The organism is Candidatus Clostridium radicumherbarum, from assembly GCF_045310525.1.
Taxonomy (GTDB): Bacteria; Bacillota; Clostridia; order Clostridiales; family Clostridiaceae; genus Clostridium_AT; species Clostridium_AT radicumherbarum.
Map to the genome: position 1 here is coordinate 57,672 of NZ_JBJHZY010000005.1, position 57,671 is coordinate 115,342.

Annotated in this window: 55 protein-coding genes (2 of these 55 cut by a window edge); 18 read left to right on the plus strand and 37 right to left on the minus strand. The window is 33.1% G+C overall.

The features are described 5' to 3' along the window. The 3 genes in view from ACJDUH_RS17925 to ACJDUH_RS17935 are tightly spaced (at most 43 nt apart) and all read left to right on the plus strand, a layout consistent with a single transcriptional unit that may run on beyond the window. Positions 1 to 54, plus strand: partial view of a glycosyltransferase family 4 protein gene (locus ACJDUH_RS17925; RefSeq protein ID WP_406766588.1) — the end only. The gene continues 1,089 nt to the left of window position 1, outside the view; the window shows 54 of its 1,143 coding nt (coding positions 1,090-1,143); the start codon falls outside the window, past its left edge; the stop codon is at positions 52 to 54. A 43-nt stretch (positions 55 to 97) separates the two neighbouring features. Next, entirely contained in the window at positions 98 to 1,414 is a 1,317-nt protein-coding gene (locus ACJDUH_RS17930) for a UDP-glucose dehydrogenase family protein (RefSeq protein ID WP_406766589.1), read from the plus strand. Beyond that, positions 1,411 to 2,361 (plus strand): GDP-mannose 4,6-dehydratase, encoded by a 951-nt coding sequence (locus ACJDUH_RS17935; RefSeq protein ID WP_406766590.1) that lies wholly within the window; start codon positions 1,411 to 1,413, stop codon positions 2,359 to 2,361. The genes ACJDUH_RS17930 and ACJDUH_RS17935 overlap by 4 nt, the downstream gene beginning before the upstream one ends. 116 nt (positions 2,362 to 2,477) lie before the next feature. Here ACJDUH_RS17935 and ACJDUH_RS17940 read toward each other — a convergent pair whose 3' ends face one another. The 6 genes from ACJDUH_RS17940 to ACJDUH_RS17965 form a co-directional block, all read right to left on the minus strand. Next, positions 2,478 to 3,215 carry a WecB/TagA/CpsF family glycosyltransferase gene (locus ACJDUH_RS17940; RefSeq protein ID WP_406766591.1) on the minus strand — a complete coding sequence of 246 codons (738 nt, stop codon included), beginning with the start codon at positions 3,213 to 3,215 and terminating at the stop codon, positions 2,478 to 2,480. Between the two features lie 60 nt (positions 3,216 to 3,275). After that, a complete protein-coding gene (locus ACJDUH_RS17945) occupies positions 3,276 to 3,926 on the minus strand; it encodes a DUF6483 family protein (RefSeq protein ID WP_406766592.1) in 651 nt (216 codons plus the stop codon). 4 nt (positions 3,927 to 3,930) lie between these two features. Then, the gene (locus ACJDUH_RS17950) at positions 3,931 to 5,193 is read right to left on the minus strand and encodes an MFS transporter (protein WP_406766703.1); all 1,263 of its coding nucleotides are present in this window, start codon (positions 5,191 to 5,193) and stop codon (positions 3,931 to 3,933) included. Positions 5,194 to 5,212: 19 nt separating this feature from the next. Further along, complete coding sequence (locus ACJDUH_RS17955) at positions 5,213 to 6,496, minus strand: 4Fe-4S dicluster domain-containing protein (RefSeq protein ID WP_406766593.1); 1,284 nt, start codon at positions 6,494 to 6,496, stop codon at positions 5,213 to 5,215. 92 nt (positions 6,497 to 6,588) lie between these two features. Continuing rightward, entirely contained in the window at positions 6,589 to 7,236 is a 648-nt protein-coding gene (locus tag ACJDUH_RS17960) for a pentapeptide repeat-containing protein (RefSeq protein ID WP_406766594.1), read from the minus strand. A 103-nt stretch (positions 7,237 to 7,339) separates the two neighbouring features. Then, positions 7,340 to 8,467, minus strand: a complete 1,128-nt coding sequence (locus ACJDUH_RS17965) for an aldo/keto reductase (RefSeq protein ID WP_406766595.1) — start codon at positions 8,465 to 8,467, stop codon at positions 7,340 to 7,342. Between the two features lie 189 nt (positions 8,468 to 8,656). On the opposite strand from ACJDUH_RS17965, the gene ACJDUH_RS17970 reads away from it, so the two are divergent. After that, positions 8,657 to 8,983, plus strand: a complete 327-nt coding sequence (locus tag ACJDUH_RS17970; protein ID WP_406766596.1) for a HesB-like protein — start codon at positions 8,657 to 8,659, stop codon at positions 8,981 to 8,983. 297 nt (positions 8,984 to 9,280) lie between these two features. Then, positions 9,281 to 10,918 carry an aspartate 4-decarboxylase gene (gene aspD, locus ACJDUH_RS17975; RefSeq protein WP_406766597.1) on the plus strand — a complete coding sequence of 546 codons (1,638 nt, stop codon included), beginning with the start codon at positions 9,281 to 9,283 and terminating at the stop codon, positions 10,916 to 10,918. 140 nt (positions 10,919 to 11,058) lie between these two features. Here aspD and ACJDUH_RS17980 read toward each other — a convergent pair whose 3' ends face one another. Next, a complete protein-coding gene (locus ACJDUH_RS17980; protein WP_406766598.1) occupies positions 11,059 to 11,817 on the minus strand; it encodes a GNAT family N-acetyltransferase in 759 nt (252 codons plus the stop codon). Between the two features lies 1 nt (position 11,818). Further along, a complete protein-coding gene (locus ACJDUH_RS17985) occupies positions 11,819 to 13,171 on the minus strand; it encodes an MATE family efflux transporter (RefSeq protein ID WP_406766599.1) in 1,353 nt (450 codons plus the stop codon). A gap of 501 nt (positions 13,172 to 13,672) precedes the next feature. Between ACJDUH_RS17985 and ACJDUH_RS17990 the strand changes: the two genes are divergently transcribed. Further along, complete coding sequence (locus ACJDUH_RS17990) at positions 13,673 to 14,134, plus strand: peptidylprolyl isomerase (protein ID WP_406766705.1); 462 nt, start codon at positions 13,673 to 13,675, stop codon at positions 14,132 to 14,134. 193 nt (positions 14,135 to 14,327) lie between these two features. Here ACJDUH_RS17990 and helD read toward each other — a convergent pair whose 3' ends face one another. Together helD and ACJDUH_RS18000 are read right to left on the minus strand one after the other, a co-directional pair. Next, positions 14,328 to 16,529 carry an RNA polymerase recycling motor HelD gene (gene helD, locus ACJDUH_RS17995; protein ID WP_406766600.1) on the minus strand — a complete coding sequence of 734 codons (2,202 nt, stop codon included), beginning with the start codon at positions 16,527 to 16,529 and terminating at the stop codon, positions 14,328 to 14,330. A gap of 107 nt (positions 16,530 to 16,636) precedes the next feature. Beyond that, complete coding sequence (locus ACJDUH_RS18000; protein ID WP_406766601.1) at positions 16,637 to 17,365, minus strand: MBL fold metallo-hydrolase; 729 nt, start codon at positions 17,363 to 17,365, stop codon at positions 16,637 to 16,639. 276 nt (positions 17,366 to 17,641) lie between these two features. Between ACJDUH_RS18000 and ACJDUH_RS18005 the strand changes: the two genes are divergently transcribed. After that, positions 17,642 to 18,028: a VOC family protein gene (locus ACJDUH_RS18005; protein WP_406766602.1), complete on the plus strand. Its 387-nt coding sequence runs from the start codon at positions 17,642 to 17,644 to the stop codon at positions 18,026 to 18,028. A gap of 49 nt (positions 18,029 to 18,077) precedes the next feature. Here the strand turns inward: ACJDUH_RS18005 and ACJDUH_RS18010 are convergent, their stop codons facing one another. Next, on the minus strand, positions 18,078 to 18,428 hold the full coding sequence (locus ACJDUH_RS18010; protein ID WP_406766603.1) for a hypothetical protein: 351 nt from the start codon (positions 18,426 to 18,428) through the stop codon (positions 18,078 to 18,080). A gap of 136 nt (positions 18,429 to 18,564) precedes the next feature. Next, complete coding sequence (cax, locus tag ACJDUH_RS18015) at positions 18,565 to 19,608, minus strand: calcium/proton exchanger (RefSeq protein WP_406766604.1); 1,044 nt, start codon at positions 19,606 to 19,608, stop codon at positions 18,565 to 18,567. 173 nt (positions 19,609 to 19,781) lie between these two features. Here cax and ACJDUH_RS18020 point away from each other — a divergent pair, with 173 nt between their 5' ends. Continuing rightward, positions 19,782 to 20,237 carry a hypothetical protein gene (locus ACJDUH_RS18020; RefSeq protein WP_406766605.1) on the plus strand — a complete coding sequence of 152 codons (456 nt, stop codon included), beginning with the start codon at positions 19,782 to 19,784 and terminating at the stop codon, positions 20,235 to 20,237. Positions 20,238 to 20,412: 175 nt separating this feature from the next. Here the strand turns inward: ACJDUH_RS18020 and ACJDUH_RS18025 are convergent, their stop codons facing one another. The 14 genes from ACJDUH_RS18025 to ACJDUH_RS18090 all read right to left on the minus strand — a co-directional run bounded on the left by ACJDUH_RS18025 (position 20,413) and on the right by ACJDUH_RS18090 (position 33,849). Then, positions 20,413 to 20,781 carry an HsmA family protein gene (locus ACJDUH_RS18025; protein WP_406766606.1) on the minus strand — a complete coding sequence of 123 codons (369 nt, stop codon included), beginning with the start codon at positions 20,779 to 20,781 and terminating at the stop codon, positions 20,413 to 20,415. Between the two features lie 181 nt (positions 20,782 to 20,962). Continuing rightward, the gene (locus tag ACJDUH_RS18030; protein WP_406766607.1) at positions 20,963 to 21,520 is read right to left on the minus strand and encodes a TetR/AcrR family transcriptional regulator; all 558 of its coding nucleotides are present in this window, start codon (positions 21,518 to 21,520) and stop codon (positions 20,963 to 20,965) included. Positions 21,521 to 21,645: 125 nt separating this feature from the next. Then, positions 21,646 to 22,203 (minus strand): hypothetical protein, encoded by a 558-nt coding sequence (locus ACJDUH_RS18035; protein WP_406766608.1) that lies wholly within the window; start codon positions 22,201 to 22,203, stop codon positions 21,646 to 21,648. 114 nt (positions 22,204 to 22,317) lie between these two features. Continuing rightward, on the minus strand, positions 22,318 to 22,899 hold the full coding sequence (locus ACJDUH_RS18040) for a flavin reductase family protein (protein ID WP_406766609.1): 582 nt from the start codon (positions 22,897 to 22,899) through the stop codon (positions 22,318 to 22,320). A 71-nt stretch (positions 22,900 to 22,970) separates the two neighbouring features. After that, positions 22,971 to 23,828 carry a nitroreductase family protein gene (locus tag ACJDUH_RS18045; RefSeq protein ID WP_406766610.1) on the minus strand — a complete coding sequence of 286 codons (858 nt, stop codon included), beginning with the start codon at positions 23,826 to 23,828 and terminating at the stop codon, positions 22,971 to 22,973. Positions 23,829 to 24,019: 191 nt separating this feature from the next. Beyond that, entirely contained in the window at positions 24,020 to 24,451 is a 432-nt protein-coding gene (locus ACJDUH_RS18050; RefSeq protein WP_406766611.1) for a DUF6241 domain-containing protein, read from the minus strand. 189 nt (positions 24,452 to 24,640) lie between these two features. After that, a complete protein-coding gene (locus ACJDUH_RS18055) occupies positions 24,641 to 25,792 on the minus strand; it encodes a Gfo/Idh/MocA family protein (RefSeq protein WP_406766612.1) in 1,152 nt (383 codons plus the stop codon). 12 nt (positions 25,793 to 25,804) lie between these two features. Continuing rightward, the gene (locus ACJDUH_RS18060) at positions 25,805 to 26,794 is read right to left on the minus strand and encodes a sugar phosphate isomerase/epimerase family protein (RefSeq protein WP_406766613.1); all 990 of its coding nucleotides are present in this window, start codon (positions 26,792 to 26,794) and stop codon (positions 25,805 to 25,807) included. A gap of 24 nt (positions 26,795 to 26,818) precedes the next feature. Further along, positions 26,819 to 27,847, minus strand: a complete 1,029-nt coding sequence (locus ACJDUH_RS18065) for an ABC transporter permease (protein WP_406766614.1) — start codon at positions 27,845 to 27,847, stop codon at positions 26,819 to 26,821. Between the two features lie 11 nt (positions 27,848 to 27,858). Then, on the minus strand, positions 27,859 to 29,355 hold the full coding sequence (locus ACJDUH_RS18070) for a sugar ABC transporter ATP-binding protein (protein WP_406766615.1): 1,497 nt from the start codon (positions 29,353 to 29,355) through the stop codon (positions 27,859 to 27,861). Positions 29,356 to 29,453: 98 nt separating this feature from the next. Beyond that, positions 29,454 to 30,578 carry a substrate-binding domain-containing protein gene (locus ACJDUH_RS18075; protein ID WP_406766616.1) on the minus strand — a complete coding sequence of 375 codons (1,125 nt, stop codon included), beginning with the start codon at positions 30,576 to 30,578 and terminating at the stop codon, positions 29,454 to 29,456. A 251-nt stretch (positions 30,579 to 30,829) separates the two neighbouring features. Further along, the gene (locus tag ACJDUH_RS18080; protein ID WP_406766617.1) at positions 30,830 to 31,909 is read right to left on the minus strand and encodes an FAD:protein FMN transferase; all 1,080 of its coding nucleotides are present in this window, start codon (positions 31,907 to 31,909) and stop codon (positions 30,830 to 30,832) included. Positions 31,910 to 32,007: 98 nt separating this feature from the next. Beyond that, positions 32,008 to 33,042, minus strand: coding sequence for a hypothetical protein (locus tag ACJDUH_RS18085; protein WP_406766618.1), 1,035 nt, complete (start codon positions 33,040 to 33,042; stop codon positions 32,008 to 32,010). A gap of 72 nt (positions 33,043 to 33,114) precedes the next feature. After that, positions 33,115 to 33,849, minus strand: a complete 735-nt coding sequence (locus ACJDUH_RS18090) for a DUF434 domain-containing protein (protein ID WP_406766619.1) — start codon at positions 33,847 to 33,849, stop codon at positions 33,115 to 33,117. A 263-nt stretch (positions 33,850 to 34,112) separates the two neighbouring features. Between ACJDUH_RS18090 and ACJDUH_RS18095 the strand changes: the two genes are divergently transcribed. Continuing rightward, positions 34,113 to 34,709 (plus strand): HD domain-containing protein, encoded by a 597-nt coding sequence (locus ACJDUH_RS18095; protein ID WP_406766620.1) that lies wholly within the window; start codon positions 34,113 to 34,115, stop codon positions 34,707 to 34,709. Positions 34,710 to 34,746: 37 nt separating this feature from the next. Then, a complete protein-coding gene (locus tag ACJDUH_RS18100; protein WP_406766621.1) occupies positions 34,747 to 35,700 on the plus strand; it encodes a TRM11 family SAM-dependent methyltransferase in 954 nt (317 codons plus the stop codon). A gap of 117 nt (positions 35,701 to 35,817) precedes the next feature. Here the strand turns inward: ACJDUH_RS18100 and ACJDUH_RS18105 are convergent, their stop codons facing one another. Together ACJDUH_RS18105 and ACJDUH_RS18110 are read right to left on the minus strand one after the other, a co-directional pair. After that, entirely contained in the window at positions 35,818 to 37,332 is a 1,515-nt protein-coding gene (locus tag ACJDUH_RS18105) for a hypothetical protein (RefSeq protein WP_406766622.1), read from the minus strand. 5 nt (positions 37,333 to 37,337) lie between these two features. Next, complete coding sequence (locus ACJDUH_RS18110) at positions 37,338 to 38,273, minus strand: PstS family phosphate ABC transporter substrate-binding protein (protein WP_406766623.1); 936 nt, start codon at positions 38,271 to 38,273, stop codon at positions 37,338 to 37,340. 235 nt (positions 38,274 to 38,508) lie between these two features. Between ACJDUH_RS18110 and ACJDUH_RS18115 the strand changes: the two genes are divergently transcribed. Continuing rightward, on the plus strand, positions 38,509 to 39,879 hold the full coding sequence (locus ACJDUH_RS18115) for an L-cystine transporter (protein ID WP_406766624.1): 1,371 nt from the start codon (positions 38,509 to 38,511) through the stop codon (positions 39,877 to 39,879). Between the two features lie 93 nt (positions 39,880 to 39,972). Here the strand turns inward: ACJDUH_RS18115 and ACJDUH_RS18120 are convergent, their stop codons facing one another. The 5 genes from ACJDUH_RS18120 to ACJDUH_RS18140 form a co-directional block, all read right to left on the minus strand. Further along, entirely contained in the window at positions 39,973 to 41,253 is a 1,281-nt protein-coding gene (locus ACJDUH_RS18120; protein WP_406766625.1) for an L-cysteine desulfidase family protein, read from the minus strand. A 163-nt stretch (positions 41,254 to 41,416) separates the two neighbouring features. Further along, positions 41,417 to 43,108 (minus strand): M6 family metalloprotease domain-containing protein, encoded by a 1,692-nt coding sequence (locus ACJDUH_RS18125; RefSeq protein WP_406766626.1) that lies wholly within the window; start codon positions 43,106 to 43,108, stop codon positions 41,417 to 41,419. Between the two features lie 162 nt (positions 43,109 to 43,270). Beyond that, on the minus strand, positions 43,271 to 43,690 hold the full coding sequence (locus tag ACJDUH_RS18130) for an acyl-CoA thioesterase (RefSeq protein WP_406766627.1): 420 nt from the start codon (positions 43,688 to 43,690) through the stop codon (positions 43,271 to 43,273). Between the two features lie 58 nt (positions 43,691 to 43,748). Next, complete coding sequence (locus ACJDUH_RS18135) at positions 43,749 to 44,276, minus strand: chromate transporter (protein WP_406766628.1); 528 nt, start codon at positions 44,274 to 44,276, stop codon at positions 43,749 to 43,751. Next, positions 44,273 to 44,818 (minus strand): chromate transporter, encoded by a 546-nt coding sequence (locus ACJDUH_RS18140; protein WP_406766629.1) that lies wholly within the window; start codon positions 44,816 to 44,818, stop codon positions 44,273 to 44,275. The genes ACJDUH_RS18135 and ACJDUH_RS18140 overlap by 4 nt, the downstream gene beginning before the upstream one ends. A gap of 215 nt (positions 44,819 to 45,033) precedes the next feature. On the opposite strand from ACJDUH_RS18140, the gene ACJDUH_RS18145 reads away from it, so the two are divergent. After that, a complete protein-coding gene (locus ACJDUH_RS18145; protein WP_406766630.1) occupies positions 45,034 to 45,726 on the plus strand; it encodes a CDGSH iron-sulfur domain-containing protein in 693 nt (230 codons plus the stop codon). Positions 45,727 to 45,901: 175 nt separating this feature from the next. On the opposite strand, the gene ACJDUH_RS18150 is transcribed toward ACJDUH_RS18145, so the two are convergent. Continuing rightward, on the minus strand, positions 45,902 to 47,179 hold the full coding sequence (locus ACJDUH_RS18150; RefSeq protein WP_406766631.1) for a dicarboxylate/amino acid:cation symporter: 1,278 nt from the start codon (positions 47,177 to 47,179) through the stop codon (positions 45,902 to 45,904). A 134-nt stretch (positions 47,180 to 47,313) separates the two neighbouring features. On the opposite strand from ACJDUH_RS18150, the gene ACJDUH_RS18155 reads away from it, so the two are divergent. Beyond that, entirely contained in the window at positions 47,314 to 48,222 is a 909-nt protein-coding gene (locus tag ACJDUH_RS18155; protein ID WP_406766632.1) for a helix-turn-helix domain-containing protein, read from the plus strand. Here the strand turns inward: ACJDUH_RS18155 and ACJDUH_RS18160 are convergent. Next, entirely contained in the window at positions 48,219 to 48,695 is a 477-nt protein-coding gene (locus tag ACJDUH_RS18160; protein ID WP_406766633.1) for a metal-dependent transcriptional regulator, read from the minus strand. The genes ACJDUH_RS18155 and ACJDUH_RS18160 overlap by 4 nt on opposite strands. A 223-nt stretch (positions 48,696 to 48,918) precedes the next feature. Here ACJDUH_RS18160 and ACJDUH_RS18165 point away from each other — a divergent pair, with 223 nt between their 5' ends. From ACJDUH_RS18165 to ACJDUH_RS18180, 4 genes are all read left to right on the plus strand, one after another. Beyond that, positions 48,919 to 50,223: an Nramp family divalent metal transporter gene (locus ACJDUH_RS18165; RefSeq protein WP_406766634.1), complete on the plus strand. Its 1,305-nt coding sequence runs from the start codon at positions 48,919 to 48,921 to the stop codon at positions 50,221 to 50,223. Between the two features lie 224 nt (positions 50,224 to 50,447). Then, positions 50,448 to 50,951, plus strand: a complete 504-nt coding sequence (locus ACJDUH_RS18170) for a hypothetical protein (protein ID WP_406766635.1) — start codon at positions 50,448 to 50,450, stop codon at positions 50,949 to 50,951. Between the two features lie 199 nt (positions 50,952 to 51,150). After that, a complete protein-coding gene (locus ACJDUH_RS18175) occupies positions 51,151 to 52,212 on the plus strand; it encodes a lactonase family protein (RefSeq protein WP_406766636.1) in 1,062 nt (353 codons plus the stop codon). 99 nt (positions 52,213 to 52,311) lie between these two features. Continuing rightward, positions 52,312 to 53,675, plus strand: a protein-coding gene (locus tag ACJDUH_RS18180) for an IS3 family transposase (RefSeq protein WP_406766637.1) whose coding sequence is annotated in 2 segments (ribosomal slippage) — positions 52,312 to 52,780 and positions 52,780 to 53,675 — 1,365 coding nt in all. Because the reading frame shifts where the segments join, the coding sequence is not laid out codon by codon here. A 112-nt stretch (positions 53,676 to 53,787) separates the two neighbouring features. On the opposite strand, the gene ACJDUH_RS18185 is transcribed toward ACJDUH_RS18180, so the two are convergent. Both ACJDUH_RS18185 and ACJDUH_RS18190 read right to left on the minus strand, forming a co-directional pair. Continuing rightward, positions 53,788 to 54,912 (minus strand): radical SAM protein, encoded by a 1,125-nt coding sequence (locus ACJDUH_RS18185; protein WP_406766638.1) that lies wholly within the window; start codon positions 54,910 to 54,912, stop codon positions 53,788 to 53,790. Positions 54,913 to 54,938: 26 nt separating this feature from the next. Next, positions 54,939 to 55,721, minus strand: a complete 783-nt coding sequence (locus tag ACJDUH_RS18190) for a hypothetical protein (RefSeq protein ID WP_406766639.1) — start codon at positions 55,719 to 55,721, stop codon at positions 54,939 to 54,941. Positions 55,722 to 55,954: 233 nt separating this feature from the next. Here ACJDUH_RS18190 and ACJDUH_RS18195 point away from each other — a divergent pair, with 233 nt between their 5' ends. Beyond that, on the plus strand, positions 55,955 to 57,671 hold the 5' portion of the coding sequence (locus ACJDUH_RS18195; RefSeq protein ID WP_406766640.1) for a sodium-translocating pyrophosphatase. 587 nt of this gene lie beyond the right edge of the window; 1,717 of the gene's 2,304 nt are visible here — the first part of the coding sequence; it begins with the start codon at positions 55,955 to 55,957; its stop codon lies off the right edge, out of view.

The window sequence follows — 57,671 nt, forward strand, 5'->3', positions numbered from 1 at the left end:
TGGGATAAGGTAGCCCTAAATGTACTAAATGCCATAAACAGCGTACAAAAGTAAAGAAATTAAGAGACTGCGAAGATGGCAGTAAAGGGGATTTTATATGAATATTTCGGTAATAGGCACTGGATACGTTGGGCTTGTTACAGGAGCATGCTTAGCGGAGCTTGGTATGAAGGTACTTTGTATGGATACAGATGAAGATAAAATTGATAAATTAACGAAAGGTATTATTCCTATTTATGAACCAGGCCTTGATAAAATAGTTATTAATAATTCAAGAGATGATAGGCTAAGTTTTACCACATTCATAAAGGAAGCGTTAGATTTTGCAGATGTAATTTTTATAGCGGTTGGCACACCTACAAAAGAAGATGATTCCGCTGATTTAAAATACGTATTTACTGCAATAACAGAAATTGCAAGCTTAATGAATAGTTATAAAATTATAGTAACCAAAAGTACTGTTCCCGTTAAAACTGGTCAGGAAATTAAATTATTAATAAAAAATATTCTTATAAATAGAAATATTAACCTTGAATATGATGTGATTTCTAATCCTGAGTTTTTAAGAGAAGGAACTGCCATAGAAGATTTCTTAAAACCTGACAGAATAGTAGTTGGCGGGGAAAATAAAAATGCACTTGCCATTATGAGAAAAATATATGAACCACTTATTAAAGGTGGAATACCCTTTATTGAAACGAATCTTGAAACTTCTGAAATAATAAAATATGCCTCTAATGCTTTCTTAGCAGCTAAAATAAGCTTTATTAATGAAATTGCTAACATGTGCGAGCTCTGCAGTGCCGACGTTACAGTGGTTGCTAAGGCTATGGGTTTAGATAACAGAATTGGATCTAAGTTTTTAAATGCAGGACCCGGCTATGGAGGAAGCTGCTTTCCAAAAGATACTAGAGCACTTCTAACTACAGGTAAGCAAATTGGCTATATACCTCAAATAGTAAAGGCTGCAGTAGAAGTAAATCATAATCAAATAAAGATAATCCTTGATAAGATTAAGAAAACCATAGGTTTAATTGAAGACAAAAATATTACAATATTAGGCCTTTCCTTTAAACCAGAAACAGATGATATTAGGGAAGCCCCATCTATACCAATAATTAAGACTTTACTGGAACTAAACGCATCTATTAAGGTATATGATCCTCAGGCTATGGAAAATGTAAAACATGACTATCCAAATCTTAATATTGAATACTGCAGTGACTTATACTCAGCTTCTATTAATAGTGATGCAATAATTCTTATTACAGAATGGGAAGAATTTAAAAATATTGATTTTAGTACGCTTAATAAAATTGTTAAAAATCATATTTTTATTGACCTTAGAAATGTTTATGACCCTAGCATAATAAAAGCCTTTGGGTTCATTTATGAGGGAGTTGGGCGATTATGAAAACCGTGTTAGTTACTGGCGGCTCAGGCTTCATTGGTTCAAACCTTTGCGAAAAGTTATTAGTTCTTGGTTACAATGTAATCAACTTAGATAATTTTAATGACTACTATAGTCCTTTAATAAAAATAAAAAATATAAAAAATGCTTTAGAAAATAAAAATTATAAGGTTATTGATGGAGACATTCAAGACAAAAACCTCTTAACTTCTATTTTCAATCTTAATAGAGTAGATATAATTATTCACCTAGCTGCCCTAGCAGGTGTAAGAAGGTCTCTAAATAATCCACTTGAATATATTGACGTGGATATAAAAGGTACTGTAAACCTATTAGAGTGCGCAAGAAAATATAACACTAAAAAGTTTATATTTGCTTCCTCATCCTCAGTTTATGGCCACAATTTTTTACCTTTTAAAGAAACCGACACAATTGCATCACAGATTTCTCCCTATGCCGCAGCTAAAGCTTCCGGAGAACTATTCTGCAAAACCTTTAATAATCTATATGACATTCCTATAGTCTGTTTAAGGTTTTTTACAGTTTACGGTCCAAGACAAAGACCTGAAATGGCAATATATAACTTTACAAGCAGGATTTCAGAAGGAAGAGCTATAAGCATATTCGGTAATGGTACAAGTTCCAGAGACTACACTTTTATAGATGATATTCTAGATGGTATTGTAAGTTCTATGAACTTAAATTGCAGCTTTGAAATCTTTAATCTAGGAAACTCAAATCCTACTAATATTGAATATTTAGTTACCCTTATTGAAGAAAACTTAGGAAAAAAGGCATTAATAGATTATACCTTAATGCAGCCAGGAGACGTTCCTCATACCTTTGCAGATATTTCCAAGGCTCAAAGCCTTATAAATTATGCTCCAAAGGTCTCCATTGAAAAAGGAATTGAAGAATTCATTAATTGGTTTAAAGTTGAAAACAAATAATTTAATATATAAATACAATGAAAAAAGCGAAAATATATAAAAATCATTCATGAACAGATGGCTGTAACATTTTTTATATATTTTCGCTAATTTTCATTTTTTATTTTAAAAATAATTTATTTCCTAATAGCCTCTGATATTGCCTTAGCTGCAAAAACAGGCAGCTTCAATTGTCTTTTCCATCTTGAAGGATTGGATATTAGGCGATAAAGCCATTCCAAGTTGAGCTTTTGCCAAATAGCCGGTGCACGTTTAACCTTCCCGGAAATTACATCAAGGCTTCCTCCAACTCCAAGTGTAATTTTTGAGGTAAGTCTATCTTTATATTTATAGATCCATTTATCTGCAAAGGGAGCTCCAAGTGCTACTATTAGAAAATCTGGTCTTAAAGCCTCTATTTCCTCTACTATCTTTAATTCTTCCTCACCCTTAAAATATCCATTATGTCTTCCTATAAGCTTAATATTAGGATAGGTTTCCATAATTTTTTCTGAGGCTACCTTATTTACTTCCTCAGAGGAACCTAAGAAATAAAAAGATAAGCCCTTTTCATTTCCCAGCTTTAAAAGCTCTAAAAGCAATTCATAGCCTGTCACTCTTTCAGGCAGTGGTTCCCTTTTTAATTTCGAAGCTAAAATTATTCCTATACCATCGGCAGTTATTAAATCTGCATCAAGTGATATCTTTTTAAGCTCTGCATCTTTTTCTATATCAAGTGCAATTTCAGGATTGGCCGTTATTATATGATAGGTTTTACCTTTATTTTCGCTAAGTTTTTTATCAATAAGCTCAACAGTTTCTTTTAAGCTTCTATTAGAAAAATCTATTCCTAAAATTTTTACGCTTTTATCCATAATGTACCTGCCTTATTTTAACCCTCTCGTATTCCTTATTCTGTACTGAATGATTATTAATCATTCAGCCTTTAGCCTTTCAATGCCTTCCTTGACTTCATCTAAAGGTAAATTTCCATTTTCTAAAGCTTCTTCAGTTTTTTCTAAAAGCCTCTCATAGAAGTCAATTCCCTTCTCTACTATATCTTCCTCATTATCACCGGCTTCAAGTAGTTCAAAGAGCAAATCCTCAGCCTTATCATATTTATTTACAAGCTCATAGTAGTTAAGCAAAAGCAGGCTGCTTTCCTTTGGCAGCTCATATTCCTCTACTTCATTAATAATTTCATCTATTATTTTCTCGCCCTGCTCTAAGCAGTCACTATCTAGCAGAACTGCTTTAATATAAATATTAAGGCTCTTTAGATATATATTAAAGCTTTTTATTTCCTCACCTTCAGCTTTATACATGTCCCCATCAAGCTTTAAAAGCTGAGCCAGAATTACAAACTTTAAGGCCTCTGCAGATTCATAAGCACCTACAAGTTTCATTAAATCCTTATAGGAAAGGCTTTCTGCAAGTTCCGAATTTAAGCCTAAAAGCCTTTTAAAAGCTTCGTTAACCATTTCCCTGCTTTCCTCTAGCTGCTTATTATCATTGGATTTTAAAACCTTTGTTATTAGTTCTGAAAGTTCCTTCAGTTTTGTAGTTAAGTAATCATTTTTTATCATTTATTTACACCATCCGACTTTGTTTATTAAAAGTTTTCTTAGAAGTTATTATATCCTTTACCATGATAATTGCAACAATTATATATATAATCAGTCCAAATAATATTGCAGTATTCGCATTAAATCTTGATATAATTATTCCAAAGATAGGTACGCCAATTACTCCTGAAAGACCAATTATAGATTCTGCAATACTCATACAGCTGGCCTTATATTTAGCTGGTGCAAGCTCATAAATATAGGTTTTATAAGAGGCTGCAGATAGGCCATAGGCAAAGCCTGAAAATATACCCATAACAATTACAGCCAAGGCATTATTAAATATTAAAATTACGGTTAGCCTTATAATTTGAAGTAAAAAGGCAGCAAATATTAATGTTTTCCCATGATATTTCTTAAGCAGACTGACAGTTAGGAAAAAGGTAATTATCTCAGGTGATGCATCAAAGAAATAAGTAAGGCCCAGACTCAATGGACCGCCGCCATAGTCAGAAAGAAGAATCCCTAGATAGCTGTATATCCCCCTCATAACAAAGGTGTACATAAACATTATAATAATCATAATAAGGATGGGCTTTATTTTAAAAACCTCACCTAAAGCTTCCTTAAAGGATACAGCTTCTACGTTTAAAACCTTTTCTTCATTAATATTTGGATTAACGTCTTTAAGCATAAGTATTAATATCAGAGTTAGGATTACTATGAGTGTAATGTACCAGCTATAAATATGCCAGCCAAACTTGCTTAATAAGAAGCCTATTACAATAGCAGAAAAGCCGTAACCTATTGACCCGAAGCCTCTTATTTTACCAAAATTATTTTGCTTACCATAGATTTTAAGAGTATTTAATGTCCATGCCTCTGAAATGGAATTTGTACCTACCACGAAGAATCCCCAGATAAACAGCAATATATAAAAATGCCAGCTTACCTTAGCAAAATTAATGGCTATACCTACCAATACTCCCATACTTATTGTAATAAGCATTACAGCTTTCGTCCTTCTTAATTTATCTACAAGATAGCCAATAAAAGTCTGTCCTATTAGTGCAGCTAAGGTATATATAGAAGCTATAATACTTATTTCCTGCTTAGAAAACCCAAGCTGAGTAATATACATAGTATACATACCTGTAACGCTTAGCACCATTCCCCAGTAAACAAACATAAAGATTCTAAATCTATTAATGTACCTTTCTATATAAACCCCCCCTAATATTTCTATAAATAGCCATAGAACAAGTATATCATAGTTTAGAACCCTTATACTATGCCTCGATATCTATTTATTCTGCCATTACCTTACTTATGAGCCTTTCTAAATAAACTGACTTCATCTGCCTACTAGCCATAGCCTGCTTTATTGGCGGTAGTTTTAATATAGTAGAAAGTACAGCTGCCATAGCACGATGACTTCCAAAGGCTTGATTATCAAATATTAGATTTTGCAGAGTTCCCTTTTCTATAGCCATAAGTACTAGCCTATGTACTGAATTTACTGGAGTTATAATTTTTCCCTGTCTTCTTTCTAGAAAAAGACTATTTTTATGGCAGGATCTTACACATACTCCACAGCCAAGGCATATATCCTCATTTATCTTTATAATCTTTTTCATTCCTCCAAGTCCATTTTCTATTTCCTTGCTTTCAATTGCATTTATTGGACAAGCTTTCACACAACTTCCACAATTAATACAGTTTTCTGTGTTTACCTTAGGAATATATGCGGTAGTTTGAACAGGATGCAGCATACCAAATTTTTTAGCAGCAAGCATTGCCTCACAGCAGCAGCCACAGCAGTTGCATATAAAACTCACATCTTCTCTTACATTTTCACCACATTGTACTAAATTATGTTCATAAGCCTTATGTAAAAGCTCCAAGCCCTCAGATGCATCAACTTTTCTAGCATAATTATGCTTTATAAGTGATGAGGCCGTTCCATTAAAGGTCATGCATATATCTAAAGGTGCATCACAGGCCTTTCCTACATGATACATCTTATGCCGACAGTAGCAAGTACTTATTCCAATATGAGAGGCCTCCTTAATTATATGGCTAGCTCTTTCAAAATCTAGTATTTCTACTTTATTCTCATTTGAAAGCACTTCTTCCTGTACGAAAACTCTACCAAGCCTGGTTTCAGTTCCTAGAAAAAGCTGCTTTACAAAGTCTTCTTCCACATTTAAATATTGATAATATAGCTCACCTAAGAGCTTTTGATCTATATCATGCCTTGTTCTCATCATGGAAAACTCAAAAAAACCTGCCATTGGAGGAGGGAGCACGTACTCTGACACTCCATTATGTTCCATATCTAAAAGTATGGCTCTGCTTGAAAGCTCCTGAAGCATTCTTTCTGCAGAAGCTTCATCCATTTTCCATACCCTGCTTGCAGTCTTTGCAGTAAAAGGCTTTATGGGAAGCTGTGCTACAAGAGCCGCTTCTTTTTCTGAAAATAAAAGCCCCAGTATTTTATATAAGGTTTCAGAGGGAGGCGCTCCCTGTGGAAATCGATTTATTCTCTCTTCTAGGCTTTTGTAAGCCTCTTTTCCTACAATATGAGACATATTTTCACCACCAATTCTTATTTCCTTTGAATATATCATACAATCTATATTGTGTAAATATTTTACTTATCATGTAATTTCTTTATATTATTCTAAACTTTAATTACTATACCCATTAATGTAGATAGAGTAATAGCCTGGGCAGGTGTTACAATAACTCCATATACATCCTCAATTCTTGCTGACAAGCCGTCAATCTCACAAGTGCATAAATCTATGCCACTAAGTTTAGTCCCAGATAATTGACATTGAATTAAATCCGTATTTCTAAATTCAACTTTAGCAAGCTTGCTTTCCTGAAAATCAGAAAACCTCAGCTTACAATTAATAAATAGAACTTGCCTACAATCTGAGAATTTTAAAAATGCATACTGTCCATTACACTCTTCAAAAATCACATTTCTTAGTGTGGCATCGCTTAAATTAATACCAACAAGCTTACAATTTATAAATTCCACCCTATGTATTGTAGACTCTCTAAAATCAACATTTGATAAATCGCAGTTTTCGAATCTAAGGTCTATTAGCTCTGCATTTTGAAGGGATACCTCTGTGAATATAACATTTTTAAATGATATTTCTTTAAAAGAAACGCGTTCAGCTTTACAATTTCCAATGTAACAATCCTTAACAATTCCTTCTGAAAATGAACTTTCCTTTGCCATATCTTGCTGTGATATATCCATTAATAATAAATTATTTGAAAGCTTAGGTCTTAATATTTTTATATTATTTCCCATATTACTACTCCACCTATCATTTGTATTTACTGCATTAATTTAAGGGAGCAGCTCTAGTAAACTTGCTCCCTTAAACATATTATTATTTAGCTAAGGCTTTATATTAACAATCAAGTGCTGCACTTGTTTCTTTTAGCTGATTAATTATCTTAAGGTGCTGAGGACATTTAGCTTCACAGGCTCCACACTCTACGCAGGCATCAGCTGGATTACCTGTTTTATTACCCTGAATCTTCAATTTGCTATATTCTTCTTTTGCATAGTCCTTTAACCCATAAACTCTATTGTAGTTCATTAGTTTAAAAATATGCGGAATGTTTAATCCTTGCGGGCATGGCATGCAGTAATTACAGCCAGTACAATACAATTCTGATAGCCTCTTATTTTCTTCCAGCATTTCTTCTACCTTTTTTAATTCTTCTAAAGTAAGCACTCCTGGTATAGAAGCTACTGCTGCATTTTCTTCTACCATTTCTATAGTGCTCATTCCAGATAAGGCTAAAGATACGTTTTGGTTAGCCAAAACAAATCTTAGTGCCATTTCTGCAGTGCTCTTTGTCTTACCCTTAAGCATCTCTTGAATTACTGCTGATGGTGCACCAAGCCTGCCACCGCCAACAGGACCCATAATTGCAGTTCCAAGGCCTTTTTCATGGGCATATTCAATAGCTTTTTCATTTGCTCTATCTAATAGATTATATTGACATAAAACAGTCTCGAAATATCCTGTATCAATTATCTTTATCATATTTTCTGGTTTGTCGTGAAAGGAAAAGGATAAATGCTTTATTAAACCCTGTTCCTTAGCTTTTAAAGCAGCCTGCAGCGGACCATCAGGCATATTTATTTTTTCCTCATATGTCTTTAAGCTTATTCCCCACATATGATAAAAATCTATATAATCGGTGTCCAATTTTTTTAAGGATTTTTCTAATCTTTCTAAAAAGTGCTCTCCTGAGGCATCTTCAATTGGGTTTTTAGTTGATAAATAAACCTTATCCCTGCAGCCCTTTAAGGCTTTTCCAACTGTTATTTCACTTAGTCCGTCGCAGTAATAAGGAGCAGTATCCACATAGTTTACACCAAGCTCAAGGGCTCTATGAATTACTGGTATAGCCTTATCTTCATCAATATTTTTTTTACCATCCATCTCTACCATTGGAAGTCTCATTGCTCCAAAACCCAAGGTAGAAACCTTAATTCCTGTTTTTCCAAACTCTCTATAAATCATTTTTTACCCCCCAAAATCCATATTTAAACAATATTAATTTTATCACTATATCAAAAGTCAGTGAACTATATTATATAAATAATACTTGCAAATTTTAAAAATAAATTGCATAATAAATATATATAAAATGAAAATAATTATCAAATATTAATTATTTTCACAACTTTATTTATAAAGGAGTAAAGCATTATGGATAAAATTATAATAAGCAATGAAGCCTCAGAAGAGTTTAAAACTTTTTTAGATGAGAATGACATACATGATTACAAAATAAGAATCGAATTTGCAGGTTTAGCATGCAGCGGTCCTTCCTTTAATATTGCTGAAGGTGTTAAGGAGGAAGATGATATAGTCCAAGAAATAAACGGCATTACATTTTATGTTAAACCATCCATCATAGATGAATATGGCTTACTAACTATTTTATCAACTGAAGAAAATGAAGGCAGAGGAATGACTCTTAGACCATTACTTGAAATTGAGGGTGGATGCAGCGGCTGTTCTGGCTGTCATTAAAAATTGTATAGCGCTTTTAATTAAGAATTATTGGCAATTTATCTTTAGACTATGTTTTGTAATAGTTTAAAAGGCATTAAGTTTTTAAAGGAAGTCATTTTGACTTCCTTTAATTTTTTTTAATATCTTATGACTACAATAGTTATTAAATTATAATGAAAACTATAACCTCGAATATATTGCTGCAAAATGTGATATTGTACTAATCCATGTTTTTTTGTTCTATAAATGCTTACATATTCTTTTCAAATTTTACACATTCTAATTTTATCTATATTATTAAGGATGTGACCTCATATGGATGCAAACAATGTTCAAAGAAAAGAAATTGAAAAAATATATGGAAAAATAAGTCCCTTTGAATTTAAAAACAGGTTAATTAGTCTTGCTGAAGGTCAAAAGAAAAAAAGTGCTCATGCACTGCTTGATGCAGGCCGTGGAAACCCAAATTGGACAGCTTCAACACCTAGAGAAGCTTTTTTTACCTTTGGTTTATTTGCTGTGGAAGAAACAAAAAAAGTCTGGCAAAATGGTGATTTAGCCGGAATGCCAAAAAAACAAGGGATAAGTGACAGGCTTTTTAATTATATAGAAGAGCATCCTGATTTTCCAGGAATAAAGCTTTTAAGATCCATAGTAGAATATGGAATTAATAACTTGGGCTTTAACGCTGATAATTGGGTCCATGAATTATGTGATGGAATTATCGGAGATAATTACCCAGTGCCTGATAGAATGCTTATACATATAGAAAAAGTGGTTCATGAATATCTTGTTCAAGAGCTGCGTTATAATAGCTTAGCTGAGGATGATTTTCATATATTTGCAGTTGAAGGAGCAACCGCAGCAATGTGCTATATATTTGACACCATGATAGCCAATGAACTCATTCAAAAGGGGGAAAAAATAGCACTTATGGTTCCTATTTTTACTCCTTATCTCGAGATTCCCTTACTTCCGCGATATAATTTTGAAGTTGTTATTATAAAGGCATCAGAGCTTACAGCTGATGGCACTCATACTTGGCAATATCCTAATTCAGAGCTGGATAAACTAAAAGATAAAGGTATAAAGGCGCTGTTTGCAGTTAATCCAAGTAATCCTCCTTCTGTTGCTATAAAACCTGAATCAGCTAAATACCTAATAGATATCGTAAAGAATCATAATCCTAATTTAATGGTTATTTCAGATGATGTATACAGCACCTTTGTAGATAATTATCGTTCTCTCATGGCTGATTTGCCCTACAATACTATTGGCGTGTATTCCTATTCAAAATACTTTGGAGTGACAGGCTGGCGCCTTGGAACAATTGTTGTTCATGAAAATAATATATTTGATAAACTTATTAAAGAGCTATCAGAAGAAATGACTGAAAAATTAAAAAAGCGCTACAGCGGAATATCTACGAATCCTGAAAATATTCCATTTATTGATAGGATAGTTGCGGACAGCAGACAGGTAGCACTTAATCATACAGCAGGACTCTCTACTCCTCAGCAAGTTCAAATGGCCTTTTTTTCTGCCTTTGCACTATTAGATAAAGAAAATCTTTATAAAGAGCTTACAAAGGGAATTTGCAGAAGGAGGCAAGAGCTGCTTTTCAAAGGACTAGGACTTGATCTAAGAAAGGATCCTTATGATGCTGCTTACTATACAGAATTTGATCTCCTTGAATGGGCCTCATTCTATTACGGTGAAGAATTTAGTAAGTATCTTAATAATAATCATAAGCCCGTTGAAATCCTTTATCGCTTAGCAGAGGAATCTTCAATTGTACTACTCAGCGGAGGCGGTTTCCAGGGACCTGAATGGTCCATAAGAATATCTCTAGCAAATCTTAATGATGAGGCCTACTCCAAAATAGGAGAAGTACTTCACAAAATTTTAGAAGAATTAGTTGATGGATGGAGAAAGACAAATACTACTAGCTAAACTTAAGGCATGTGTGCCATGGGGACGTTTCTCGTACCACCCTATTTAAAAAATGGATATCTCCTATGCATTGAAACAAGTTTATAATATTGATGAGAGAAAAATGTGGCAGAAGAAATATTCTTCTGCCACATCATTTTTTAACTTTCTTTAGGATTTCCTACCTTAATTCCAAACCAAACTACCTTCCCGCACTCAACAAAGCCACACTTTTTAGCAAGCCCTGGAGACATGTTGTTTCTTTCTATTATATGTAGAAAGGGTATTTTACCCTGCATAATATGTTTTGCTGCTAAATCTATTGTAACATCCTCAGCATAGCCCATTCTTCTATGCTCTTTCTTTGTATACATTATCCCTAAGGAATTGTCATCATGGGTAATCGCCCAAGAAACCAGTTCTCCATTTTTATACACCCCTGAGGAAGGTCTTTGCATAATGTCCTTTCTTATTTCTTCTAAGCTGTCAGGCCCTTGAAACTCATAATAGTAATTAATAGTTTCAGCATCCTTTACATCAATAGTCCTTACTTCGTTTTTTATCTTGCCTAAATCAAGATTTTCCTTTGGAAGATAGTAAAGTGTACAAGGGTTATCCCAATCTATTACCTTGTATCTTTCCTTAATTTTATTAGCTATGGATTCATAAATGGCAGAAAATCCATAGTATCCATCTTTATTAAAGCTTTCTATTACTTCTTCAAGAAAAGCATTATCCTTAGAATATATAAAATGAAAATAACCTTTATCCACAACTATGCCCTTAGGTTTTTCCACATTATCAACAAATATCTTTACATTAGGCTCATTTTCAATAATACCAATAATATTTAAGTTAATTAACAAATCCTTTTTTAGGAAATCCATAATAGCTTTTGAACTTTGCGTAGGTATAAGCATTTTAAATCTTTTTCTCCTTCCATTTACCTTTATTGAAATAAAAAATTATTATTACAGCTTCTATAACCACTGACAATCCAATTGAGGTCCATACGCCGTTTGTGCCCATGTTAAAACCTAATGCAAGTAAATATGCTAAGGGCAGCTTGAGAATAACATTTGCAGTAATAGATGAAATCATAGGCGGGAAGGTATCCCCTGCCCCCTGAAATACTCCACCATATATAGTTGGGAAAATAACAAAAATCACGCCAAGGTAAACTATTCTTAAATAGTGAACTCCTTCACTTATAACATTAATATCATTAGTGAATAGTTTCATCATCAAATCAGGAAAAATAAAATAAGGCAATGAGAATATCAGCATATTTATTACTGCAAGCTTCATACCTTCTCTTATTATATTATCACAAGCCTCCTTATCTCCCCTTCCTAGACTTTGTCCAACCATTATGGCTATTGCAGTAGAAAGTCCTACAAGAAATATGAAGGTATAGTTAAATACATTCCCTCCAGCACCAAAACCTGCCGATGCATCCTTTCCTCCTACTTGATACACAAGCCTTACCATAAGCATTCCTGTTAATGGTCTTGCAAGCTGTTGAAGACAAGCCCATCCTCCTATTTTAAATATTTTCTTACTACTTTTAACTTCAAGCCTCATTCTTTTTAAAAATATGCTTATTCTGCCTTCATAAAGCTTTTTAATTAAAAAGTAGTTAATAGATACAAAAGAAAAAATTGATGATAAAACTGCTGCCAGTGCCGCTCCCCTAATTCCTAGTTTAAAAATAAAAATCAAAAGAGGTGCTAGTACCATATTAAGTATGTTGGAGGCTCCAAAAACATAAAGAGGTGTTCTTGTATCTCCTAAGGCCTGCATTATAGTTCTTAAGGCTGAATTTAAAAACACAAAGATGGTACCCAAAAATAAAATAGAAATATAATTATAGGATAGCTCTAAAATCGCAGCATCTGGTTTATACAAAATAATTATCAAAGGCTTTGTAAAAGCAAAACATACAATGCTAAGCACTCCTCCAATTATGGCTGAAAGCAGGAAAGATTCTGAGCTGTACAGTCTTACTTTATCCATATTCCCTTCCCCATAGCTTCTAGTTACAAGGGCGATAGTACCAGCTGAAACTAAGGTTGATAATACAAACACCACATTTATTGTTGTAAGTCCCAAGGAGGCTGCAGCAAGTTCATTGGTTCCAAGTCTAGATATAAATATCATATCAACTGTTCCAAGCAAACTTTGTAAAATCATTCCTAGCATTACTGGCCAGGAAAGTGCAAATATTTTCTTTAGGTCTGAGGTAAGTTTAAATTTTGTCCTTAATTCACTCATATAATTTTTAGACTCCTAATAAAAATGCATAGCTTATATATTCACCATATATTTCAAATTTCCTCTTATTATTTCAGATTATGTATGTAATAAGTATTTATTATGTTTTCTTAATATTCCTGTGTATTGGTTATTCTAATAATATATTGAATTATTATTTATGTTTTGATAACATACTAAATAGTGTTAGCTTTAAAGATATAATAAAAATTAAAAGCAAATGTACTGCTGGATCTCAAGAAACTCATTGGTTATGTACATTCTACTTTTAAAAGTCAATTATCAAATTAAATGACATTACTAGGAGGAAATCAAATGAAATTAAGAAAATTATTATTGTCAACTATTGCCTTAGTTTTTATAATTTCTTTAAGTGGATGTGGAAATTCTATAAATAAAACTACTGATGCCCAAAAGAATGCATCCACTAATAATCAAAGCAGTACTGCTGCGGCTTATAAAAGTAAATATAGCGGCAAAAAACCTATAGTTACTATTGAAATGGAAGATGGAGCTAAGATTAATGTAGAGCTTTATCCTGACACAGCTCCTAAAACTGTAGATAACTTTGTAAGTCTAGTTCAGAAAGGTTTTTATGATGGGCTTATTTTTCACAGAGTTATTCCAGACTTTATGATTCAAGGTGGGGATCCTGAAGGTACTGGTGTAGGCGGTCCTGGTTATACTATTCCCGGGGAATTTTCAAATAATGGCTTTAATAATCCGCTAAAGCACACTAGAGGGGTTATTTCTATGGCTAGGACTGACAAACCAGATACCGCTGGTTCTCAGTTCTTCATTATGGTAAAGGATACACCTCAGTTAGATGGAGATTATGCTGCCTTTGGGAAGGTTACTAAAGGCATGGAAGAGGTAGACAAAATAGTAAGTATAAAAAGGGATGATCAAGATAAGCCCCTTACTCCTCAAAAGATGAAGAAGGTAACTGTGGAAATACAATGATGAATTAAGGGAACTTTTTCTTCGAAAAAAATTTAGACTCTGAAATTAATAGAAAACGCTGAGAATGCAGAAGAGATCTTTAATAACTTTGAAAAGTAATAAAAATCCTTCAGAGTTCTCAGCGTCTTCCGCCAGTTCAGTGTCTATTTTCTTTCTCTTCATTAATTAATAACTTCGAAATGGCGTTAAATCTTCACAACCTTGATTTAATTAGCGGAGTAAGTTCACCAGAATAATACACGCACAGCTTATGAAGTGCTCTAGTGCAGGCTGTATAGAAAAGAAGTCTTTCCTCCTCACAACTGTAATTTTCATTTCCTGCATTGTAAATAAGCACTATATCAAACTCTAAACCTTTAGCAAGGAATGATGGGATAACAAGGGTATCGTTTATATACTCGTCATCCTCCTTGGTTATACATTTAACCTCTTCCTTATCTTTTAAAAAGGAGAATACCTCATTGGCTTCTTTAATTGTTCTCGTTATTATGCCAATGGACTTATAGCCTTCCGTCTTGTACATCTTTATATCTTTTAGAATTCTTTCCTTTATAACATTTTCCTGAGTAAAACCAAGAACTAAGGGCTTATCTCCGCTTCTTTCTACATATTCAGACCTAACTTTCTTATTTAGAATCCTTCTTGAGAATTCAGTAATTTCCATTGTGGATCTGTAGCTTTTTGTAAGATTTATTATGCAGGTATTATTCCCCGGAAATATATGTTCAATATTACTATAATCTCCTACATTCATAAAAGGGTTTATGGATTGGTTTAGGTCCCCAAGCATTGTTATGCTAGCATCCTTAAAAAGCTGATGAAAAATCTCATACTGCAGAGGTGTATAATCTTGAGCTTCGTCAATTATGACATATTTTATTTCTGATGTTTTTGGAAGATCTCCTAGGGCTACCTTTAGATATAAAAGGGGAGATTGGTCTTCATAATTAAGCAAATGTATTCTAAGGCTATCTAAAGTGTAGTCTCTAATTTCAGGCTTAAGATTCTCAAAGAGCTTTTTATAAATATCCATTAAATTAAATTCTGTCATACTATTGATCTTATCATAAATATCCTTCATTTCTTCATTAACTAAGGCTGTACTTTTCTCTGTAACTTCCCTCTCTTCTATATAAGAACCAGTATTCCAAAGCTCCTCATAGATTTCCTTTACACGTTCTTTTTTATGGGGCTTAAGGAGAAATAAAATTCTTTCCCTTAGTTTATTAAGCCTTCTTTTAAGTGGTAGATTTATATAATCTTTATAATACAGCTCTTCAAGATCTTTTGCAGGTATTATTACTTTATCTTTAAAAATAATATCCACGAAGTCTCTGTCCTTTTTGTCTACATAAGCTATATAATGCTTTAACTTAGTAAGAAATTCAAGTGAAGATTTGTATCTTATATTTATCATTCTCTTTTCATAGTTTGCAGACTTCCTTGAGCTTAGTATATATTCCATTAAATCAGTATAGCTTTCCTTAATTAGGCTACCTCCTAAAGCTTTATGCATATATTCTTTAAAGGTGGTCTGGTAAATGTTGTCTTCACCAAGCTGCGGAAGTACATTAGATATATAATCATTGAAGATTTCATTAGGTGAAAATATTACTATATTTTCAGCAGTTATTTTTTCTCGGTGCTTATAAAGAAGATAAGCTATTCTATGAAGAGCAATAGAGGTTTTCCCGCTTCCAGCAGGTCCCTGAACAATGAGATTTTTGTACTCTTCATTTCGAATTACCTTATTCTGTTCTCTCTGAATAGTTGTTACTATAGCTTTCATCTTGCTGTCTGTACTCTTGCCCAATATTTCCTGAAGTATTTCATCATCTATCTTCAGGTTGCTGTCAAACATGTATTCAATTTTACCCTTATTAATTTTGTACTGCCTCTTTAGGGTAAGTTCTCCAGCAATAGTTCCTTCAGGACATTTATAACTTGCTTTTCCTATTTCATAATCATAAAACATGCTAGAAGCTGGAGCTCGCCAGTCATATACAAGAAAATCAAGATTATCATCTACAAGATTTGAGATGCCAATATAATACTTCTCGGCTTTGTCCTCTCCTCCTTCAAGAAAATCTATCCTTCCAAAATAAGGAGACTGAACTATTCTCTCATATTTTTCCTGGAACCTTCTCGTAACTTCATGTTTTCTCTTTTCCATTTTCATTCTATCAATGAAGCTCATGAATTCTACAATCTGCTCCATTCCATTTGTTATGGAAACTGAGCCTAGTTCCTGCCATAACTCCCTTTGTGTTTCAATACCTTCCTTTTTAAATCTGTCTTTATAATAAACTTTTTCATCTAGCTGCTTTTGGGCTTCTAGAAGAACCTTCTGAAGCCATTCATTTTCAAGTTTCCATTCAAAGTCATTAATATTCATACATACGCCTCCCTTGTAATGGGTAATTCCAGTATAAATGCTTATTAAGTATACTGAAAAAAGACGTAAATTAACAGTCTGTAATTTACATTCTATTTATGATATAATTAAGATAGAGGGATAGAAAATTCCTCTCCTCTATGGGTTATTTCAAATACCTTTGTCTTTAAATCTCTATTCTTATCAGCATATTCCTTGGTAATTGCAAAATCCTCTCTAAAGTGCATTGGTATAAATATTTTTGGAGCTAATTCCTTAATAAAATAATCCGGTCCCAGGGCAAAACTACCTTTAAGCCTTGAATCAACAGGGAAAAAGGCTGCATCAATTCTCTCTCCTTTTAACTTGTAAACTTCCTCTTTAAACCTTTTCTCCATAATTTTATTGTCTTCATCACTTTCATCATACCAATCCCACCAATTTAAGTCTCCAGCATGGAAAATAGTGATTCCATCCACCTTAACAAGAAAAGAATTTCCAATATCCGTTGAACCATAGGCTTTAATATTTACATCATTTATTTGCAGTTCTTCATAGGTAGAAATTTTTGTAATATCTAAAGCAGAATTCTCAGCTTTAATATCACTGCTTAAGATATATTTAATATTAGGATTAATTTTATTCCAAGCAAAAATCAGCTTATTAAAATGATCTCCATGGCTATGAGAACTAAAAACTAGTACTTTCTTATTAGTTTCTAAATCTTCTCTTCCAATTACACCTTTACTGCTGTTTCTTTCTATACCTTCTACTGAATCATTATAGTAATCTAATATTAAAACATGATTTTTGGTTTCTATTTTAAAACTGCTGTTATATAAATAATTTACCTTCATCTTATTCACCTCAACTTATAAATTTAGTATTGATATCTATTATTATATAATTTTTTTTATATAATATATACTTTAAGCAAATTATACTTACATGAAAAATTCAATTTATTAAATAGAAAAAATTACATATTACCTTCTAAAATATTAATATTAAGCTATAATAATATTATTAGAATTTTTAAGTGGTATAACAATTAATTAAAGTTATCTATAGAAAAATAAGGCATAAAGAGTTATTAATTGTTATAAAAAATAAGCAATTAAGGAGGATATTGTATGAAGTTTAATTTCGACCACAATAACATAAATGTTTTAGACTTAGAAAAAAGTATTAATTTCTATAAGAAAGCTCTAGGCTTTGAGGTAGTGAGGATCCATGAACAGCCAGATAAAAGCTTTAAACTTGCCTTTCTTGGAGACAATGCCACAAATCATAAGCTAGAACTTACTTGGCTTAGAGACAGAACTGAGCCTTATAATTTAGGTGATAATGAAATCCATCTTGCTCTGCGAGTTGACGATTTTGATGCAGCTTATGAACTACATAAAAATATGGGCTGCATTTGCTACGAAAATAAGCCAATGGGTTTATACTTTATAAATGATCCAGATGGTTATTGGATTGAAATACTTCCTACCAAACACGAGGTAAATAAATACTAAAAACAAGGCAGCCAATAACTTATAAGTAATGAGTTATATGGCTGCCATTTTATACTTCCTCTAATTCAAAAGCTAAGCTGTCATCTACAAATAGTATAAAGTCAGTAATAGTTTCAAATTCTTCTTTACTTAGTTTCTTGAAATTATTTGTAAGGTAAAACACAATAACCTTTTTAAATATCTGACCTTCTTTAAAGTTAAGATCTAAGGGGTAGCTTCCTTGATCTGCCGAAATACTTTCCTCATAGGCAGCATCTACTTTGCCTTTCAGGCTTTTTAAGGCTGAAATTTCCTCATCACCATAAAACACTGACCAAATTCCATAGTTAACTGCTTCACCTAAAATTGAATTTAAAAGCTTTAAATTATCCTTGATTACTCCAAATCTTATATTTATCATCTGTTTCATTCCTCCCTATCATACAATAATCAATTAGTCTTAAGTCCATAAGTTATATTATATTAGAATCTTCCTTAGCTAAATACATATAGAATAATTTATTATACATCTATTGATATTGTATATTAATTATATCTTATATTTCAAAAAAGGATATGGCAATAATAATATAAACTGCTAAAAGCTGAATACCTTCCAGCCAATTAGATTCTCCATCATTTGCTACTCGATTTGCTATAAATACTGAAACAATTAATGCTATTAGCTCAAATTCATTAAAGATAATACTCATAGGCTTAAATAGAAGGCTTAAGAATATAAGTACTGGAGCTACAAATAATATTATTTGAAGGCTTGAGCCTATGGCAATTTCCACTGCCACGTCCATTTTATTTTTAAGTGCCATTAATACGGCTGTGCTGTGTTCAGCCGCATTCCCTATTATAGGAATTAAAATTATACCTACGAAGAACTCACTTAAGCCTATGCTTTTCGTCATTGGTTCTACTGCACTTACTAAAAATTCACTTTCAATTGCTATAATTACTGTGGCTATTACTAATACTAAAATTGCACTTTTAAGAGACCAGGAAGCTCTGCTTTCCTCCTCGTGATCAACAGAATATATGTCCTTATGGGTAAAAAATGAAAAGTAAAGACTTAATAAATATATTACAAACATTACAAGTGCAACTGCGACACTAAGTGATTCATATTTAGTATTCAAGAGTTCCTTATTCACTGTATGAGTAAATATAGCTGGAACACTTAATCCTATAACAGCAAATAAAAGCATGCTGGAGCTAACTTCAACAACCTTTTTATTAAATTTTTGAACCTTATGATGAATACCACCAATAAACATACTTGCCCCTAGAACTAACAATATATTTCCGATTACCGAACCTGCTATAGATGCCTTAACTACATCAAAAAGACCTGCCTTCAGTGCAAAAATAGATATTATAAGCTCCGTGGCATTTCCAAAAGTGGCATTCAAAAAGCCTCCGATTTTAGGCCCTGAGTAAAAGGATATTTCTTCAGTGGCTTCTCCCATTAGTCCTGCCAGAGGAACAATAGCTAATGCAGAAAAGATGAATAATAGGGTAGAAGAAAAATGAAGAAATTCTCCAAGAATGCTTATAGGAATAAAAATAAGTAAATATCTTAACAACTTCAAAATAGCTGCCCCCTTACTAAGTTAAAATATACCATTATTATACTATATCTACGAATTTTTAAACCTAAAATATTTTTTATTATTAATTATTTATTCATAAAGTTGTCACCATATTGCAATATTATAATTTTAATATGGTAGCATAAAGTAAAAAGTTTTAGGAGTTGAAATTTATGGGTGAGGAAATCAATAAAGAAGTTTCTAATAATGTAGCAATAGATAAAACTGAAATAGAAAAAGAAAATAACAGTAGTAATGCAGAAATAAAAACTGAAAACAATAGTAGTAAGCTTAATGAACCTAAGCAGGAGGATGTAAGTAAGGTAAAAATTCGCACAATATTAAAGCAAAGATTCAAAAATTCCAGTCCCTTTTTTAAAAGAGCTATACCTCTTATTATAGTGGGAATTATCTGTTTTGGAGCAGGACTCGTAGCTGGTAAAGAAATAGATAGACATAATAATGGAAGAGTTATGATGAATAGAAAGGGTATTTTTAGACAAATGCCTAATGGTAATTTTAATATGAGACCCTTTAACAATAACAAAAATAATAACAACAACAATAATAGCAATAACAATAATCAGAAAAACGCTGTTCCGCCAGCATCCAATAGTCAGCCTCAATAATAGAATTTATGTTAACATATATGAACTATAAATCATGCAGTTATTCCAATAAACAGTTTTTTATCTAGCCCCTCATTAAATTAAAATATATTAATTTTATTACAGCAAGACCTAACAATTTCTTAAATTGTTAGGTCTTGTTGATTATAATAGAAAATCAAACTATAATTTTTAATTAGTGTGTCATTCCAAAAATAGCGCCAGAAATAAAAGGAATTAGCCAAATAATCCAAACCATAATGCTGAACTTATGAAATTCAAGCTTCATTTTTTCATCGTTTTTAAGTAAAACAACCGTTGCCCATAAAACATGGAACAGCATAAGTATTATGGCTGATATTCCTGTAATTCCATGAAAGCTAAGGTCAAAGCCATCTTTTGCTATTTTGAACATTAAGGTTGTTCCTAGTGTATCACAAACAAGTCCGCACCAAAAGATTATAACATGCCATAGTTTTAATTTGCCCTGCCTTTTCTCACTCCAAACACCAATTGTATAAAAGACAAGAGCTAAGGTAATAGATGAAGCAGCATAAACTAACATATAAATTCCTCCTTAATTTAGTCGGAAGCACTGAGTAGTTTAAGACCACTCACTCCCGTTCGCAAACTACTCGTTAAAGTCCATTTAGGACTTTAACCTCCTTAATTTTCACTTGTTCATTGTATTTATGAACTATGTTCATGTGGATTTATTTTAAAATCATATCTTTTTAAGATATGATTTATTTTAAAATTTCCTTAATAAATTTCTCAAAAGTAGGATATTGAAAAAAAGGCATTTGATTCATGGCTACAAAATTCATTAAAATAAACTTTGCAGTTTCTTTTGCGTCAAACTTAAGTTTAATATTCTTACAGGCTTCCTCTTTTAAAAGCAGAGTTTCAATTTCAGTAATGAGCTTTTCCATATAAATAAATTCTTTTTCAATACCGCCTTGAACATAATCTGGCTTTTCATAAAGTTCAGGCTTTAGCCATTCAGTTTTAAATCTATTAATAAATCCACTTAACTCATAAAACATCTTATTTAGCTTTAAATAGAATTCTTCTTCAGAATTAATTATAACTTCAATTACCTTAAAGTATTCTTGCCAGTAATCAACCATCATTGCTAGAATTAGTTCCTTTTTAGTAGGATAGTAATTGTAAATAGTACCAAGGGCTATATCACAGGACTTTGCAATAGCTCTCATATTTAACTTTGCATAGCCTTCCCTACTTAAAATTTCCTTTGCCTTATTTAATATTATTTCCTGCAAATTATCAATTATCTTTGACAAACTTAAACACCTCATAATTCATATGAACTACGTTCATTATATATTCTTTTAATAACACTGTCAATATAATTATATAATACTTTTTAAATAAATAGCTATTTAAAATTTATATTATGTGATTTTATTTATGGAACATACTGACTTTCAACTTTTCTAACTGTATTTCCTTGTAAATAAATATAACATAGTTTTGGATAATTTTTATTATTTACTGCTAATTTAAAGCTATCGTAATCCACAACTTTATTTGTAATATCATCACCATTATCACTTACCATAAAACCTAATAAACTTAGGGAAGCACTGTCATCTATTGTATAATTTATGAGCCCTTTATTTTCATTTACTATATAATAATCATCTAATACTGAATACTGACCATTTTCAAATATAGCATTTCTATCTTTCTTAGCTGCTTCTACAGCTTCCTCTCCTGTAAGAAACTTTACCTCATCAAAGGTTAAAAACCTTTTCCCATCCCTCTCATATACCCTAGAAATATAGCCAATTTGCTTTTGAGTTTCTTCCTTACTAGCTTTCAAGGCTGTGCTACTAGCAGCTGAAGTTTTAAGTGTATCTTTAAGATCAATGAGATTAGCATTTTTTGTTAGTAATGCTGAAAATATAATTATTGCAAAGAAAGTAAATGATCTTTTACACAATGTATTTATTTTATTATCCATTAAAAACCCTCCCTTCTAAATTTATTTAATATACTAATAATATTGTTGACAAAAATAAAAAAACAGAAACCTTAATAAATAAAGTTTCTGTAATTTTTTTATTCCTTTTTTGGCTTATTTAACTTTTTTATGTTTCTTTGCAATAGAATATCCAAATTTTCCTAAAGGTTTATTATTTAAGGCAAAATACTCACCATGTGAATAGGCAATTAGATTAGCTTTTTCCAAATGAATTTTATCCTTGCTGTCAATAACAGCCTCATCAACTGAAACTGATACAACTTCTGCAAGAAACAAATCATGACTTCCTAAAGGAGTAATATCTTTAACTTTACATTCTATATTTATTGGGCATGTTTCTAAAGAAGGAACTACAACTTTTTTTGAAGCTTCTAGTTTTAAGCCTAACTTTTCTATTTTGTCTAGCTTCCTGCCTGAAACAACTCCACAATAGTCAACAAGCTTTGTCATGGATATGGTAGGAAGATTAACCACAAATTCCATGGTTTCTTTTATATATTCATAGGACAATCTTTCAGGTCTTATGGAAACAGTTATCATTGGCGGCCTGGTGCAGGCAGTTCCAATCCAGCCTACGGTAAATACATTTGTCTTTCCCGCTTTATTTTGAGTAGTTATAAGCACCGCAGGTACTGGATTTAAAATTGCGCTGCCTTTAAAACTTCTTTTAGTCATAGCAAAAACCTCTCCATATAATAGCTAGCTTTATAATTCATTTGATTTAATTATATCAACACTTTGCTGATTTATACTAAAACCCAGCTAATAATATATTCATAATTATCGTTTGGTTCATTTATGCTTGGCTGGAGCTCTTTATATTTACCAATCATGCCAGCTTCCTTTAAAACTAAATCAAAATGACTCATTGCTATGCCCATATCTATTCTCTGCATATCAAAGCCTAAAGAATTTGAATAGCCCTTTGCATGATAAAGATAAAAATGAAAGATGTTTTTATCCTTTACTAATCTCCAAGGCTGCTTATTTGATGCTGATGGTGCTAATCTTAGCATCTCTAAAGCATCATTAAAGCTCCCACTTTCCTCAGGAGTAAGCTTTTTATCAAAACTACCATCAAAGAAGATATCATCCCACTTCTTTCTATTGCTGGAACCCGCAACCTTTCGCATAAGTTTTTCAACAATGCTTTTACTTTCAGCCTTATAACCAATAGGGCTAATAATAGGCAGTATCTCACCTTCCTCGAGATTCATAGCTTTAGAAAATTCACCTTTTTTAAAAGTACCACCCAGCCAGCAGGTACCAAGGCCAAGTGATTCTGCATATAAAATAATTCTTTCAAGCTTATAACCAAGCTCCTCTAAGTTAAATTCTCCTGGGCTTACTGCTGAAGCAATAAATGCTGAAGCACCTTTTATTACTCCATAAGTACCAAGCTTAATATTATTATTTAATGCAGCAGCATTATCAACAATTTTAAAGCGTACATTCCCATTAAAAGGAGCATCTATAGTTTTTATGTAGTTATTTAAATTCTGCTTTTCTTCCTCATTTAATGCTATTGGATCATAAGTTCTAATTGATGTTCTTGATTTAATAATTTCTGTTATAGGTTTATTAAAATATTGTATAGTTTTCATACTTTTATCCCCCTATATTAATAAAACTTTTATTCTTTACACAATAGTATTATAGCAGATTGTTTAATGACTAGAACAAATATTAAAGAATATTAATATTTTAGTTTTTAAATAACAAAACTAATACTTATTAAATAAAAAAGTGGCAAAGGAAAACTCTCCTTACCACATAAGGAACATAAACTTCACCCTTATTGCTTTAATTTTAAATAAAAGTAATTATGCTCATCAGTTATCATATTAAAGTTTCCACTTTCCCACCTATCTAATATGTTAAAAATGTACTCTCTATCATTGTAACCCATTTTATTTACAATGACTCTAATAGAATCAAGTTTCTCTTTGCTAATTTTAATATTAGTTCCATTATTTGCTATTCCATTCATTATATCACTGGCAATATTCTTCATATTATCATATATAATTAGCTCGCTATTAATATTTAAAGGCTGTTCCTGAGTTATTCCAAACACTGTTTTATCAGTTTCACTATGTGATCTTACGTAGAGCTTCTCACCGATATTAAAGGAAATTGAAAATAAGGCTGTAAAAGCTGCTAAAACACATACAATAAATTTAAATCTCGTTGACTTAAGTATCCTAAGCAAATTGTTCTTTATCATATTTACCACTCCGAATCATTATTAGGTGAATATAAGCAGCTTATACAGTATGAAGAAAAAATATCCAGTTTTCTGATGCCTATAAATTTAAGTTAAGCTGCTTATATATAATAAATTTTGCCTAAATGGTGGTAAAATATACAATTTGATTTTTATTACTCTTTATAAATTGTCCTTAACCATAGTCTTCTAAAGTTCTACCCATTTAGAATTTTTGTTATTGCTCTCCACAACTGCATGAATAAAATTTACACCTTCTCTGCCATCGCTTACATTTGGAAAATCTAAATCACCTTCTGATATCATCTCATCATTTTCTTTCTTTAAGATAGCTTGAATTACTGCTTGATATATATTTGCAAATGCTATCATAAGCCCTTCTGGATGGCCTGATGGTATGCGGTTTATCAGTGCAGCACGCCCATTTATATATCCCATTCCTCTATTAAAAATCTGCATAGGCTGCCCTTTCTTTGTCACAAAAAGATAGTTTGGGTCTTCCTGCTTCCATTCAATGGCTCCCTCTGTCCCAAAAACACGAATTACCAGACCATTGGCGTGACCTATACATACTTGAGAGCAGCTGAATACTCCATGCGCTCCATTATCAAACTCAACAAGCATATTGGCGTTCATATCCAATACCTGTCCATAAGTATCAAGCACTGCTGCTACCTTTACTGGTTTCAGTCCTGTCACATAGGCAACTGTGTTCTCAATATGTGTTCCAATATCACCTACACAATTAGAAATACCTGAAAGCTTAGGATCCATACGCCATACAGACAACTTTTTTGTACTTTCATTGCCGCTACCGATTTCATCAATGAGCCACTCCTGCAAATACTCGGCATTAATATTTACTACTTTGCCGATATATCCGTCTTTAACCAATTTTCTGGCCTGTTTAACCATGGCATATCCTGAATAGGTGTAGGTAACAGCAAAGAATAGGCTCTTCTCCTTTGCCAGTTTCTCTAGTTCCAAAGCTTGCTCTCTAGTTAAGCAGAGGGGTTTCTCACATACAACATGGATACCATGCTCTAGAAATGTTTTTGCTACTTCATAATGAGTTTCATTAGGTGTTACTATGGATACAAAATCTATTTTATCTTCTCTTAAAGATTCCTTTTCTGCCATTTCCTTAAAATCCTTGTATACCCTATCATTTTCTAAATTATAGAAATCAGCACATTCTTGGTTCTTATTTTTATGGGAACTAAAGCAACCGGCAGTTAAAACTGCCCTTTCTTCTATAGCAATAGCGCGTCTATGTACACCTCCGATAAATGCACTTAAGTCGCCGCCCACCATACCATAACGTAATTTCAACCTTTTCATTTTTCTCTCCTTTTAATTTGCAATTGCATTGTCAAACTTAAAATCTGAAGGTTTAAAATCAATTTTTTTAACGAACACTGCTGCTTCTGCTGCTCCATATTCCCTTTCCATTCCACTGTCTTCCCACTCTACTGAAAGTGGTCCCTGATAGTTGTAGGAATTTAGAACGCGAATTATTTCTTCAAAATTTACATCGCCATGCCCTAAAGAGCGAAAGTTCCATCCTCTTCTTAAGTCCCCAAAATCAATATGGGATCCAAGTAGCCCAGCTTTCCCATCAAGGGTAACTGCTGCATCCTTCATATGAACATGATATACCCTATCTATAAAATCCCTCAAAAAGAGATGAGGGGTAATGCCTTGCCAAATAAGATGACTTGGATCAAAATTAATGCCAAATTCAGGCCTGTCTGCAAACTTTTCCAATAATCTCTTAGTAGAATAATAATCAAAGGCTATTTCCCCAGGGTGAACTTCTAGTGCAAACTTAATTCCATTCTCTCTAATTACTTCTAAAATCGGAAGCCATAGATCATATATTTCTTGAAAACCGCCTTCAATCATCTCTTCTGTAGTTTGCGGGAATGAATACATATACTTCCATATTGGAGAACCAGTAAAGCCTGTAAGAACAGAACAGTTAAGTCTTTTTGCGGCAACTGCACAATATTTCATAGTCTCAATAGCCCATTTTCGAATTTCATGTGGCTTGTCTGCTAATTCTGGTGGAGCAAAATTATTGAGACGCGGATCGTTATAATCGCCAACACACTGTCCTATTATATGTGTTGCTAATGCTTCCATCTTTAATCCATATTTGTCCAGTATATCTAAAATTTCTTTTACATATGCATCATCTGTTGCAGCTCTTTTGGGATCTAGGTGCTTCCCCCAACAGGCCATTTCGAGACCTTCATAGCCCATAGCTTTTGCTTTTTTGCACATTGTTTCAATATCTAAATCAGCCCACTGACATGTCATAATTGTTAATAATCTTCCCATTTTAACCCTCCTTGTATAATATTTTTATGTGTTAGAACGCCTTTTAATCATCTGCAAGCCTACAGCAATTAGTAAAATAATCCCTTTTACTGAATCATTTAATAATGCATTCATGCCCAAAGCAGTTATAATCTTATCAATAATCGTAAAGGACATGGTACCAAAAATAATACCTGTTATCCTTCCCTTTCCACCAGCCATACTAATTCCACCAATTACTACTGCTGAAATAGCATATAACTCGAAATTTTTTCCCGAAGTTGCTGGATCAAATGAAGTATCCTTTGCAATTTTTATGAAAGCAGCTAGTCCTACCAAAAGGCCGCAGATAATAAATACAAGTATTCTTGTCCAATCTACATTAACTCCTGCTAATTTTGCCGCACGCTCATTGCTTCCAATAGCATATACTTTTTTGCCAAACTTCATACTGGTAGTTAGGTAAATAACTATTATTCCTGCTATTAAAAAAACAATTGCTATATTAGAAATTGTTAAAACACTCCCATTCCCAAAACTAAACAAGCTATTATAGCTAGCTTTGGCAGCATCAATCCTATATCTTGTTTCACCCATTTCATTCATCATATACTGAGAAATAGAACGAAATATTAACATAGTGGCAAGTGTAACAATAAACGAAGGCATCTTCAATTTACCTACCAAAAGGCCATTAACAAAACCACAGACAACCCCAAGTAAACAAGCACATAAAACTGTCAAAAAAATACTGCCAGAAATATTATAAAAAACAATAGTAATTCCACCTATTAACACAAAGGAGGAACCTACAGATAAATCAATATCTCCAGTGAGTACAATAAGTCCCATACCAAGTGCAATTGTTCCTAATATTGCACTATGCAATAAAATATTTGTAATACTAGTCCAAGTTGTCTCTTTGCCGTTAACAATTAAAAATGCTATTAATATTACTATAAAAATAATAATATAATTGTAATTCTGCCAAAAAACTTTAAAAATGCTATTAGTATTTAAATTCGCAGTTGATTTGGATTTGGATTTCTGAGACAATTTGCTTTCTTCAGACATTTCCTACCTCCTTAGTTATTACTTTTATTGATGGCATTTGTAGCATAGAGCATTACAGTTTCTTCATTAATCTCAGAGTGCTTTAATTCCACTGCTATTTTGCCATGATAAAATACAATACATCTGTCAGCAATCTTATGAATTTCCGGTACTTCCAGTGTATTAACTATAATGCTTTTACCAGCCTTAGATAAATCTAAGATCAATTTATAAATCTCACTTTTCGCACCAACATCGATTCCTTGAGTAGGATTATCAAAAAGTATTATGTCTGACTCTGTATTTAACCATCTAGCCAAAACAGCCTTCTGCATATTACCTCCAGATAAACTAGTAATATAGACATTAGGGTTTTGAGCTTTAATATTCAACAGTTTTTTAAATTCATGGTATTTTTTAATAAGCTGATTTTTAAAAATATGCTGCTGTTTGAAATGAATACTTTGTTCAGAGATAAATATATTTTCTAGCAATGTCATATCAGGAATAATAGAATTTTCTTTTCTGTTTGCAGGAACCATTGCCATGTGATTTAACATAGCATTACGAATTTTGTTATATCGAAGTTCCTTTCCATTAATAAATATGTGTCCATACTCAGCTTTTAATACTCCGAAAATTGTCTGCAATACTTCAGAGCACCCTGCACCTTGCAGCCCTGTAAATCCCACTATTTCACCCTTTTTTATAGAAAAGCTGATGTTTGAAAATCCTATTCCTGTTAGATTTTTTATTTCTAGGACATTGTCCCCTATTTTCCTCTCCTCATACATTTCGCCTGCATTATAGCTCTCTCCTACCATTAGCTTGGTCACTTTTTCTGGTGTAGTGTCCTTAATATTTCCACTTTTAATAAGCAGTCCGTTTCTGAGAATTGTATATCTATCAGCTATTTGAAATATTTCAGGCATCTTATGTGAGATAAAAACAAAAGATTTACCCTTATCTTTTAGTCTCATAATGATTTTAAATAAAGTTGCAATTTCCTCAGTATTAAGTGCTGTAGTTGGTTCATCCAGAATAATTAACTTAGCATCAGTGTACAACGCTTTTGCAATTTCCAAGAGCTGTTTCTTACTTGTATCCAAATCCCCTGCTAGAACCGTTGGGTTAATATCCACACCCAGATTCTGCATAAGCTTTCTTGTTTCTTTAATCATTTCCTTCTTCTTTAATTTTCCATATATCGTTGTAAGCTCTTTTCCTAAAAAAAGATTCTCAAATACCTTTAAATCATTAATTATATTTAGTTCCTGATGAACAAATGCTATACCAGCATCTTCAACATCTTTGATTGAAGCATTATTTAACTTGTTTCCATTAAAATTAATTACTCCACTGTCCTTTTCATATACACCAGCAAGTAAATTCATTAGTGTGGATTTACCTGCTCCATTTTCACCAAGTAATGCATGAACTTCGCCGAATTCTACATCAAAGGATACACCTTCCAGCACCATGACACCATAAAAGGATTTGCTCATATCAGTCATTCTTAATAATTCCATATGATTTCTCCTTCGCAATAGAATTTCTATGAAGCATCTGTCAGAACGAGCTCTTATATCTGACAAAATGCTTCATAGTCATTCATCCTTTTGATTTATTACTTTCCACTATAGGTTCCAAATGGTTTAAAGTTATTAACATTATCTTTATCAACAACACTTACAGGAATTACATAATCCTGTTTAATATTAGTTGCTCCTCCTAAGTAATCAACCATAACTTTTATTGCTTCTTGAATCATTGCAGGATCATAAGTTACGGAGAAGAGATCATAGCTAGTAGGCCTTTTAATCGTTTTATGGGTATCCTTTAATACTGCATACATTTCTGCAAGACCTGAAGATGCTGATAAGGTCTTTAATTGTCCAAGGAATGCTGCTTTTTTTGTTGCATCTAATGCAGAGCCATTTAAGGATTCCAAAACACCCATTGCAATTTCATCATCATGTGTATAAATCCATAACTTCTTAGAAGTATCACATTGAGAACTTGCAAACCAAGATTCAAAAAGCTCTTTGCCTTTATCTCTGCTCCATCCAGTAGCTGGAGATTTTACAACAACAGCATTAATTTCAGCATCAGTCCAACCCTGCTCTTTAAGATAAGCTCTGAAACCGTTTGATCTTAACTCTGGTACAGAAGAATTGTCACCAATCATTTCATATACATAATCATTTTTGCTTAAACCATTTTTAATAAACCTCTTAGCAGTTTCATAACCAATACCTTTATTATCACCTTTTACATTTGCAACAACCTTTGCATCAATAGCTGGGCTGGAGATAACTCTATCATATTGTACAAAGGGAACCTTTGCTGCTGCGATTTTCTCCAATGTAGCTTGAAGGCCGTTGTCATATGGAAGAATAACGATACCAGCCAATTTCCCAGAATCAGCAAGTAAATCATCTACTTGTTGAATTTGATTTTCTACATCCTTTGCAGCATAGACCTTAACAGTATACTTATCCTTTAGTGAAGCATCTGCATTTAATTCCTTTGCTCTATCCTGTGCATAAGTAAGGACTGCGCCTGTCCATCCATGATCCGCACTGGGTACCATAACAGCAATTTCTTTTGTACCTCCACTTTTACCAGTTCCTAAATCACCATCTTTGCCATTTTTCCCACTGCTATTGGAGCAGCCTAAAAGCACACTTGACATAGCTAGTGCTAGAGCCAATGATAATGCAACAAGCTTACGTGTTTTAAATCTTTTCATTACTTTTCCCCCTCTTCATTTAATCAAAAATTAGGACAACTTACTTATAGTAATTTATATGTAAGAATGTAACGCTATATAACTGAGTAAATTTTTAAAATACTATAATATTCTTTTGATTAACATTATTCTATCCTTGTGTTCCATTGGGCTGCATCCGTGTAACAACATATCTACTTAAAGTGTTTATTGAATTTTAGACATAAAAAAGCCCTTTAATTCCTTAAGAATTAAAGGGCTTTTTATTTAACTTACTGAGCCTTATCCACCATAGTGAAATCAGAGCTTAAATTTTGAACATCAGCCTTCCAAGACTTTGATTTGTAAACTTTAAAATCTGTAGTTTCTGCCATGACGGAAACTCCAGGCAAGGTATCTATGATTTTCATGCCTTTTTCTACTCCTAGTACAAAGGTTACCTTTGTAAGGGTGTCCGCAAGCATATTAGCATCTGGAGTAGTACTGTCTATAATAATGGTATCACTCATAACGCCTGCTTCAGCAGGATATCCTGTAAATGGATTTAAGATATGATGATATCTTTTACCATCCTTTATAAAATATCTTTCATAATCACCTGAAGTAGAAAGTGCTGATTCTGGAAGTTTTATAATACCTAAATATCCTTCACTTTTATCCTTTCTAGGATGCTGAATAGCAACTGACCATAGTGAACCATCTGGCTTTTGTCCCATTGTATAAATAGAACTTCCACCTAGGTTTATTAATGCATTTTTAATACCGTACTTTTTAAACACCTTAATAACTTCATCAGCAGTAAAACCTTTAGCTATACCACCAAGATCTATTGCCATACCTTCCTTCATTAGCTTTACGCTGCTGTCCTTTTCATTTATGCTTATATTTTTATAACCTACAAGTGGCAATAATGCCTTTATTTCTGAATCTGCAGGAAGTCTTTCACTGGAAGTTCCTATACCCCAAAGTTTAATAAGTGGACCTACAGATATATCAAAGGCTCCATCACTTAATTTAGAAAATTTTAACGCTGTATTTAACATTTTAATTATTTCAGGATGAACCTTTACATAATCCTTACCTGATGCTTTATTTATAAGGCTCACATCACTTGTTGCTATATTAGCACTAGACATTTGCTCTATTTCATCTATTCTTTTGTAAGCTGCGTCTATAGCTGCATTAGCATTTGTGCCATATACCTTTAAGTCCATAACAGTATCCATCTTCAGTGCTTGTTTTTCTACTGGAGTGGTAGTATCTTTATTAGTGCTGCTACTACTATTTGAACACGCCACCATAGGAACAACTAACATTACACTCATTATTATAGCAAGTACTTTCTTAAACATCATATCCTCCTAGGTTTAAAAATTACATTTTAGTCTATAGTTAATATTTTAACTTATTATACACATATTTCATAGGGCAATTTTAAATTTTTGACATGTTATATTATTAGCTTAATAAGCCTTATTAAATCGCTGAATAAACCATAACCTGTTTGTTCAATTTCAGGATCGTGCTCAATAACTGTAAGCTTGCCCATTAAGTCTGTATCAATGGTTAATACTGAGGAAGTACCACTTATTCCTGCAAAAATTTCATCCTTTTTTATTTCCTTTGGACTAACCTCTCCAATAATCTTTCCATTTTTAAATTTTGCCTCACAAATAAGTTTAATTACCTTCCCAGCATCCTGTGCTCTTTTTATATCTTCTGATGTAACATTTTGTATTCCCTGTCTTTTTATATTTAGGGGAGTAACCTCCCCCTCCATAAGTGTATTTATTAAGGCAGATAGCTTGGCCGCTGCATCAAAGCCATCAATATCCATAGTTGGATCAGCTTCTACAAATCCTTTTCTTTTCCCTTCTGCTATAGCATAATTAAAGCTATTACCTTTGCCCATTTCCTCTAGAACAAAGTTAGTTGTGGTATTTAATATGCCTTTTAAGCCAGTAATCTTGCACATAGGCAGGTTATTTTCAACTAAATTAAATATTGGTGTTCCATCCATTACAGTAGTTTCATGTAAAAAGGCCGCACCCTGCTTTATTGAAAGTTCCTTCAATTCTTTGTATTTCCATGCTATTGGTCCCTTGTTTGCTGTAATAACATGTTTTTTTCTATTAAGTGCTGAAGTAATATTATGAATTGCTGGTTCCCCAGAAAAAATATTAAGTGTTGTAATTTCCATAAGCACATCGTAGTCTTCCTTTAACAGTATATCCTCTGTGCTGCAACTGCTATAGGCATTCCACGTTTTATCAAAGTGCCCTGTCAGCTCAATATCTCTTAATGCCTTTCTCAAGTCAATTCCACTATCTTCAATTAAATTGCCCTTTGTTAAAGTAGTAATGGCAGCGACCTCTACATCAAAGCCATAGCTTATTCTAATCTCTTGCTGTTTTTCTATTAAAAGCTTTGCAAAGGCTCTACCTGCATTTCCAAAGCCGAACATTGCTATTTTCAAAGTTTTCATGCTCTCACCTCATGTATAATTCTACCATTAAGTATACACTGTACTACAGAGGTTATCAAAAAAATATTATATTTATTGTAGTTTAACTACCCATGCATTCTTTATATATTTCTCAATTATTCTTCTGGATAAGTTAACCCAACTTTTACATTCATCAAGAATTATAGAATCAGCTGTAACCACTCCTTCTAATTTTGATAAGATTACATCAGCATTAGGTACAAGCTCAACTTCAACAATAATATTGCTTGAAGTGAGTATTTCTAAAATCTTAGTTTTAAGTCTTCCTGAATTTGAAACTGGTGCATCAAGAAAAAACTTTACACCTCTTACTCCTAATTCCATTAGTATTTGTTTTATAAGTATAATGGCATTATCTGTTTTATCAATAAGCCTGTAGGTTCCTCGTAAACCAGCTAAATCTCTTATAACTTCATCATTTCCTTGTATTAGTAGCCCGCCAGATAATGCAACTTCAAGAGTTATTATAAGATTAAAGCCATCAATGTTAATATAATTACCCTTTAACGCTTCTAGAGCAATATGTTTTTCACTTCTTATTCTGCACTGATTACTTGAAGCTGTTGCTCTCTGCAGAGCAGTTCTCTGACGGGAGGAAAACTGATAATGCCCGCCAATGAAATCAATAAGGGAACTACTTTTATAACCTCTACTAAGCAGCCACTGGATTTCCTCCTGTGCTTTTTTAAGTTTCTCCATTGCTTCCTCAGAAAACCATCTATAATCCTCTTCACCAAAGCCTCGTTTTGTTTCCTTTATAATTTTATTTTCATCTTCGTTTAACATATTTTCTCCTATAAATCTTTTAAATTAATGCATCCAAATATTACATAGCATTATGCAAGTTTCATTACCTACATTCATAATTTAATGGTATAATAAAAAAACTTATTCCATGTTTTTAGTATTCTTCATCGATAGTCCGTCTAATTTAATATTTGAATTTTCAACCAATTGAATTAGTTATATGTAGATTTTTTAATTCTATAATTGTAAAATATACTTATATAAATTTTACTTTAATTTTAACAATTTATATTGGAGGACTCATGAATAACTTAGCTTTGCAAACAGCCTGGCAGGCACACAGTCACCAAAAACGTAAAGGTACTGAAATACCCTATGTAATTCATCCAATTGAGGTAGCCATTATTTTAATTGAAAATGGTGCTGAAGAAGATTTAATTACTGCAGGCTTACTTCACGATACCCTAGAAGATACAAATATAACTAAAGAATATATTACGCAAAATTTTGGCAGGCATGTTTTGAATCTTGTTGTTGGTGCTTCAGAGCCTTATAAACTTGAAACAAATACAAGGCTTAGTATTGAGGAAGAAATAGATTCCTGGAAAGTTAGAAAGACTCACACTATCAATTTTATTGCAATGGCACCTTTAGAAATAAAGCTCTTAACCTGTGCTGATAAATTAAGCAATATTAGAAGTATGGTAAAAGATTATAACTTAATTGGAAATGAGCTTTGGAAAAAATTCAATGCTGGTGCTGGTGATCAAAAATGGTATTATGAAGAACTTATAAAAAGCTTATGTGAGCTTTCTGAATATAAGTTGTATAAGGAATTTACCTCTTTAGTAAAGGAACTTTTTAGCTCAGAAGAAGTACTTGACTTTATAAGACACTAAGATTTATATATTATTTCACAGTATTGGGGATGTAAACATGAACAAAAGTGAGAATTTAGAAGCTGCAGAACTTTCATACTTTTATATTATTAATTACACAGCTGCAGAAAAAGAACTATGCATGATGGAGATGAAGTATCTCTTTAATATTATTCCTTTAAACAAGCACTTTTTCTCTTTCCATTATGTAATTCCTTCTAGAAGTGCCTTTATAAAACAGTGTATCTCTATTATTTATTCCTGCAGCAGTTTAGAGGAATTAATTGAGCAAATTTTAGAGGACAACTTTTCCTCGGAAAATTTTAAAGTCCGTTATATTAACTTTGAAGAGAATAGCCTTTCATATGAACAAAGGCGAAAAATCGAATATAACATTGGCTACAATATAAATGGAGAAGCTGACGTTCATAACCCTGAAATAGTTTTTGGTGTGGTGAATATTAATGGTAAATGGATATTTGGCGTGCTTGAAGATAACAAAAATACTTGGGATAAACATAATCACAAGCTCTATAGTTATTCAAATGCTCTAAATGTTAGAGTTGCCAGAGCATTAGTAAACATAGCCTCGGGGAATAATATGAACATAAGACTTGTTGATCCTTGCTGCGGCATAGGAACTGTTGTTATTGAGGCATTATCTATGGGTTTAAATATAAAGGGCTATGAGCTAAACCCAATGATCGCTGATAATGCAAAGAGAAATCTTGACTTCTTCGGCTATGAGGATGTTATTACTAATGGCAACATGCACGAGATACAAGATAAATATGATGTAGCTATAGTAGATTTACCCTATGGAGTGTTTACTCCAGTCACCCTGAAGGAGCAGCTGGATATAATAAAATCTACAAGAAGAATTGCTAATAAGGCTATTTTAATAACCTTCGAAAATATGGAGCATTATTTTGAGGAAGCAGGCTTTAGTGTTGTGGATAGATGTATTATTGCTAAAGGTACTTTTATAAGATACATTACCGTGTGCAAATAATAATGTGCCAAAGGGATGTTTTTCGCGGCGCATCTTACTAGTTAATACTTTTTGCTTAGCTAGTAAGAATGTTTTGTTAAAGTAAAAGAGGTAGGCAATCAGCCTACCTTTATTTCCTTACCATCCGAAAAAGTCTTCTGGTGCCCCTTTTATTATATCCTTAAATGGTAATTCAAGATCTACAGTAGAAGAAATACCCTTAAGTGTATTTTCATTAAAATGCACCATTATTCTCATTTCATCATCATTATAATATTTGCAAAAGTATATTTGAGCTTTATCCATAATGAAGGAATAATCTACAGTTGAATCAATAAAGTCTTTACTTTCTTTAATTATATTAATATATCTATCCCTCATTTGATTTTTAATGTCCTTAATAAAAATATCTTCCATATCTTTATTTTTTGCTAAATAATTTTTTATCATTTCCTTAGGATTTATAGCTTTCTTTTTTATTAAGTCATAGCTGTATATATTATTGAACTGCTGAAAATCCTTTGATACATCAAAGCCGCTTGCATCTCTTCTAATGCATAAAACTCCATAATAATTGAAGCAGACCTGCATTTGAATCAATGCAATATAATCACACCTCTGTTCATTAATCTTAACTAATCCATCCATAAATTTATTATTAGCTGTTTCAAATGCTAAATTCTTTATATTCTTATTAATTAATTCTTCAAAAGCTGGGTCTCTAAGCCCAGATATCTCGGGATAGTAGGTCCATACATTTCCGTTTGTCTTCTTTGTAATCTCTGATTTATTTGTAAAAAAAATATTGTTTTTTCTAATAATTAAATCCTGCTTTTCTTGTGTCTTTCTTTCAGTGCCAGAATATCTATCAAGTACATCTATATAATCATCAATTTTTGATAATGGAATACTTACAGAATCTCTTCTTAAAAATCCTTCCTCCCTGGCATGAAAAACTATATATAAAGCATCCTCTGAAAGTACAAAATTTTGATCCTGATTTATAGTAGAAAAAGGTTTACTTAAATAATTTTCCTCTTCTCCTTCTTTCATAAGGATACCTTCCACTACCTTTTGATTTATAAGTGGAATGTAATTAGTCCCCACCGTAAAAATATCCTTTAAATATAATCTCTTCCCATCTGTAAGTCTATAAAGAAAGCCATACAAAGGAGCTGAATACAAGTCCCGAAGGCTAATGGATAATAAGTTGTTTGCGTTTAATTCTATATTTGGATATAAAGCAAATGACATTTCATCTCTTTCATCTGCAAGGTTTTTCACCTCATTTTGTATATCCTTTTCAATAGACTTATTTAAGTTCTCTTCAATGGCTTTATCCTTAAGTCCAGAAATTGTAGGAAATGAAATTTGCAAATCACCTTTTTTAGTTGTTATTGTCTTCTCCTCTCTCTTAATCTCAATACCATTTAACAATAAATACTTGGTTTTATTAGGCTTTTTCACAAGCTTTGTTTCCTTAGGAACTGTAATACCTTCCTCTTCAGCAGATGATGGTTTTATCACATCTTTACTCGGCTCTGTTTTAGGAGATGAATTATTTTTTGTAGAATCGCTTATCTGTTCCTTATTACAGCCTATCAGTGAAAAAGAAAAAAATATAGCAATTAAGATAACCATAATACGTTTCATTATAATTACCTCGCTTCTAAAGGAACATAACCAGTGGCTTCTGCTAGTTTTTGTCCATCTGCACCAGTAAGCCACTCCAAAAGCTTTCTTGCGTTAGAGCCCTTAGGTTCAGATTTTCTTAAAACGGCATAGTAGCTTGTTGTAAAAGGATACTTACCAGAGGATATATTGTTATTGTCTGGAGCGATACCATCAATGGCTAAAAGTTTTATAGTATCTTTGTTATACATAGTCTTTGCATAATAAAATACTGAATAGCCTAGTGCCTTTTCGGAGTTATCATATTTTGCAATACTTTCAATAAGCCCTTCCATCCCGGTAACTATAGTTTTAGGCGAATCTTCAAGCTTATTCCCCTTCATCACTAGCTGCTCCATTAAAGTTTGGCTTCCTGAATTTGCTTCCCTTTGATATGCAATGATATCTTTAGCTTCTCCACCGACTTCCTTCCAACTTTTAATTTTCCCTCCATAAATATTTTGTATCTGCTTTGTGGTAAGTGAATTTACTGGATTACTAGTGTTTACCAGAAATACAAAACCTTCCTTTACAACCGGTACAATTTCTAATTCTACCTTAGCATCCTTAGCCATATTTAATTCTTCCTTAGATGGCTCAGTTACAAAAATTATATCCGCCTTTTTATCAAATAAGTTTACATAAGCATTATGGGTTGTATTATGCTTAATAAAGTTTACTGCTTCTTCTTTTGTCATAGAAAGCAAATTTGAAGCAATTGCCTGGGATAGTGGTATAGTTGCGGTGGATCCATCCACCCTGGGGAAAGTATCTTTCGTAAAATTAGGCTTCTCTACCTTGTCCTTCACTTCAACATTTGTTGAGGGAGGATTTTTAACACTAATGGAACTATTCTTTCCAGTATTACAAGCAGAAAGTAATAAAGTGCTAATTAGTATTAATATAAATACATGCCTTTTCATAAAACCTCCAGCTTCTTATCATATTATGGATTGTTTCATATATATTTTACCATATATACCATATTATAGGAAGATTAATGCAAGGAAGTTTCTTTTGTGGTAAAGGGACGTATATCGTAGCACATTTAGATAACATAAACTGTGAGAAACATCTTCTTACAAATCTTACATGAATAAATAGAAAATTTTTTAAATATATTTTAATGAGTATATTTATATTTTTTAGGAGGTTTACATGGATCAAACACTAGCAATTATCCTTAATATTATTATTATGGCTGCTCTTGTCTATGTACTATTTTTAATGCAAAAAAAACATTATTCTTTTACGGTTAGAGTGCTTACAGCCTTACTTGCTGGTATTATTTACGGGGCAATACTGCAACTTTTATTAGGGACAAAGTCACCTGTAGTTAAGGGCGCAAATGATTGGTTTGCAGTTATAAGTTCGGGCTATGTAAGACTGCTTAAAATGATTGTAATTCCACTAATTTTTGTAGCAATAACCTCTGCAATTATTAATCTTAAAGATTCTAAAAACCTTAGAAAAATTTCAATATTAATTATATCAACTCTAGTTATTACAGCAGGTATTTCTGCAGCTGTTGGAGCCGGCTTTGCTAATATATTTGGATTAAATGCCGGCAGCCTTTCGGCGGGACAAAGTGAATTATCAGCTGAAAAGAACATGGAAACTAGTTTAACTGACTTTAAAGCCAAACCTATAGAGCAGCAAATTATTGAAATTGTACCCACAAATCCATTTTACTCTATGACAGGTCAGGGAAGCTCAGCTACTCTTTCCGTAGTATTTTTTGCAGCGATTTTAGGTATAGCTACATTAAGTTTAAGAAAAAAGAATGCAGAAACCGCAGCTTTCTTTACCAAAATTATTAATACACTTAATACAGTAGTTATGAAAATCGTAACCATGATTTTAAAACTTACTCCATATGGAATTCTAGCCCTTATGACTAAAATGGTTTCCACAAGTAACTTTAGTGAAATATTAAGACTGATTCAATTTGTATTAGCCTCTTATGCAGCTATAATAGTAATGTTCTTAGTTCACTTGCTTATATTATCTCTAAATAGAATTAATCCGGTTATTTACATGAGAAAAAGCATCACAGCCCTTACCTTTGCTTTTACTTCAAGGACAAGTGCTGGCACCCTGCCTATTACAGTCGATACCTTAATTAATAAAATGGGAGTTCCAGAAGGCCAGGCTAATCTTTCTGCGTCCTTAGGCACAAGCATAGGTCAAAACGGCTGTGCTGGTATTTATCCTGCAATGCTTGCAGTAATGATAGCTCCAACAGTAGGAATTAATCCACTTGCTCCTGCCTTCTTAATAAAACTTATTATAATAACTGCAATTAGCTCATTTGGAATAGCTGGAGTAGGCGGAGGTGCAACCTTTGCTGCATTAACAGTACTTTCTGCTATGGGACTTCCTGTTGGTTTGGTAGGATTACTAATAGCTATTGAGCCGCTGATTGATATGGCTAGAACAGCTCTTAACGTTAGTGACGCTATGGTAGCAGGTTTAATTTCCAGCAAGTATATGAATGAGTTAAACAAAGACATTTACAATAGTAACTAGCTATAATGTATAAGCCGCGGGGAGGTTTCTAATAGCACATATAAACTTAATGTGCCATTAGAAACCTCCCCGTGCCACGTATCCCCCCGCTGTTTAACAGCTTTTATGAAGCATTATATCTAATATTATTTTATCAGCTTCCAAGGTACCTTGATTTCCAAGTCTGCATAAATTATCAATAGTTCCTTCAGGATCATTTTCTATAATTCCATCAGTAGCTTCTATTGATATTCCTTGATTAGCTAAAATTGCGCACTGCATTGCTGCATTAGTACAAGTGGAAACCTTTAAAGCACAGCCTGCCTTTGCGCCATCACAAAGCATTCCAGTAACATTTCCCAGCATATTTTGAATAGCTGATTTTACTTCTTTTACCTTTCCTCCTAAGAGGTATACTATGCCGCAGCTTGCTCCTGTTGCTGCAATAGTGGCTCCGCAGAGGGCTGATAGTCTTCCAAATTTGGACTTAATATATATGGTTACTAAATGGCTTAAAGTTACTGCTCTCATAAGCCTTTCCTCCGAGTAATCAAGTTTTTCCCATACTGCAACAACAGGAAGCGTAGCTGTTATCCCTTGATTACCGCTGCCTGAATTACTCATAACATTTAAGCTGCAGCCTGCCATTCTAGCATCAGAGCCTGCAGAGGTAAGGGCCATGGCATAATTTGTTAGATCATCTGATATAAGCCCTTTATTAATTTGATTAACTATAGTCTTTCCAACCTGTAGTCCAAAGGAATTTTCAAGACCATATAACCCAATTTTTTTGTTTAATTCTATACTTTTTTTAACTATATCCAATTTATCTGTTTCTACTTCATTAATAAAGTTCCATATGGAATCTATATTTACAGCTTTTAAATCAAGTAGAGCTTCATTCATAGTAAAGTTATCTTTAATATTTTTTATAATCACACCATCAACTTCAATAGTAGAAATATTAGTATGATTGTCTTCAATAATAACTCGTGCTGTTGATGCTTCAGTATGAACGATAACTTCTATATAAAGCTTTTTAGATGAGTCAGCTACATTAACTGATACCGTTCCGCCTTTAATCATAGTCTTTGCATTTTCTATGTCCTCTTTAGTAAGCCCATTTAAAACCTCAAGGCTTCTATCAGCATCCTTCGCCAGAGAACCAAGGGCTGCAGCAAGATTTATTCCACTGCTGCCGGTGCCAGGGATGTTTACTGACATTGCATTTTTAATAACATTTCCGCTTGCAAATACCTTAAGATCAATTACTTTTTCCCCTTTAACATACTTTCTTGCTGTAGCTGCCGCAAGTGCAATAGCAATTGGCTCTGTACAGCCTAAGGCAACAACTAATTCTTTATTAAGTAACTCAAAGAAAATACTTTGATCCATAACTTTTCCCCCATAAATATAAACTTTATTAAAATCTCCTTATATCATTATAAACGTTTACAGATAACCTGTCCAATATTAGCTGGTACTAATGCTTTTAATCTTTAATCTTAAATAGCAAAACTGCCGACAAAATATATGTCAGCAGTTTAATAAATATATCTTATTTAACTTTAAATCCAGCATTAAATGTAACGGAACCGTTCTTATTTTCAACAATATTATTTACATAAATTCCTGTATAATTTGCTGAAGCTCCATTTCCATTATTAAAATAATAGGAGCCAGAGTTAGGTACTGAGGTTGGCGTAAAAGATTGTCCTGTCTTATATAAGTCTCCATTATCTGCTACATTTACATTCTTTTCAAGATCCCATTTATTATCAGCCTGCAAAATGGATATTCCATAGTGAGTCTCACCTGTACCAGCATCTGCATTTACCCCCTGCTTGCGTGACTGGAACCAATTTGCTGCTTCATTTGGACGATTAAAGTTCCTTAATAAAACATTTTCATCTATATGATATATTGCAAGTCCATGTATTCCTGTTCCATATCTTGATAATGAGCTGTCAAAGCCAATCTGCTGTCTATTTTCCACAAGGAAGTATTCACTACCATTTGAGTCTGGTGCTACTAATTTAACAACTCCACCCCCATTAGCTACTGAGTTCAATGTAAAGCTACCTGATCCACTAGTAAGGGTAATAGGATGAGTTAAACCTAAAAATACTTGAGACCATGCATCTAAATATACTGGCGAATTTCCAGCATACTGCTTAGCATTAGGGAATCTAGTCCAAGAACCACTAGCCATTAGGGTATATGCACCAGTTCCTTCTGAGTCATAGCCATAGTCATATTGATCTGGCAGGCCAAGAACGTGACCGAATTCATGAGCATATACACCCACATATGCCGGATATGGTCCACTGGGAGTACCTAGATACCCAGTCATATCTCCTCCTACCTCTGGTTCTATAGAATAATCATTAACAATTACATTGTCTACCTCAAGTCCTTTTGGCAGACCTTCTTCATCCTCCCTGCCAGTTAATGCATACCGATTATAATAATAGGCACTTTCATAATCCCAGCTATGAGACCATATCACAGTAGGATCTGTACTAAATTCCGAACCTGTACCTTGATGAATTAAGAAAACATTTGGAACTACTCCATTCTTTGCATACTGTGAAAAATCTACTAATTCATCTGCAGCCTTAATAGCATCTTCAAAAATCAACGACATAGTATAGTCACCGTTGGTGTTCTCACCAATTAGCCCATAATTTTGTCCTATTTTATAGTAGGAATAACCATGAGGCATTGTAACCTCAACAACCTGTCCAGTTACATTAACCCTTCCATCAGAAATCCCTTTATAATAGTTCTTTAATGTTCTATCTGTGGGTGCTGTAATTCCATTATAGGTTTTATATATGCTGAACTCTTCCATTGAGTATGGGTCATAAATATCACCAAATAATAAGTTTTGCAGCTGAGCTACTGGCATATGGTCATATTTTACTGAAGTTGGAGGCTGATCATTATCTGGAAACTTTAGATATAATGCTATTGCCTTCTGTTCATTAGCAATTGGAGCAGTGCCTAATACCGCTCCGCTATTAACAGCATGTGGTCCATTTTTTAAGCTAGTAGGTACATGATCTTTAATATTAATACCTTTCGCTTTTAAATCCTGCATTACATCATCTGGAATAGTGACTGCATGATAGGAAATTTTTGATGTATTCTGTCTAGATACTGTATTAGAATTTGAAATTTTAATCATTGAATTTCCTGTTGTAAGTACTAATGCTGAAGCTAAAAAAAATACTATAGCTTTTTTCACCTTTATACCCCCTATAAATTAAAATTATGAACTACATAATAATCATTTTACTAATTAGCAAAAATATTATTATAAGCTGTAATTCATATATTTAATTTTACAATATCAATAATTATTTGTAAATATTTTACAAATAATTATTGATAAATATAGGGATCCAATTTAATTACTTAGGCTCTCAAGTTTCTCCCAAAGGTTAGTATACTTCTTCTTTAGATTTACTATTTTAAAGGTATTTTTATCTACAAAGGTTTGAACTGTCTTGCCCTTTGCTAATAGCTTGCCATCAGCTTCTCTAATTACATTATACTGAAGAGTTACCTTTACGGGGCTTAGCTCCTCCATAGTAGTTTCCACTATAAGGTTATCTGCATATTTAGCACCTTCGTAATACTTACATTGTGTTTCCACCAAAGGCATCATTACCCCTGCATCTTCCATATCCTTATATTTTATAGTTGCTCCCATAATAAAGTCCTCTCTTGCAGCTTCGAAATAAACATAATAATTTGAATGATGCACTACTCCCATTTGGTCTGTTTCTGCATATCTTACTGTTAATTTTGATACACTCTTAAACATTATTCAATCCTCCTTAGTAGTTAGAATACAATATGATGTGGTAGTATGTCCCTGCCGCCTACTTATATAATATTAGGCCTGTTATTCCTGCAGCTATGGTTAAAAGTACCGGGTCTGCTTTATACTTTAATGATGCTAAGGTTACTATAGCAAAAATAACTAGGCTTTTATAATCAATAAATGATCCCGATGATACAAGTAAAGGGGCTGCAGCCATTAAGCCAATTGTGGCTGGTATTAGCCCTATAAATATATATTTTACATATTTATTATCTCTAAATTTAAGAAAAAACTTTGTAAATATAAGCATTATAATAAATGTAGGAAGCACAACTCCTATAGTTGCTAGTATACTTCCTAAGATTCCCCCTGCTTTATAGCCTACATAGGTAGCTCCATTAATTGCTATAGGACCAGGTGTAGCTTGAGAAACAGCAACTAAATCAGTAAATTCACTTGAAGTAAGCCAGCCATTACTAGTAACTGCCTCCTGCCTTATAAGAGGAAGAATTGCATTTCCGCCTCCAAAACTAAATAATCCAATTTTTAAGAATACGTATAAAACCTTTATGTATATATTCATCATTTTGTTATCCTCTCTTTAATAATTCCATAGGATAAGCCTCCAATAGCCGAGGCTATAATTATAAAGATAGGATTTACATTTAAAAGTACAATTAATATAACTGTAAATATAGGAATGAAAATTGTCTTTTTAGTTAGATTGGAGCTTTTAGCTATTCTAAAAACCGGAACTGCTATTAAGGCTACCACAGCTGGTCTTATTCCTAAAAAAATCCTTTGAGCAATTGTACTATCTTTTACTCCCATATAATAAATCGCAAAGATTAAAATTACTATAAATGCTGTTAGAACACTGCCTAATACTGCAGCAATACTACCCATTATTCCAGCTATTTTATAGCCCACAAATACTGCTGTGTCAACGGTAATAGGTCCTGGAGCAGATTGGCCAAGAGCAAGCAGCTCAACAAATTCTTTCCTGTCTATCCAGCCTTTTTTATCAACTACTTCCTTTTCAATAAGCGGAATCATTGCATATCCACCACCTATTGTAAAAGTTCCAATCTTGAAGAAAACTAAAAATATTTCTAATAAACTTTTCAATATTCATTCACCCCAAAATCCCTAAATAAGATTTTAATATTATTATAGCAAAGCTAGTTACTAATATCCAATATTGAAAATGCCGCAATAAACAACCCAGTGCCATGCTCCCATTTAAAAAACACTTCGTACCAACCATTTCATCCATGCCGCCTAAATTGTGGTATAATTTATTACATAAAATAATTTTATAGAAGACAAAAGGGGGTCTTAAAATGAATAATTATGAAAGAGTAGAGGAAAATTTAAAAAAGCTTTGTGAGGAATGTAAATTTTATGGTACAAGCCAATGCGTGCCATCAAGATGTAATATAGGATTTGCTGCAAATGCTATAAAAGCTGCAAAAAATAATGGACAACAAATAATTGAAGATGGTATCAAATTAATTCCACAAAATGACATGAAGATATATGAAGAAAACTTAATTGCAAAGAGCATCGCAGGCGTTTGTAAATTGTGTAAGGAATGTAAGGAAGGCCATAGTGAGAACTGCATTGTAGCATTAAGCCGCAGATCCCTAGAAAGGACACATTTGAGAGAAGATGTGGTTTATCCAGGAAATATATTAATGTATCTAATTAATGTGGCAAAACAAGATTCAGCATTTTCAGATAAGATAAAAACTGAATATAATGAGATAAAAGAGGAATATTCTAAAGAGATAGCTATAGATAAATCTGTAATATCACAAAAATCTCCTATAGCAGTAGAACTTAAGAAGGGTGAAACTTATTTTTGGTGTACCTGCGGTAAAAGCTCTAATCAGCCATTTTGCAATGGGGCACATGTAGGTACCTCCTTTGAACCTTTAGAATTTACAGCTGAAAAGGATGGTACTGAGTATCTATGTGCTTGTAAACATACTAAAAATCCTCCATATTGTGATGGTTCACACAAAAGTCTATAATTTGAATTTTACCTTATAATACATATCATTTTATAAAAGCACAAAAATCACTGAAGGGCTTTATATTATAATACCCCTCAGCGATTTCCCTGCTTCCGTGTCACCCGCATGGAAAAAACCTTTAATTCTTAATTCATAACAAGGCTATGAAGTTAGTTCTTTAAAATATCTTAAATTAATTTTCCTCAGCAGCTATTTCACCTAGGCTTATAACCTTATCCTTAAGCCAGTTCTTTCCTTCTACAATTCTAGTAACCAGCATTGCACAAACTGCATTTCCAGTAGAATTTAAAAGTGTAGCAGGTGCATCGATTATAGTGCTGATTACAGCTATAATAGGCAGAACCTCAGGTGGGAAGCCATAAACACTTATTATTAGCATTTCTCCAATCATACCACCACCTGGAATAGCACCCATAACAGCACCTACTAAATATGCTACAAATATAATTCCAACTAAAGTGCTGAAGCTATGCATGTCCTTTCCATATAGTCCATATAAAAAGGTTATTTTCATAACCCCGCCAATTACAGAGCCATCCTTATGAGTATTTGCTCCTAGCGGTACTACTGTTTCTGAAATATCATCAGGAACCCCCATTTTCTTTGTGTACTTAAGATTTACAGGAATACATGCAGCACTTGAGCAGGTGGCTAAGGCAGTTATGGAGGGTGTTATTACGTTTTTCCAGTAGACTTTAACTCCATCTTTTCCAGCAGCTAAATAAGCATAAAACGTTAGTATTCCAAAATATAAAATTACAGAAAGTACTAGGTATAAAATAAATACTCTTAAATAACCCTGTAAAATCTGTGTTCCAAGCTGCCCTATTACTGAAGCAAAGTAACAACCAAGTCCAATAGGGGCATAATACATGATTATGTTAACCATTTTCATCATTACCTCTGAACCCGCCTTTAAGAATCTTGCAACTGGTTCAGCCTTTTCACGCACTAAGGCTGTTGAAACACCAAATAATAGTGAAAACACAATTAACTGCAGCATATTTTTTCTAGAAAATACATTTATAAAATCCGAAACAGTAAAGGTGTTTACAATTTGTTGAAGCGCTCCTACTTTTTCTGCATTTTGAGAATCACTTACCTGTGTCATAAGTTTTTGAATTGTACCATGATCTATACCCTTTGTAGGATCTGTTATTAATGCTCCTATTACTCCAAGTACAGCAGCAAATAAGGCCGTTAAGGTGAACACTAAAATAACACTGCCTAAAATCTTTCCTAATCTTTTCATACTTACCATATTAGCGATAGCTGAGGATACACTAAAAAATACAAGAGGTACTATAATAGTAAACATTAAGTTTAGAAAAAGATTACCAAAGGGTTCAAGTACAGATGCCTTAGGACCTATAATGGCACCTAAAATTCCGCCTATAATAACAGAGCCAAGCAAAATAATTGACGTCTTATAAGTTTTTAATATTTCCATTTTCCCACCTCAATCTATTATCTTTACATTTAGTATAGCATATAATATTACAATATTTATTGTTAAATATGCTTGTAATATTGCAAAAGATGTTCTATTTTATAATTAAATATAATTTTGAATGAGGTATTATTATGGAAATGGATATGAGTAAAATAAAACTTAAGAGTGGCTACCTTAATTCTGACTTTGAATATTTTCATATAATAGATAAAAAACATATGGAATTTGAATTCCACTACCATGACTTTAATAAAATAATCATATTTATATCAGGAAATGTAACCTATCTGATTGAAGGAAAGGCCTATAAACTAAAGCCTTGGGATATTCTATTTGTAAACAGCCATGACGTTCACAAACCAATAGTCAGCGAGTATGTGCCCTATGAAAGAATAGTATTATGGGTAAATTCAAGTTTTCTAGAGTTTCATAATAAAGGTAATTCAAATCTACAGACCTGCTTTGAGCTTGCTTCCAGGGAAAAAATCTGCTTGCTCCGTTTGCCAGCTGAAAATATTAAAAGCTTGCAGCCAGTTCTTTTCAACTTAGAAGCTGCAACTAAAGATCAGGATTTTGGTAATGAAGTTCTAAAAAACTCATTATTTCTTCAGCTAATAGTTTATATTAATAGGGTTTTTCTTAGGAGAAAACTAAACACTGCTTTTAATGATATTGAATATGATAGGAGAATTGCAGACATTCTGGACTACATTAATTCAAATTTAAAGGAAGACTTATCAATAAAAAGTTTAGCAGCAAAATTTTATATCAGTAAATACTTCTTAATGCATAAATTTAAAGCTGATACAGGCTATACCCTCCACAGCTATATACAGCAAAAGAGGCTTATAAAAGCCAGCGATCTAATAAAATTAGGTATGCCTATTATGGAGGTTTACTTAGACTGCGGCTTTGGTGACTATTCAAGCTTTATAAGAGCTTTTAAAAAAACTTTCAATATATCACCAAGAGATTATTTTAGAACCACAAAAGAAATGGATGCCTCTTATATCTACGGCACCCACTTCTATAATATTTAATTTTTACTTTTTACATCAATATAGTGTTTATATCTTAATAGCACATCATGATTATCCTCTATGAAATTTACGTAATCCTTAAGTCTGTTTACAGTCTTATCACAGATGGTGTGCTCCATTTTCTCCGTTTCCTGTAAAATATTTTCCTCAGGAACACCTATAATTCTAAAAAATTCTTCAATAATATTATGCCTTTTTAAAAGTGCTTCTCCTATAACTTTACCATTTTCCTTAAGCATTATTACTCCGTACTTTTCATACTTTAATAAGCTCAGTTCAGCTAATTTTTGAACCATTTTTGTAGCAGAAGGTGGTTGTACATTTAATGCGTCTGACAATTCATGAATTCTTGTAAAGCCATTACTTAAAGAAAGTCTATAAATCATTTCCAAATAATCCTCCATAGATGCAGTAAGAGCATTGTCCTCTTTTTTCATATACTCGCTAAAGGTATAAAAATCATTATTGTCCATAAGCTCACCCACTTTAGGATAAGATATTATTAATTTCACAGTTTTATTTAATAACAAAACCAGATAATTTGTTAGTAAATTATATGCTAATTTAGTTTAAAAAATTACAAATTTGTAACACATCTTTTTACTGTTTCATAGCTTATATTAGAGAGTTAGTTATGGCTAATTTATTTAACTCTTAATAACTTTCTTATTTTAAGCTAATAAAGAGGTGTTTTACATGAATTCTTCTAAAGATTATAAAGAGCTTGCCATAGAATCAGAAAATACATTAACAGTAAGTGTACCAAACATAACTAGCACCAATGTTTTCAGTAAGTTTAAAGCCCTGTTAAAATTTCTTGGTCCTGCATTTATTGTAAGTGTGGCCTATATAGATCCTGGAAATTTTGCTACTAATATTAGTGGAGGTTCCATTTTTAAATATAACCTTTTATGGGTAATTCTTTGGAGCAACTTAATGGCAATTTTTCTGCAAATGATGTCTGCGAAACTTGGCATAGCTACAAGTGCTAACTTGACTGAAATGTGCAGAAAAGTTTTCTCAAGAAAAGTTAACTGGGGCTTTTGGATAATAGCTGAGCTTGCAGCCATGGCTACTACAATGGCGGAGTTTTTAGGCGGTGCCTTAGGCTTTTACTTATTATTTGGTATCCCTTTGCCTATTTCAGGTATTCTTACTGCAATTGTAACCTTCTCCATAACTTATCTTCAGAAATATGGTCAAAGAGTTGTAGAAGTTACCATATCAATACTTGTAGCGATTATAAGTGTTGCCTACGCAATTGAGCTTTTTCTTGCTAAACCAGATTGGGCTTCTGTTGGAATTCATACTCTTATTCCCTCACTCCCTAACAGTCAAGCTCTTCTTATTGCTGTAGGAATGCTTGGAGCTACTGTTATGCCTCATGTAATATATCTTCATTCTCAGCTCGTTCAAGATAGAAATAATACTCATCATGGCTTAGAAGAAAAGAAAAGACATCTTAAGATGGAAAAAATAGATATAGCAATTGCAATGAATATTGCTTTTATTGTAAATGCAGCAATGGTTATTGTATCAGCAGCAGTATTTAATTCTCAAGGACTAGTAGTAGACTCTATTGAACAGGCCCATAAATCTCTTCAGCCTCTATTAGGTTCCTTATCAAGCGGAGCCTTTGGAATAGCGCTTCTGGCCTCTGGTTTTTCCTCATCAACTGTTGGTGCAATGGCAGGTGAAACTGTAATGGATGGTTTTGTGGATGTAAAGCTGCCCTTAAATTTTAAAAGACTTCTAACTATGCTCCCAGGAATGTTGATAATAGCCTTTGGTGTCAACCCAATGAAGGCTTTAGTGCTGAGTCAAGTATGTTTAAGCTTTGCCCTTCCTGTTGCTATAATACCAATGCTTATTATTACAGGGCGAAAGGACTTAATGGGTGACTTTGTTAATAAACCTTGGGTAAAGCTGCTTGGAATAATAATTACTTCAGCTATTATATTAATGAATGCAATCTTATTATATTTCACTTTATGTAACTGAGTATTTTAACTTATACTATCAAGAAAAATCCAATGGCGCGGAGAGGTTTTAGAAATACCCTTCCGCGTTATTTTATGATTTCTGGGTAGTGTTTAATTATTTATTAACAAAAATTTAAATTTTCGCCACAAAACTGCCATAATTGAAAACTATAATTTTTAAGAAGCTTATAATTAGAAAGCTTCTAAACTCTATAAAAACTATTGCGGAAGGAAGTGAAAAAAGTGCAAGTAAATTCTATATCTAGTTTATTGCAATTAGGACAGCTTCAAGGTTTAACTGGTAATGAGGTCGCTTTATCTACTGATAATACTACTTCTTCCTTTGCATCTTTGCTTCAAGGAATGCTGCAAAATACTCAAGGAACCGCTTCAACAGCCAGCTCATTATCTTCAGGCGAAAATAGCTCAATAAGCGGTTTAGGTTCTTTGTCTGTAGATCCTCAAAAATTAGCTCAAATACTCCAGCTGCAATCCATGGAAAATATGCTTACAAGTGCGGAGTCTACAGATAGTAATAGCTATGATAACTCTGATGGGGATTCAGATAATAGTACAAGCATTATGCCAGATACTACGAATGATATGTCCCAAATGTATAGCTACATACTTGAAGCATTAAATCAAAACTCTAACCAAACTACTAGCTCTGCTCAGACATTAACTGATGCTAGCGGCTTAGTTAATGCCAGCTCTAATGCAAGCAGCAGCACTAGTACATACTCATAAAACTTGTATATGAGTAGAGGGAACTTTTAAAGAAATAAAATAGACATCTAGAGAAATTTCTCCAGATGTCTGTTTTTATATATATTTAATGGCCTTAATAAACTATATTGTTCTTTTAAATGGGATATAATATAAATATATTGCATAGCAATATATTTAATAAATTTTGCCAAGCAAAATTTTTAAAGGGAGAAAAAGCATGAGTATAAAAAATAATAAAGTTAAAGCCTTTATAGGTACCTATACAACTAGTGAAGGAAGAGGAATTTACAGCCTTCAGCTGGACTTAATTACTGGAGCAATAGATGATGTCAAGTTAGAAGCTGAATTAGGTAATCCAACCTATTTAAACATTGATAAAGACAATAGGCACTTATATTCTACAATAAAGAAGGGTGAAAGCGGTGGAGTGGCAGCTTTCTCCATTGATTCAGATACTAGGAGCCTCAAACTGCTTAACTATGAGGTATCAAAAGGCAGTTCCCCTTGTCATGTAAGCCTAAATTCTAATAACACCTATGTATTTTCAGCAAATTATCATAGAGGCATTGAGGAGGTTTATCCTATAAAGGAGGATGGATCAGTAGAAAAAGTTGTATCTACTGCCGTTCATAAAGGCAGTGGCCAAAATAGAGAAAGACAAGAAAAGCCTCATATCCATTTTTCTAATTTAACTCCTGATGAAAAGTATCTATGTACAATAGACTTGGGTATAGATATGCTGGTTATTTACACCTTAGATAAAGGTATTTTATCAAAACATAAGGAAGTAGTCTTAAAACCTGGCTGCGGTCCCAGACATATGGACTTTCATCCTAATGGCAAGTTTGCCTATATTGTTACAGAGTTAAGTTCAGAAGTTATAGTATTAGAATATGATCCTATAAAGGGAGACTTTAAAGAGCTTCAATACATTTCTGCTCTACCTTCTGACTTTAAAGGAGAAAGTCTTGGAAGTGCAATTCATATATCACTTGACGGGAAATATCTATATGCATCTAATAGAGGCCATGACAGCATAGCTGTTTTTAAGATTGACTCATCTACTGGAAAGCTAACTTTTGTGTCACATACATCCACTGATGGAAAACATCCAAGAGATTTCAATATTGACCCAATGGGAAAATTTCTTATTGCTGCAAATAGAGATACAAATAACGTAGTTCCATTTTTAATAGATAAGTTATCCGGCAAACTTATTCAAGTAAATTCAGGAGTTTCAATTCCAAATCCTGTTTGCATTAAATTTTTAGCAATATAATTTATTGTTTAAATTTATTAACAGTATTAATTTAAAGGAACCAGCTCTGAAGTGCACCCCAAATGTTAGACACATATAACATTTGGAGGTGCACTTTTTATGCCAAACAAAATTAAATATTCATTAGAAATTAAATTGAGGGCAGTAAAGGATGTATTGGAACTTGATATGTCACCACTTACTGTCGCAAAATCGCTTCACACTGCAAAAACTGTAGTTCTAAGATGGGTAACTCGTTATGAGAAATTCGGGACAGATGGACTTTCTATGAAGTCAGGAACATATACTGGTGATTTTAAAGTTCATGTTGTAGAATATATCCATAAGAATAATATGTCATTTTTCCAAGGAGCAGCTCATTTTGGAATACCAAATGACACAACTGTAGGTATATGGGATCGCATATACTGTGAGGAGGGTCCTGAAGCTCTGTACAGAAATAACAGAGGGAGGAAAGCTAAAGTGAAGAAAGATAAGGATAAAAAGTCTAACATTGATAGGTCAACAGATGAGGATTTGATTGCAGAGGTTCAACGTCTTCGAATGGAGAATGAGTACCTAAAAAAATTGAATGCCTTAGTTCAAGCCAGGGAAAAATCAGCGAAAAGGACAAAGTAGTTGTTGTCACCGAATTAAGGCATAAGTATAAGTTAGCTGATTTATTGGAGCTTGCAGGCATTGCTCGCAGCACATTCTACTACCGTATAAAAAGCATGGAGAAGCCTGATAAGTATGAAGATGTTAAGTCCTCTATCACTCAGATTTATCAAGAGAACAAAGGCAGATATGGCTATCGAAGAATTACTTTTGAACTGCGCAATAGAGGATATATTGTGAATCATAAAACTGTTCAAAGGCTAATGAAGCAGTTGGGATTAAAATGTATGGTTCGTATTAAGAAGTATAAATCATACCGAGGAGAAGTTGGTAAGATTGCACCAAATTTGTTAATGCGTAATTTCAAAGCAGATAAACCTAATGAGAAGTGGGTTACTGACGTAACCGAGTTCTCTATCTTTGGGAGGAAACTATACCTTTCACCAGTACTTGATCTGTACAACGGAGAGATTGTAAGCTACAACCTATCTGAAAGGCCTACTTTCCATCAAACAATTGACATGCTTAAAAAAGCATTTGAGAAGATTCCAGATGACACACAACTGATACTCCATTCAGATCAAGGGTGGCAATATCAAATGCGGAAATATCAAAAAATGCTAGAGAAAAAAAGCATTAAACAAAGCATGTCACGTAAAGGTAACTGTCTTGATAACTCCGTTATGGAGAACTTCTTTGGCCTGTTGAAGACAGAGCTGCTATATCTACAAGAATTTGAAAGCATAGAACAATTCATCGATGAATTAGTAGCTTACATAGATTACTATAATAATAAACGTATCAAACTCAAATTAAAAGGACTGAGCCCTGTTCAATATAGGCTTCAGTCCTCGAAAGTAGCTTAGTTAAATTTTGTCTAACTTTTTGGGGTCAGTTCACTCTGGTTCCTTTTATTAATACCACTTTTTAACCTTTTTAGCAATATATGAAATTCCTTTTGATTTTAAATTGATACTTCTATTTTACAGCTGTTTTATCTTCAATTATTGATAGCATTGGAAACATTTCATTATAATGCTTTTGAATAAATAGAGCATTTCTTTTTTTATAAAGCCTTTCTGCAAGTTTATCTGCTATAGGAATTAAAGATCTTTCATGACTGCACTGCACAGGTGATACTTTATTAATACTCCCTGTTGCCTGTTTATTCATACAGCCGCAGTAGTGATTGCAGCGCTCTTTAATTGCACAATCATTGCAGCTCTCTTTTTCTTCTTCATTTAATTCATACAGCTTAGCTTGTTTTGACAGAATAATTCCCGTGTCCACATTTCCTATACAATATTCCTTTTCTCCTACAAATTGAACACAGGGATACAAGAAGCCATCAGGAGCCACAGATATTTGTTTTTTACCTAATTCACAGCGTTCATGACAATAATTATCACCATTTATATATGAACTGATTTTAACTTCAAAAGGACTTAAATAAAATTTATCCTCTTTCATAGTTCTATCCATATAAAATTCTGCTAATCTTTCATATTGTTTTTTTAGTTCCCTCATGTGTTTCTCAGTCCAATGAGCTTCATAATTTAAAGAAATTATTATATATCTAAAGCCTTTTTCATAGAGATACATTACTGAGTTATAAAAACAATTTACTGTGTCTGGATTTACTACCATCATAACAGGAGCATAGGGCCTTGCTCTAAGTAAAAGTTCAATTTTATCTGAAAGAATAGAAAAGGTTTTATTACCATGACTATCAATTCTGTGTTTATCATGAGCTTCCTTTATTCCGTCATGACTTAAGGCAATAAAAATATCCTCCTTTAAAGATAGCTCCATAAAAGCTTTATCTAGAAGAAGACCATTAGTGGTTATCTTAAAGTAGAAAGAGCCCTCCCCCTTATTTTCCTTCCACCTGCAGTATTCTATTATGTCATAAATCAAGTCCTTACAAAGCAGTGGTTCACCACCAAAAAATACTATTCCTGCAGGTTTATTTTTTCCTTTTGAAGACATGTCAACTGCCTTTCTAGCAGTTTCTGTACTCATTGTCTTTACATTTTCATGATTAACATAGCAGTAGCTGCAATTCATGTTGCAGCCATTGGTTAAATGCAAGGTATAGTGCATAATATTCCCTTCTATCATATTTATTTTTATATTATCCCTTGAGCCTTAAGCCACTCAAAAAAATCCTTTACCTGCTGTTTAAGTTCCTCTTCAGCCTTGAGCTTTGCTTCAACATCCTTTAGAATCACTCCATATTGCGGGCTTATCATTGGATTATAGAAAACTCCCACAGAAGTATCTCCATGATTTTCATTTATTCCATCTCTAAGAACCTTAGCAGCAGATAAAAAATCATAGGTTTCCACAGTAGAAAACATACCTTGATTCTTTTGCCATTCCCTGTAATCTATTTGAGATACAAACTCAAAGCCTATTTTCTTAGCTTCGTCAAAGCCGTCTAGCTTTAAGCTGCCCATATGCGTAGATACTATTGCTTTTCCATTTGTATTTTTAGGTTCTGGATATAAATTCGTATACGGCAGGTTTATATTTTTTAGTTGCAAACCTGATTTATCAAAGCTAATACCATAATTTTTAGCTTCTTCCTGAATTACTTGAAAAGCTTCTTCCTCAGATATAAAAGAAGGTGGTGCAACAGAATCACATCCGAAGCTGCCTCTACCACTACCATGTTCAAATATGGGAGCAACTAAAGCCTTTTTTTCTAAAGTACCATTTTTGTTCACAGCTTTTTCTGTATTATCGCAAGCGCTTAAAGTAATCATTAATAAAGTAGAGAGTGCAGTAGCAGCATAAATATTATTTTTCCACCTGTTAGGTAAAAGTCTTAATATTTCGGGGTTTTCTAATACAGCTCTCCTAGTAGGATAATTAGGATTTTTGTATTTATTTACTGGAGTTATTTTCATAACATTTCCCATCCTTTAACATTTTTATATTTAGTAATACGTTTTATATTTTATATAGTCATAAATAATTTATAGAGTAGTCTAATTCTTAATAAAATTGTTATTTTCGTAACAATTTACAAAGTTAATATATTAAATTACAAATATTGAGAATAATGCAGGAAAATCATATTCCCTTGCATAAATATATAATGGGTGAGAATTTTTTATTGTTTTTAAAGGAGATGTTTTTTATGTTTAGCCTAACAAATGCAACTACCTTTGAGATAGTTGCCATATGGTGTGTACTTTTAATTGCATTTTTAGGCTTGGGGTACGCTTTAATGTTAAGAAGCCAAATTCTTAAACATGACAAGGGCACAACTAAAATGCAAGAGGTGTGGGGAGCAATAAAGCTTGGTGCTGACGCTTATTTAAAACGTCAGCTAAAGACTATAGTTCCTTTAATAGTTATACTTACCTTTGTTTTATTTTTATCAGTCTACGTAGTTCCACCTTCAGAGGAAGCTATGACTCGCTTTGCAGGGAAATCAACTGATTCTGTAAAGGTTATAATTGGCTTTGGCCGTGCAATTGCCTTTATTATGGGAGCCTGCTTTTCACTTATGGTAGGACAGTTTGGTATGAGAATGGCAGTTGAGGGAAACGTTCGTGTTGCCTCTGCTTCCACCAGAAGCTTTGGAGAAGCCCTTAAAATTGCCTATAGAACTGGAACTATTACTGGAATGCTTACTGATGGGCTTGGCCTTCTAGGCGGAACTTTAATATTCATGGTGTTTGGCGTATCTGCACCAGACGCTCTTCTTGGCTTTGGTTTTGGGGGAACACTCCTTGCCCTATTTATGAGAGTAGGCGGAGGTATTTATACAAAAGCTGCTGATGTGGGAGCAGATTTAGTAGGAAAGGTCGAAGCTGGTATTCCTGAAGATGATGCAAGAAACGCTGCTGTTATAGCAGACCTTGTTGGTGATAACGTAGGCGATTGTGCCGGAATGGCTGCTGATATTTTTGAATCCTATGAGGTTACTATTGTTTCTGGATTAATTTTAGGTCTATCTCTTATGAAAATAAATAATGGAGATTTAAAATGGATTGTTTTCCCTCTTCTTGTCAGGGGTATAGGGGTACTTTCTTCTATTATAGGTACCTACTTGGTTAAGGGCTCTAAGGATCTAAAAAACAGCAATGCCATGAGCTCCATAAACAAAGGCTTTTATATGTCAGCTCTATTTAGTCTTACAGCCTTTGCTTTCTTAGCTCACTTTTACATGCATGAATGGAAAGCTTTCTTCTCTGTTGGAGTAGGTATTTTACTTGCCATAATACTAGATGAGGTAACAAAATACTTTACAGATACTCATTATAAGCCAGTAAAAGAAATAGCTTCTTCCTCTGTAACAGGCTCTGCTACTTTAATTTTAAAAGGTCTTGCTACAGGTTTTGAAAGTGCTGTATGGCAGACTATAGTTATTGCTGTTACAATCCTTAGCTCCATATTAATTTATAATGGCATGGGCGTCAGCTACGTACTTTATGGGGTTGCCATGACCGGCATAGGTATGTTGACCCTTACAGGTAACAATGTTGCAATGGATTCCTTTGGGCCAATTTCTGATAATGCAAATGGAATAGGTGAATTGGTTGGCCTTGATAAGGATGCTAGAAAGGTTATGGATCATTTAGACGCTACAGGAAACACAACCAAAGCAATAACTAAAGGTGTAGCTATTGGTTCAGCTGTTATAGCAGCTCTTTCACTATTCGGCTCCTTCCTTACTGATGTAACAAAGATTCAAGCTCAACTTAATGTTAATGAGGGGCTAAGGCTTATCTCAACTGGAATTAGAGTTTCAGAACCAAAGGTTTTCATAGGCTTACTAATTGGTGCATGTATACCTTGGCTTTTCTCTTCACTTGTTATTAATGCCGTAACTCGTGCAGCAGCAATGA

Coding starts and splice junctions, on each gene's coding strand:
- ACJDUH_RS17930 (WP_406766589.1), top strand. CDS start 98: ATGAATATTTCGGTAATAGGCACTGGATACGTTGGGCTTGTTACAGGA.
- ACJDUH_RS18035 (WP_406766608.1), bottom strand. CDS start 22,203: ATGGATAATAAAATAAATACATTGTGTAAAAGATCATTTACTTTCTTT.
- ACJDUH_RS18020 (WP_406766605.1), top strand. CDS start 19,782: ATGGGTGAGGAAATCAATAAAGAAGTTTCTAATAATGTAGCAATAGAT.
- ACJDUH_RS18045 (WP_406766610.1), bottom strand. CDS start 23,828: ATGAAAACTATACAATATTTTAATAAACCTATAACAGAAATTATTAAA.
- ACJDUH_RS18075 (WP_406766616.1), bottom strand. CDS start 30,578: ATGAAAAGATTTAAAACACGTAAGCTTGTTGCATTATCATTGGCTCTA.
- ACJDUH_RS17980 (WP_406766598.1), bottom strand. CDS start 11,817: ATGCTTATACCTACGCAAAGTTCAAAAGCTATTATGGATTTCCTAAAA.
- ACJDUH_RS18175 (WP_406766636.1), top strand. CDS start 51,151: ATGAGTATAAAAAATAATAAAGTTAAAGCCTTTATAGGTACCTATACA.
- ACJDUH_RS18165 (WP_406766634.1), top strand. CDS start 48,919: ATGAATTCTTCTAAAGATTATAAAGAGCTTGCCATAGAATCAGAAAAT.
- ACJDUH_RS18115 (WP_406766624.1), top strand. CDS start 38,509: ATGGATCAAACACTAGCAATTATCCTTAATATTATTATTATGGCTGCT.
- ACJDUH_RS18105 (WP_406766622.1), bottom strand. CDS start 37,332: ATGAAACGTATTATGGTTATCTTAATTGCTATATTTTTTTCTTTTTCA.
- ACJDUH_RS17945 (WP_406766592.1), bottom strand. CDS start 3,926: ATGATAAAAAATGATTACTTAACTACAAAACTGAAGGAACTTTCAGAA.
- ACJDUH_RS18145 (WP_406766630.1), top strand. CDS start 45,034: ATGAATAATTATGAAAGAGTAGAGGAAAATTTAAAAAAGCTTTGTGAG.
- helD (WP_406766600.1), bottom strand. CDS start 16,529: ATGAATATTAATGACTTTGAATGGAAACTTGAAAATGAATGGCTTCAG.
- ACJDUH_RS17985 (WP_406766599.1), bottom strand. CDS start 13,171: ATGAGTGAATTAAGGACAAAATTTAAACTTACCTCAGACCTAAAGAAA.
- ACJDUH_RS18025 (WP_406766606.1), bottom strand. CDS start 20,781: ATGTTAGTTTATGCTGCTTCATCTATTACCTTAGCTCTTGTCTTTTAT.
- ACJDUH_RS17955 (WP_406766593.1), bottom strand. CDS start 6,496: ATGTCTCATATTGTAGGAAAAGAGGCTTACAAAAGCCTAGAAGAGAGA.
- ACJDUH_RS18040 (WP_406766609.1), bottom strand. CDS start 22,899: ATGACTAAAAGAAGTTTTAAAGGCAGCGCAATTTTAAATCCAGTACCT.
- ACJDUH_RS18100 (WP_406766621.1), top strand. CDS start 34,747: ATGAACAAAAGTGAGAATTTAGAAGCTGCAGAACTTTCATACTTTTAT.
- ACJDUH_RS17970 (WP_406766596.1), top strand. CDS start 8,657: ATGGATAAAATTATAATAAGCAATGAAGCCTCAGAAGAGTTTAAAACT.
- ACJDUH_RS18090 (WP_406766619.1), bottom strand. CDS start 33,849: ATGTTAAACGAAGATGAAAATAAAATTATAAAGGAAACAAAACGAGGC.
- ACJDUH_RS17960 (WP_406766594.1), bottom strand. CDS start 7,236: ATGGGAAATAATATAAAAATATTAAGACCTAAGCTTTCAAATAATTTA.
- ACJDUH_RS18095 (WP_406766620.1), top strand. CDS start 34,113: ATGAATAACTTAGCTTTGCAAACAGCCTGGCAGGCACACAGTCACCAA.
- ACJDUH_RS18130 (WP_406766627.1), bottom strand. CDS start 43,690: ATGTTTAAGAGTGTATCAAAATTAACAGTAAGATATGCAGAAACAGAC.
- ACJDUH_RS18190 (WP_406766639.1), bottom strand. CDS start 55,721: ATGAAAATAACTCCAGTAAATAAATACAAAAATCCTAATTATCCTACT.
- ACJDUH_RS17965 (WP_406766595.1), bottom strand. CDS start 8,467: ATGATTTATAGAGAGTTTGGAAAAACAGGAATTAAGGTTTCTACCTTG.
- ACJDUH_RS18135 (WP_406766628.1), bottom strand. CDS start 44,276: ATGATGAATATATACATAAAGGTTTTATACGTATTCTTAAAAATTGGA.
- ACJDUH_RS18150 (WP_406766631.1), bottom strand. CDS start 47,179: ATGGAAATATTAAAAACTTATAAGACGTCAATTATTTTGCTTGGCTCT.
- ACJDUH_RS18155 (WP_406766632.1), top strand. CDS start 47,314: ATGGAAATGGATATGAGTAAAATAAAACTTAAGAGTGGCTACCTTAAT.
- aspD (WP_406766597.1), top strand. CDS start 9,281: ATGGATGCAAACAATGTTCAAAGAAAAGAAATTGAAAAAATATATGGA.
- ACJDUH_RS18085 (WP_406766618.1), bottom strand. CDS start 33,042: ATGAAAACTTTGAAAATAGCAATGTTCGGCTTTGGAAATGCAGGTAGA.
- ACJDUH_RS17940 (WP_406766591.1), bottom strand. CDS start 3,215: ATGGATAAAAGCGTAAAAATTTTAGGAATAGATTTTTCTAATAGAAGC.
- ACJDUH_RS18010 (WP_406766603.1), bottom strand. CDS start 18,428: ATGATAAATATAAGATTTGGAGTAATCAAGGATAATTTAAAGCTTTTA.
- ACJDUH_RS18060 (WP_406766613.1), bottom strand. CDS start 26,794: ATGGGAAGATTATTAACAATTATGACATGTCAGTGGGCTGATTTAGAT.
- ACJDUH_RS18050 (WP_406766611.1), bottom strand. CDS start 24,451: ATGATAAAGAACAATTTGCTTAGGATACTTAAGTCAACGAGATTTAAA.
- ACJDUH_RS18005 (WP_406766602.1), top strand. CDS start 17,642: ATGAAGTTTAATTTCGACCACAATAACATAAATGTTTTAGACTTAGAA.
- ACJDUH_RS18185 (WP_406766638.1), bottom strand. CDS start 54,912: ATGCACTATACCTTGCATTTAACCAATGGCTGCAACATGAATTGCAGC.
- ACJDUH_RS18055 (WP_406766612.1), bottom strand. CDS start 25,792: ATGAAAAGGTTGAAATTACGTTATGGTATGGTGGGCGGCGACTTAAGT.
- ACJDUH_RS18160 (WP_406766633.1), bottom strand. CDS start 48,695: ATGGACAATAATGATTTTTATACCTTTAGCGAGTATATGAAAAAAGAG.
- ACJDUH_RS17990 (WP_406766705.1), top strand. CDS start 13,673: ATGGAAGATGGAGCTAAGATTAATGTAGAGCTTTATCCTGACACAGCT.
- ACJDUH_RS17935 (WP_406766590.1), top strand. CDS start 1,411: ATGAAAACCGTGTTAGTTACTGGCGGCTCAGGCTTCATTGGTTCAAAC.
- ACJDUH_RS18080 (WP_406766617.1), bottom strand. CDS start 31,909: ATGTTTAAGAAAGTACTTGCTATAATAATGAGTGTAATGTTAGTTGTT.
- ACJDUH_RS18070 (WP_406766615.1), bottom strand. CDS start 29,355: ATGGAATTATTAAGAATGACTGATATGAGCAAATCCTTTTATGGTGTC.
- ACJDUH_RS18110 (WP_406766623.1), bottom strand. CDS start 38,273: ATGAAAAGGCATGTATTTATATTAATACTAATTAGCACTTTATTACTT.
- ACJDUH_RS18000 (WP_406766601.1), bottom strand. CDS start 17,365: ATGAAGGTAAATTATTTATATAACAGCAGTTTTAAAATAGAAACCAAA.
- ACJDUH_RS18120 (WP_406766625.1), bottom strand. CDS start 41,253: ATGGATCAAAGTATTTTCTTTGAGTTACTTAATAAAGAATTAGTTGTT.
- ACJDUH_RS18065 (WP_406766614.1), bottom strand. CDS start 27,847: ATGTCTGAAGAAAGCAAATTGTCTCAGAAATCCAAATCCAAATCAACT.